Here is a 56,380-nt window from a genome sequence, read left to right as displayed (position 1 = left end):
GCGGGCGCCGGATGTGCGCTGTACCTGGCGTTGCAGCGGTGGCGCGCGCCACAGCCCGGGCCCACCGCCGAACCTTTCGACTGCGCGTCGGCCCCCTCGGTGTGGAAGCGCATCGCCGCGGTGCTGCTGCGCATCGAGCCGTGGTTGCCCAAGGCGCTGTTCGTGCTCTTCGTCGCCGGCGCACCGCTGTCCTTGTGGGATTGGTTCCTCGACCACGCGCACATCATCGCCGCGGTCGCCTTCTTCCTCGGCATCGTGCTGGTGGCCGTCTACCACGCCTGCTACGCCCGCGCCGCCGACCGTCACCGGCGGGCCCGCTTCTACGCCGCGCACGCCACGGTGATGCTGGCGACGGTCGTCCTCGCGGTCGTACTCCTGCTGGCCGACGTGAGATTCGGCGTCTTCCTCGTCGAGTTGGCCCTGATCGTCGAGTTCGCCGTGTTCTGGGGCGTGCAGACGTGGGACGTGTGGGACGCCGGCGACCGTTACCCGGAGGCCGCGGTGCCGAGCCTCGCCGACGCGAGGTGATCATGAGCCGGGTTCGCCTGCGCTACCTATACAGTTGGTCCCGATGAGCCGACCGTCCCCACCTGCGCTGACCGTTCGGTACGAAGGATCCACCCGCACGTTCGCCCCTGGCAACGACGTTGTCATCGGCCGGGATCTGCGGGCCGACGTACGTATCGCCCACCCCTTGATCTCGCGCGCGCACCTGGTGCTGCGATTCGACCAGGGCCGCTGGGTGGCCATCGACAACGGCAGCCTCAACGGCATGTTCGTCAACGGCAGGCGCGTGCCCGCCGTCGACATCCGCGACGGGCAGAGCCTCAACATCGGCAACCCCGACGGCCCGCAGCTGACGTTCGATGTCGGCCGCCACCAGGGTTCGGCGGGACGGCCGCCGCAGACCACCGCCGTCCCCGTCGCGCGGGCCGCCACCGGAGGGTGGACACCGTCGGCGCCCCCGCCTCCCCCGATGTCGCGGCCGCAGCCGCGCTACCCGACCGGGGCCCAGCCGCACTATCCGTCCGGACCCCAGCCGCACTATCCGTCCGGGCCGCAGCCGCGGACGCGCCCACCGGCCCCCGCCGCCGCCATGTCGCCGCCGCTGTCCGAGCAGGCCGCGCTCGAACCCGTCACCCGGATGGGCCCGACGGCCGCTCCGCGCTCCGGTGACGCGGGCGGAAACCTCGCCACGAGCATGCTCAAGATCCTGCGGCCGGGCCGGGCGCCGGAGGCACCCGCCGGAGCCATCAAGATCGGCCGCGCGAGCGACAACGACATCGTCATCCCCGACGTGCTGGCCTCGCGCCATCACGCCTCGCTGGTGCCCGCGGCCGGCGGCACCGAGATCATCGACGCCCGCAGCATCAACGGCACCTTCGTCAACGGTGCCCGCGTCGAGTCGGCACTGCTGCACGACGGCGACGTGGTCACCATCGGCAACATCGACCTGGTCTTCAGCGGTGGCACGCTGGCCCGGCGGACGGAGACCGCCGCCGCCACCGCCACCGGCGGCCTCGACGCGCGCGCGGTCACATGGACGATCGAGAACAACAAGACGCTGCTGGACAACATCTCGCTGACCGCCCGTCCCGGCACGCTGACCGCGGTCATCGGGCCGTCCGGCGCGGGCAAGTCGACGTTCGCGCGCCTGGTCGCCGGCTACACCCATCCCACCGCGGGATCGGTGACGTTCGAGGGCCACAACATCCACGCGGAGTACGCCTCGCTGCGGTCACGGATCGGCATGGTGCCCCAGGACGACGTCGTGCACGGTCAGCTGACCGTCAAACAGGCGCTGATGTACGCGGCCGAACTGCGGCTGCCCCCGGACACCACCAAAGAGGACCGCGAACAGGTCGTCATGCAGGTCCTCGAGGAACTCGAGATGACCAAGCACCTCGAGACCCGCGTGGACAAGCTGTCCGGCGGCCAGCGCAAGCGTGCCTCGGTGGCGCTGGAACTGCTGACCGGCCCGTCGCTGCTGATCCTCGACGAGCCGACGTCCGGGCTGGACCCGGCGCTGGATCGCCAGGTCATGACCATGCTGCGGCAACTGGCCGACGCGGGCCGCGTCGTGCTGGTGGTCACCCACTCGCTGACCTATCTGGACGTCTGCGACCAGGTGCTGCTGCTGGCGCCGGGCGGTAAGACCGCGTTCTGCGGTCCGCCCAGTGAGATCGGCCGCTCGATGGGCACGACGAACTGGGCCGACATCTTCAGCTCGGTGGCCAGCGATCCGGAGGGGGCCAATCAGCGGTTCCTCGCGCTGAACGGTCCGCCACCGGACCAGCCGGCGACCGAGGACGAACCCAGCAACCTGGGCGAACCCTCGAAGACGAGCCTGCGACGGCAGTTCTCGACCATCGCGCGGCGCCAGATGCGCTTGATCGTCTCCGACCGCGGCTACTTCATCTTCCTGGCGCTGCTGCCGTTCATCATGGGGGTGCTGTCGCTGTCGGTGCCCGGCACCGTCGGGTTCGGGGTGCCCGATCCGATGGGCGACGCCCCGAACGAACCCGGCCAGATCCTGGTGCTGCTCAACGTCGGTGCGATCTTCATGGGCACCGCGCTGACGGTCCGCGACCTCATCGGCGAGCGAGCCATCTTCCGGAGGGAACAGGCCGTCGGCCTGTCCACCACGGCGTACCTGCTGGCCAAGGTGTGCATCTACGCGGTGTTCGCGATCCTGCAGTCCACGATCGTCACGGCGATCACCATCGCGGGTAAGGGGGCACCCACCCAGGGGGCGCTGACGTTCCTCAGCCCGACCGCCGAGCTGTTCGTCGTGATGGCCGCCACGACGGTGACCGCGGCGATGGTGGGCCTGGCACTGTCGGCGCTGGCGAAGTCCAACGAGCAAATCATGCCGCTGCTGGTCGTCGCGGTGATGAGCCAGCTGGTGTTCTCCGGCGGCATGATCCCGGTGACCGACCGGCTGGTGCTCGACCAGCTGTCCTGGATCACGCCCGCGCGGTGGGGCTTCGCCGCGTCGGCATCGACGGTGGACCTGATCAAGCTGGTCCCCGGTCCGCTGACACCGAAGGATTCGCACTGGGAGCACACCGGGTCGGCGTGGTGGTTCGACATGGGCATGCTGGCCGTGTTGAGCCTCGCCTACGTCGGGTTCGTTCGCTGGAAGATCCGGCTCAAGAGCGCTTGATTTCGAGTTCGACAAGATTTGGGCAAATTTTCGCGTTCCCGCCATGAGTGCGGTTATGGTGATCACCGTGCGCGGCTGACCCGCTGATCGATCGGCCGCCGTGGAAGGGGGCGGAGTGCAGACACACACCGGAACCCTCGTCCGCCGGGCATCGTGGGCCACTCCCGACCTCGCCGAGGCCCACGATCACCTACAGGCCGAATACGGCGCCAGCCTCGTGCTGCGCGAGTCGAGGGCCGCCACCCGTCAGCTCAGCGTCGAGCGTCGCCAGACCTCCACGTTCGAGTGTCACGATGTGCGGCTGCCCGCCAACCTGCAGTTCGACGTCGAGGACTACGGCGGCGTGGTCATCGCGGCGCTGCAAGCCGGGACGGTGACCGCGAACAGCGACGCTCACGGTGTCTCCTACCGGCGCGGCGACGTGTTCATGTCCAACTTCCCCGGCGCGCGTTACCGGTGCCACGCCGATCACGCCTCGTCGCACACCGTGACGATCCCGGTGCGGGTGCTGGCGGAATCCGCAGGCGTCGCGCCGTCGTCGCTGCGATTCATGTCGGGCAACCCCGTCAACGCCGCCGCCGCCGCGAAGTGGGTGGCCACGCTCGACACCGTCGAGCGGTTGCTCGACGACCCGGACACCGCCAACCCGATCACGCTGGGCAAGGCCGGCCGCATGCTGGCCGCCCGGGTGCTCGAGATCTTCCCCGTCACCAGGACACCCGGCACCGAACACCCGGGCCGGCTGGTCCCCAACTACCTGCGCCGGGCCATCGCCTACATGGAGGACCGCGCCGCCACGGACATCGGCGTGGCAGACATCGCCGCCGCGGTCGAGCTCACCCCCGACGGGGTGATCTATCTGTTCCGGCGCCATCTCGGGGTGGGTCCGCTGGACCATCTGCGCCGCATCCGGCTCGATCGTGCCCACCGGGACCTGCTCGACCACGACCCGGAGTCGACGTCGGTCTTCTCGATCGCCGCCCGCTGGGGTTTCCCATATCTGCCGACGTTCGAGGAGCTCTACCGCGGCTCCTACGGCCAGAATCCGCAGGAGACGCTGCACGCCGGCTGACCGGTAGATTCACAAGGTGGCACGTGCTCGGGGAGTGGTCGGACGTGGTCTGGCCGGCGCGCCGGCGACGTTCATATGGCTGGCCGTCCTCGCGGTCACCACGCGGGTGCAGCGGGCCGCGGGCGGTTCGCGCGCACAACTGCTGCGCAGCCAGTCGACCAATCTGCACCACCTCTCCGAGGAGCCGACGCGGGTGCTGGCGGCCAGCCTGTTCTGGCTCGACGGCCGGAGGTGGTGGCCGTATGTCCCGCCGTTCGCCGCCGTCCTCGCCCCGGCCGAGCGTCGCCTGGGAACCCAGCGGTGGCTCATGGTCGGCACCGCCGCGCACATCACCGGCACCTATCTCGGGCAGGGATACCTGCGCCGGTCCATCCGCGCCGAACAGGCGCCGCCACGGCTGGCCGACGCCCACGACGTGGGGGTCAGCTATTTCCTGCTGGGCGTCGCGGGAACGCTGTTTGCGTACCTGCCGCGCCGGCACCGGGCCCGTGCGCGGGCCGCCGGGGTGGCGGTGCTCGCGGCCAACGCGGTCGTCCGGCCGACGTTCACCGAGGTGGGTCACCTGAGCGCCTTCCTCACCGGCCTGGCGCTGAGCCCATTGGCGATCGACCGTGACCGGCACCCGTATCCGGGTACACAGGGACATGCGCGCCACTGAGATCAGGGCCCTCGGCGAAGTCGCCGCCGAGGGCGTCACCGTCCTGCACGACATCGTCCGGGGCATGCACACCGGCATCGCGAGTCGGGTGTTCGCCTCCGTCGGCCCCGCCGCCCGGCCGGTCGAGATGATCCACGACGCGATCGCCCAGGCCGTCTACACCGCCATCGGCACCACGGGGCAACGCGTGCCCCAGGCTGTCGGCGCGCTTGCGGCGACACGCTTCGACGACGAGACGCCGATCGACCGGACACCTGCCGTCGCGGAGGCGATCGCCGCGCTCAACGGCATCTACGGCGACGAACTCGCCTCCCGCGGCAATGCGCTGGCCACGACGATGGCGGTGCGGGTCGACGGGCGCAGCGTGGATCCGGCGCCTGCGCCGCTCGCCGAGGCGTTTCCCGAGGCGACGGACCGCATCGTCGTCTTCGTCCACGGCCTGTGCCAGACCGAATCGTCGTGGCGGCGGCCCCCGCGTGCGTCCGTCGAGGCGCCGGACCCGCGGCCGTACGGTGCGCGGCTGCGCGACGACCTCGGCTTCACCCCGGTCGACGTCCGGTACAACACCGGCCTGCACATCTCGGACAACGGGCATGCGCTCGACGAACTGCTGGTGTCGTTGACCGAGGCGTGGCCGGTCCCGGTGTCCGACCTCGCGTTGGTCGGGCATTCGATGGGCGGGCTGGTGGTGCGCAGCGCGTGCCACTACGGCGACGAGAACGGCGACGACTGGACCCGGCGGGTGCGCCAGGTGGTGTGCCTGGGCTCGCCACACCTGGGCGCCGACCTCGAGAAGGGCGTCAACGCCGCGGCGTGGGCGTTGGCCCGGTTACGCGAGACCCGCGCCCTGGCGGACTTCCTCAACCTGCGCAGCGACGGCATCAAGGATCTGCGTTTCGGCGCCTGCCTGGACGACGACTGGGCCGAGGCGGATCCCGACGAGTTCCTGCGGGACCGCTGCAACGAGGTGCCGTTCCTGCCCGGTGCGTCCTACCACTTCGTGGCGACGTCGGCCGCGCCGCGTCCGGTGGGCCTGATTCTGGGCGATCACCTGGTGCGGCCGGCGAGCGCGTCCGGGCGGGGACGACATCGCCGGATCCCCTTCGAAGCGGACAACGGTCTGGTGATGACGGGTCTGCATCACTTCGACCTGCTCAACCATCCCGAGATCTACGACCGACTGGTGCACTGGTTGGGCGTCACCGCAGAGTGACGAGGTCGGACACCGAGTCCCGCGGCAGTTCACCGTCGACCACCGCGGTGACCGTCATCTTCTGCAGGGTGATCGACCCGTCGTGGTTGTCGAGGAACGCGGTGTCGGCGGCGTCGCGTCCGGTCGCGATGCGCACCATGGACTGCCGGGGCGCCAGGCAGGTGGCGTCGACCACCCGCCACTGCCCGTCGACGTGCGCCTCCGCGACGGCGTGGAAGTCCATCGGGCTGCAGCCGGGCGCGTAGACGGAGACCAGGCGGGCCGGGACGTTGAGCGCGCGCAGCATCGCGATGACCAGGTGGGCGTAGTCACGGCAGACCCCCGCGCCGGCCAGCAGGGTGTCCGCGGCGCCGTCGATCGGATCGCTCGATCCCGGTACATAGTCGAGGCGGGCACCCACCCACGACGACACCCGCTCCAGTAGGGCTCCGGAGTCGGTGACGTCGCCGAATTCCGTTGCGGCGAAGCCGAAGAACTTGTCCGCCTCTGCGTAGCGGCTCGGTCGCAGATAGGTCGACAGATCGATCTCGCGGACCTCGGGCGGTTCGGCGAGACCCCGGATCGTCGCCTCGTAGGACGCGGTCACCGTGCCTTGCGCGGCGTCGAACTTGTGGATGCGGGTGCCGTGTTCGCCGCTGAGTTCCTGCGCCTCGACGGATGTGCCGTTGTGACGGAACGTCAGTGCTTCGGTCACGTCCGCGCCGGGATGGGCGGCGAGCGCGATCTGGAACTCGAGCGTGGTGGGTGCGGTGACCTCGATCTCGAGTTCGGCGCCGACGGTACGGCTCATGGTGTCGCGGGGCATCGGCCCAGTCTGGTGCCGATCGGGTGTGCGCGCAGCGCGAGAGCCGGTGACGCGCCGGGGCGAATCACACACGTGTCGACGTGGCGGGATTTGATCGAAGCGGTGTTCGACCGGTCACGTCACCACGCCCGTTCCCTGGTTCAGCGGACCGCACCGGAGGTCGAACCGCTCCCTGACCGTGTCCAGGGCCCGGCGCTGGTGGTCGCGGTGCCTGCGGTGCGTCAGCATGAACCTGGCCGTCGCCGCCAACCGGCGCGGCAGCGGGTACCAGAGGTCGAAATCCAGCCCGCACTCGGCGAACACCTTCATCGGCAGTTCATCCGCCATGAGGCTGAGGTTGTACTGCGCGAGGGTCAGCAGCGTGTACGGGAACGCCGTTCGCGACTTGTTCGTCAGGTCCTGGACGTCGAGTTCGTAGAGCGGGGTGTCACGCAGCCGGCCGAGCATCAGCATGTGCGTCAGGAAGTAACCCATGTATGAGCTCAGATGCATTGTCGCCGAACGAACCTGGATCGACAGCACCGAACCGCCCGCGGACACGTAGGGTTCGTACGGATCGTCACGGTGGGTGAGGTACCCCGTGCAGTTCACGATCCAGCTTCCGGGTGCGACGGGGATGCCCTCACCGCTGCGGAACGTCAACTCGACCCCGTCGCCTCGATCGACGGCGTCGAGGAAGTAGTCCATGGTCACCGAGTGCAGACCCTCGGCGATGGTTTTGCACTCGGCCTCCGACAACACGCCCAGCAGGAAGTTCGTGGTGCGGGGAGTGACCCAGGTGCCGTACCGCGCGCGGTGCCAGCGCCAGACCTCGTCCTCGTTCGTGCCGTCGAACCGCCGGGACGCCTGAACTCCCAGCGTGCTGACGAGGGTTCCGCCGACCCACCTCCGCACCCCGGTGGGGAAGAACTTGTCGCGGCACTGGAAGAACGTGCCGCCACCGGCGACCAGGTTGACCTCCCGTCCGGGACATCGAGTGATCAGCGCGTGGGCGGTGTCCATCGCGGTCTTCCCGCCGCCGATGATCCAGACCGGCGTTGAGCCGTCGGCTATCTCGCCGGTGTGCACGTCGCAGTAGTCCGGGGACACCGAATGCACGCGCTCACTCGAGATCGGCAGCGGATCGTTCGGTGTGACGCGTAAACCGTAGGCCTTCACCAGCTTCGCGGCGTCGATCTCCAGCGATGCGCCGTCGGCCGACAGGCAAGAGACGCGGACCCGGCCACCGGCCTCCACGTCGTCGACCATGTCCCAGCCGTAGAACTCGTCGACCCGCACACGCGTGCGGATCTCGTCGAGGCAGTGCTGCATATGGTCGAGCACCTCGTCCTTCGTCGCGAGGTACGACCGATCGCGGCCGAGCGTCCAGGCGATGTCGCCCGCGGTGAACATGCCGTGCGGCTGGTGCAGGCGGACATACGGGTACGTGTCGACCCACATCCCGCCGACGCGCCGCCTGCGGTCGACGAGGATGATCCGCTGATCCGGCGCGAGGTGCCGGCTCGCGGCATAGAGGGCGTTGAGGCCGGCCAGGCCGGCACCGACGATGCAGACATCACAGTTCTCGGTCATGGAGACCTCCTCGACCGCCCAAGTATTCGCCGCCCGAGCGCGAGAAAGCCAGAGTCCGTTGAAGCGTCAAGCACCTCACCGGTCGGAACCGAATTTCGTTCTTTGTTCGTCAATATCCGATAAGCGAACCCGCACCGGCCTAAGCTTCTCGCTGCAGGGCGTCTTCAACGGGGAGGAACGGCCATGCGAATTCTTCGACAGTGCGCGGCCTTCGGCGCGGCGATGGTGACGGTTCTCCCGTCATACCTGGTCTTCACCGCCCCGCCCGCTTCCGCCGAGTGCACCGAAACCGGTGGAATCACGATGTGCCAGAACGAAGTTCGGCGCGCCGACACCGGACCCGCCGAAGCGGACCTGTGGTACCCGTACCCATGCGAGTACGACTACCTCTGCGACGACGGCCTGTCGGTCTTCGACTACGACTCCGACAACGACGTCAGGCCGCCCGAACCGGGGCGGCCGGACATCGGCCTACCCGGCCGTCCCGGCGACCGGCCTGACCGACCCGGTGGCGGCGGAGGTATCGGCGGGCGGTGAAGCCCGACCTCTTCGAGAGGAGTGACATGACGATCAGATTCCGCGCATTCGGCGCCGCAGTCGCCGTCGGCGCCGCGGTAGGTGTTGCGCTCGTGAGTGGCGGCGCCACCGCGTCGGCACAGCCGCCACCTCTGCCACCACCACCGCCACCGAACTGCACGGCGGCGGATATGTCAGGCGTCGCGGCGGGTGTCACCGCGGCGACCTCGACCTACCTGTTCACCCACCCGGAGGTCAACGCGTTCTTCACCACCCTCAAGGGTCTCCCCAGGGAAGAGGTTCGCGCACGAGTCGCCGAGTACGCCGACGCCAACCCACAGGTGAGGGCAGATCTCCAGGGCATCCGGCAGCCGATGGTCGACTTCCGAAACCGCTGCGGCGCAACACAATAGCTGAGATGCATCCGACGCGACGCCTGCTGGCCGCGGGAGCGGTCGGTGCACTTGCGCCCATGGGGGCACTGGCGTCGGCCGCTCCGGCGCTCGCGGACTGCACCAATGCCGGTGGGGTGACGGTCTGCGCGCAGGGTGACGTGCGCGGTTCCGACACCGGCAGCGGTACAGGCGGCTCCACGGGGCCCTACTACCCCTACCCGTGCGAGTACGACTACTACTGCGACGACTGGGGCGTCGACCTGATCCTCGACGTCGACCCACCCGGTGGCGACCTGGGCCGGCCCGGCGGTCCCGGCGCTCGCCCGGACAACAGCCTGCCGGGCGGCGGGCGCGGCGGCGGTGGACGCGGCGGACGCCGCTGAGGCACACCCGTCACTCGCCGTGGACGTCGAGTCCCTGCGCGGCGGCGTAGGCGAGCGCCTGCTCGACGTCGATACGGGCCCCGCGCAGTGCGGCGGTGGTCCAGAACGTCGGGTCCACGCGGGCGCCTCGCAGATCCGCGTCCTCGAGGCGCGTGCTCTGTACGCGGACACCCTGCAGGTCGGCGCGCCGCAGCACCGCCTCCCGCAGGTCGGTGCCCACCAGGTTGGCTTCGCGCAGCCTGCAGTCCGACAGGTCGACGCGCCGCAGATCGCATCCGCCGAGCACCGCGAGCGTCAGGTCCACCTCGATCAGCGTCAGCGGCCGCAGCCGGCATTCGGTGAAGACCGAGCCCAGCATGCTGCAGTGCCGGAAGGTGCTGTGCCACAGGGAGGATCGGCGGAATACGCAGTTGCGGAACGCGGAGCCGACGTGCTCGGACTCCGACATGTCGACCCCGCTGAAGTCGCATCCGTCGAACACCACCCGCTCGGTGCGCAGCCGGCTCAGATCTTCGTCGCGGAAGTCCCGGTCGATGAACTCCTCATCGGTCCACTGCGCCACGTCAGCCCGGCAGTGCCGAGAGACAGTCGAGCGAGTATTCGGTGACCGCGATGAGCGCGGCCTTGGCCGAATCGCGGTTGCGGGCGTCGACGGTGATGACCGGGGTGCGTTCGGACAGTGCCAGCGCCTTCCGCACCGCATCGGTAGGATGCCGTGGCGCGCCGTCGAATTCATTGATGGCGACGAGGAACGGCAGGTTGCGGGCCTCGAAGAAGTCGACAGCGGCGAAGCTGTCCTGCAGGCGGCGCACGTCCACGAGGACGATGGCGCCGATCGCGCCGCGCACCAGGTCGTCCCACATGAACCAGAACCGCCGCTGCCCCGGCGTGCCGAACAGGTACAGCACCAGGTCGTCGCCCAGCGTGATCCGGCCGAAGTCCATCGCCACGGTGGTGGTGCGCTTGTCGGGGGTGGCGTCGAGGCCGTCCACGCCCGCCGAGGCGTTGGTCACCAGCGCCTCGGTGCGCAGCGGCATGATCTCCGACACCGCACCCACGAACGTCGTCTTCCCGGCGCCGAATCCGCCGGAGACGACGATCTTCGTCGCGCTCGAGCGCCGCCTGTCAGAGTGCTCGTAAGCCACGCAGGGTCCTTCCTATGAGTTCGCGGCGTTCGTCGGAGGTCGCCGATTGGTCGAGGGTGGCGTGCACCCGTAGATAACCCTGCGTCACGAGGTCCCCAACAAGCACGCGCGCCACGCCGAGCGGCACCGATAAACGTGCAGCGATCTCCGCCACAGACGGCCGGTGCGCGCAGAGCGCGAGGATGTCCCCGCGCACGTCGCCGGCCGGCCACCGCGGCGGCCGAGCCCCCTCGAGCGTCTCGATGGGCGCTTCCAGAGGCAGGGGGACGCGGGAGTCGGTGCGCCCCGCGGTCAGCGTGTAGGGCCGTACCAGGCTGGGTCGGGCGGCGGATTCGGGTTCGTCCACGGCGCACTCACGAGTGCTGAGGGGTTCGCCGCTGCGACTGGACGACCGTGCCGACCCGCTCGACGAGGATCGCCATCTCGTAGCCGATCTGCCCGATGTCGCAGGAGCGGGTGGCCAGCGTCGCCAGGTTGGAGCCGTCACCGACCCGCATCAGCAGCAGGTATCCGTTCTCCATCTCGACGACCGACTGCATCACGTACCCGCCGTCGAACAACTGCGCGGCGCCGGTCGACAGGCTCGCCAGCCCTGAGGCGACCGCGGCGAGTTGGTCGGCCCGCTCGACCGGCATGTGCTCGCTGGCGGCCATCAGCAGACCGTCGGCGGACACCAGCACCGCGTGGGTGACCCCGGACACGTCGCGGGCGAATCGGGAGACCAACCAGTCGAGCGATTCGCGCTGCGTCGAACGTGCCGGGTAGGTCATTCGAGATCTGTTCCTCTGACTTCTCGGGAGTGGGCGCGGCCGGCGTGCACGCCACCGAAGTGGCTGCTCATGCTGGCCCTGATGGCCTCCGGATCGCGTCGGGGCGGGGCGTCGGCCCCGGCCGCCGATGCTACCTGCTCCTCGGTGTCGTCGCTGCGGTGCGCTCCGCCGCCGCTGCCGGGCACCAGCCGGGCACCGGGGTCGCGTACGGGCAGTCCCTCGTCGGTCCGCTCCCGCACCGGGGCCTCGTCCGCCGCCGCGGCCGCCGACCACCCGTGGTCCCACACCGACTTCCAGTCCAGGTCGGCGCTCTTGCCGAGTTCGGTCGGATCGACCAGCCATTCCGAGAGCATCGACTGGTAGATCGCGTCGTCGGCGCCTGCGGTCGGGCTGGCCGCCGGTGCGGCTTCGGGCTCCGGTTTCGGTTCGGGTCGCTCGTGTGCGCCGTTGGCGGCGGCCTGCGCCCGGGAGGCGAAGAAGGCGGACGTGTTCGTGGGTGCGGGGATCGGCAGGCGCGGGTCGGTCTGCTCCCCCGCGGTGCCGGTGATCCCGCTGGCGCCGGGATTGCGTTGCGGCAGCCCGCCGGCCGCGAGCTCGCTGTGGCCGTTGAGCTCCCGGCCGGCCGGTTCGGGGCGGTGGTGACGCGAGTGCTCGACGGTTTCCTGCCGCGCGGGCGCGGCGGCGTACGGTTCGGCGGGCGGCGCGTAGATCGGTGCGGGAGTGTCGGTGTGCGCGAGCAGCGGGGCGGGGACATACACGCCCGCGGTGGTGCCGGAGTCCGGTTCGTCGACGACGGTGCTGCGCAGCCGGACGACGAAACCGTGCTGGGCGGCGAGCCGCCCCACCACGAACAGACCCATGTGGCGGGCGGTGTACGGAGTGACCTCGCCGCCGGACTGCAGGCGGGCGTTGGCCATCCGCAGGTCGGCCTCGGCCATCCCGAGACCGGTGTCGCTGACCTCGACGACGAGGCCACCGTTACCGGTGTGCACGGCCGACACCCGCACCTGGGAGATGGGGGGCGAATACCGCAGCGCGTTGTCGAGCAGTTCGGCGAGCAGGTGCACGAGGTCGCCGGCCGCGGCGCCGACGATCCGGCTGTCGGGCACGGTGGCCGTCACCACGCGGGCGTAGTCCTCCACCTCGGAGGCGGCGGCGTTGATGATCGTCGCGACCGGGACCGGCTCGGCCTGGTCGCGGGGGACCGACGCACCGGAGAGCACCAGCAGGTTGGCGCCGTTGCGGCGCATCCGGGCGGCGAGGTGGTCGAGCCGGAACAGGCTCTGCAGGCGTTCGGGATCGTCCTCGTCGCGCTCCAGCCGGTCGATCAGCGACAGCTGCTGGTCCACCAGCGATCGGCTGCGCCGCGACAGCGTCTCGAACATGTCGCTGATCTGCAGCTGCAGCCGCGACTGCTCACCTGCCAGCAGCACCGCCTGCTCGTGCAGTTCGTCGACGGCGTGGGCGACCTGACCGACCTCCTCGGTGGTGTACACCGGGATCGGGGTGACCGGGGCGGGTTCGGCGCCGGCGCGGACCCGGTCGAGTTCTCCCGGCAGGTCCTCGTGGGCGACCTTGAGGGCGCTGTCGCGGAGTCGGCGCAACGGAAGCACCAGCGAACGCGCCACCAGCAGCACGAGGACGAGTGCGGCGACGAACACCAGCAGGATCAGCACGGCATCGCGGATCGCGGCGGACCGCTCGGCATCCGCCGCGCTGTTCACCGCCGCCGGAATGGCGTCGGTGGTGTCGGCGATCATGGTGTCCGCGATGCCTGCGGTCACGGCTTGCGACTGCAGCAGTTCGGGGTTGCCGACCAATGCCACCGCGGGGTTGGAGATCATCGACATGCGCTTGACCATCTCGCCGCGCAGCGTGTTGGCCTCCTCCGAGGCGCCGCCGAGCAGTTCGGCCATCCCGTTCACGGTCGACGGCTCGGTGCCCGCGAGCGTGTTCATCGACGTGCGTAGTTCAGGTTCGGGGACGTCAGCGCCGCGGGTGACGAGCATCTTCTGCATCGCCATCTGACCGCGTGCACCGATCGCGCGGGATAGAGCTTCGGCCTGCAACTGCACGCGCTGCTCGTCGCCACGGGCCGATCCGGTGATCGCCGTCTCGGCGGTCAGCAACAGCGGCGCATACGTCATCACCCGCTGGCGCAGGTCGATCGAATTCGCCATGACCTTGTTGACCAGGTCCTGTCCGGGATCGAGCAGGTCGGTCACCGCCTGCCGAACGTCGGGTACGACGTCGGTGGCCGCGAGCTGCTGGCGTAACGCCGCCTTGGCGGTGTCGTACTCCGCGAGCGCCGACTGCGTCTCACGCCCCTCGGTCGCGGCGACGACGGCGGTCTCCAGGGCGTCCATGTAGGTGTTGATGTCCGGGATGAGCTCGGCGCGCTCGGCGGCCAACCGCAGTTCACCGGCCTGCTGCAGATTGCCCGCGATGCGCGAGCCGCCGAACACGCCGGCCAGGACCAGCGGGACGAGCACGATCGCGAGCACTTTCCAGCGCACCGGCCAGTTCGCCGGCGACCAGCGCGACGGCCGTTGGGGCGGCGCAGTCATCGGCGCTGGACCGCGTCGCCGGCCCAGGATGCGCGTGTCAGTACTGAAGCGTCATTCATGGAGGTTTCCTGCTGTTCGCACCTGTCTGCGGGACGCGGTATCGCGCCTGGTACGCCTGGCAATTCGACGAGTATGACAGCCGCCAGCTGGGGTTTCCACAATTCTTACTGAACAGACAGAGTTCGTGACCAGACCGATGCGCGTCCGTGTGGTAATCGAGCAAAGACCAGCTAATCGGGCCGCAGAATCGCCACGAGGAAGTCGGAGTCGTCGGTGAAGGGCCGGACGTCCCAGGTGGACAGCAGCAGATCGCGGACGAAACCGGCATCTGCTGCGTTGCCGAGGAATTCGTCGAACGGATAGTCGCGGCCCGCGCCGAAGCCGATCACCGCCCGTCCGTCGCCGGCGAGGTGGGCCCGCAACCGGCGCAACACCTGGGTACGGGTGCTGGGGGCGAGGAAGGTCATGACGTTTCCGGCCGACACGATGAGGTCGAACGGTTCGGGGACGCCGCGCGCGGGCAGGTCGAGTTCGGCGAGGTCCCCGACGAGCCAGCGCGGGCCGGGATGGTCCTGCTCGGCCGCCTCGATCAGGGCTGGATCGACGTCGACCCCGACGACCCGGTGACCGGCCGCGGCCAGGTAGCCGCCGACCCGGCCGGGGCCGCAACCGGCGTCGAGGATGTGGGCGCCGCGCGGCACCATCGCGTCGACGAGTCGGGCCTCGCCGACCAGATCGTCCCCGGCGCGCGCCATCGCCCGGAACCGCTCGATGTACCACCGCGAATGACCGGGATCGGCCGCGACCTTCTGCATCCAGAGACTGGGTTCGGCCATGCGAGCATTATCGCTGTGTTCAAGGTGATGTTCTATTCACCCCGGATCGCGCCCAACACCGGCAACGCCATCCGCATGGTGGCGGGCAGCGGCTGCGAACTGCATCTGGTGCGACCGTTGGGTTTCGACCTGTCGGAGCCCAAGCTGCGCCGGGCCGGGCTGGACTACCACGACCTCGCGTCGGTCACCGTGCACGACGATCTGCGCGCCGCGTGGGATGCGGTGCTGCCCGCGTCGGTCTACGCGTTCACCGCGCATGCGACCCGATCGTTCGCCGAGGTCGCCTACCGGCCGGGCGATGTGCTGATGTTCGGGCCGGAGCCCACGGGGCTCGACGCCGAGACGCTGGCCGACCCGCACGTCACCGCGCAGGTGCGGATCCCGATGCTGGCCGGGCGGCGGTCACTGAACCTGTCGAACGCCGCGGCCGTCGCGGTCTACGAGGCGTGGCGCCAACACGGGTTCGCCGGAGCCGTCTAGACCCGCCTCACCACGCGTCCCAGTGGGTGAGCTGCTCGGCGGGGAGGCGCTTGGCCTTCTTGAAGTCGGTGCCCTTGGTGTAGGCGATCGGGAAGAGCCCGGCCTGGCTGTACCTGTCGAACGGGATGCCGAGCAGGTCGGCGGCCTGCTTCTCGCCGTCGTTGAGAAGGTGCAGCGTCGTCCAGGCCGAACCGAGGCCGCGGGAGCGCAACGCCAGCATGAAACTCCAGGCGGCGGGCAGCAGCGAACCCCAGAACGAGGCGGACATCCCGGCGGGTGCGCCGTCGGGCCGACCCTCGAGGCAGGGGATCATCAGCACCGGCACCTCGTGGAAGTGGTCGTTGAGGTAGCGGGCGGAGTCGCTGACCAGCTCCATGCGCTCGCCGCGCACGTCGTCGTAATCGGGCTTGGGCAGGTCGAGGTAGGCGTTCGCGTTGACGCGGTAGATCTCGGCCAGCGCCTTCTTCTTCTCGGGGTCGGTGACGAAGACCCACTGCCAGCCCTGGGCGTTAGAGCCCGTCGGGGCCTGGAGCGCGAGCTCCAGGCACTCCATGATCACCTCACGCGGCACCGGCTTCTCCAGGTCCAGTCGCTTGCGCACCGAGCGGGTGGTGGTCAGGAGTTCGTCGACAGTCAGGTTGAGGGTCATGGGTCGAGGTTACCGACGGCCGAGGCTAGCGAAAGTCACGCGACTTCGAGCCGACCCGCATGTCCAACGCGCCCAGCCGGTCGGCGACGACCGTGACCGCGCCGGTCGCGTTCTGCACGATGCCGCGGATCACCATCGCCGGCGCGGTCTGCGCCAGGCGGCGCTGGCGCGACCAGAGTTGCGGTGAGCACACGACATTGACCATCCCGGTCTCGTCCTCGAGGTTGAGGAACGTCACGCCCTGCGCGGTGGCCGGACGCTGCCGGTGCGTCACCGCGCCGGCCACCAGCACCCGGGTGCCGTCGGGCACCTCGAGCAGTCGGCCCGCGGGGACGACGCCCATCGCGTCGAGGCTGTCGCGCAGGAACTGGGTGGGATAGCTGTCCGGGGACACCCCGGTGGCCCAGACGTCGGCGGCGGCCAGTTCGAGCTCACTCATCCCGGGCAGCGCCGGGATCTGGCCTGCCGAGCCGACTCCGGGCAGCCGGTCGGGCCGTTCGGCGGCGGCCGCGCCCGCCGCCCAGAGTCCCTCGCGGCGGGTGACGCCGAAACAGCCGAGCGCACCCGCGGTGGCCAGCGCCTCGGTCTGCGGCACCGACAGCTGCACCCGGCCGGTGAGGTCCAGCAGGTTTCCGAAGGGGCCGTTGGCTTCTCGTTCCTCGACGATGCGCTCCGCGAGGTCGTCGCCGATGTGGCGGACCGCACCGAGCCCGAGCCGCACCTCCGTCCCGCGGTTCTCCAGTGTGGCGTGAGCGAGGCTGGCGTTGACATCGGGCCCGTGCACGGTGACGCCGTGTCTGCGCGCATCGGCCACCAGCGACTGCGGTGAGTAGAAGCCCATCGGCTGTGCCCGCAGCAGCGCGGCGCAGAACGCCGCGGGATGGTGCAGCTTGAACCACGACGAGTAGAACACCAGCGACGCGAAGCTGAGCGAATGACTCTCGGGGAAGCCGAAATTCGCGAACGCCTCCAACTTGTCGTAGATCCGGTCGGCCACCTCGCCGGTGATGCCGTGCCGTTGGCGCATACCGTCGTAGAACCGGCCCCGCAGCCGGCGCATCTTCTCCGTCGACCGCTTCGACCCCATGGCGCGGCGCAGTTGGTCGGCCTCGGCGGCGGTGAACCCGGCGCAGTCGACGGCCAGCTGCATGAGCTGCTCCTGGAACAGCGGCACCCCCAGCGTCTTTCGCAGCGCGTTCTCCATCGACGGGTGGTCGTAGGTGACGGGCTCCTCCCCGTTGCGCCGCTTGATGTAGGGGTGCACCGACCCGCCCTGGATCGGTCCCGGCCGGATCAGCGCGACCTCGACCACCAGGTCGTAGAACACCCGGGGTTTCAGCCGCGGCAGCGTGGCCATCTGCGCGCGGGACTCCACCTGGAACACGCCGACCGAATCGGCTTTCTGCAGCATCTCGTAGACGGCCGCTTCGGACAGGTCGAGCCGGGCCAGATCGACGTCGAGGCCCTTGTGTTCGCGGACCAGGTCGATGCAGTAGTGCAGCGCCGAAAGCATGCCGAGCCCGAGCATGTCGAACTTCACCAGGCCGATGGCCGCGCAGTCGTCTTTGTCCCACTGCAGCACGCTGCGGTTGGCCATGCGGGCCCACTCGACCGGGCACACGTCGGCGATCGGCCGGTCGCAGATCACCATGCCGCCCGAGTGAATACCCATGTGCCGCGGCAGGTTCGAGATCTGCAACGCCAGATCCACCACCGGCTCCGGGATGCCCTCGACGTCCGGGGAGTCGGCCAGCCCGTTCCACTTGCTGAGCTGTTTGCTCCAGGCGTCCTGCTGGCCCTGCGCGAAACCGAGCGCACGGGCCATGTCTCGGATGGCGCTGCGCCCGCGGTAGGTGATCACGTTGGCGACCTGGGCGGCGTAGTCACGGCCGTAGCGGTCGTAGACGTACTGGATCGCCTGCTCGCGCAGGTCCGATTCGATGTCGATGTCGATGTCGGGTGGCCCGTCGCGGGCCGGGGACAGGAACCGTTCGAACAGCAGCTCGTTGGCGACCGGGTCGACGTTGGTCACCCCCAACGCGTAACAGACCGCGGAGTTCGCCGCCGAGCCGCGGCCCTGGGCGAGGATGCCGTTCTCCTTGCAGAACCGGGTGATGTCGTGGACGACGAGGAAATAGCCAGGGAAGGACAGCTTCTCGATGACCCGCAGTTCGTGTTCTATCTGGGCGTAGGCCTGCGGAGCCCGTTCCGGCGGGCCGTAGCGGTTGCGTGCGCCGAGCATCACCAGGTGCCGCAGCCAGCTGTCCTCGGTGTGGCCCGGCGGCACGTCGAACGGCGGCAGCTGCGGGGCGATCAGTGCCAGCCCGAACGCGCACTGCTCCCCCAGGTCGGCGGCGGCGGTGACGACCTGCGGGCAGTGCGCGAACAGCCGGGCCATCTCCTCCCCCGAACGCAGATGCGAACCACCGAGCGGGGCCAGGTAGCCGGCGGCCTCGTCGATCGAGTGGCGGGCCCGGATCGCGCCCATCGCCATCGCCAGCCGGCCGCGTGACGGTTCGGCGAAATGCGCTGCGGTGGTGGCCACCACGTGCAGGCCGAAGCGCGGTGCCAGTTCGGCCAGCGCGGCGTTGCGTTCGTCGTCGAGGGGGTGGCCGTGGTGGGTGAGCTCGACGCTGACCCGGTCGCGACCGAACCGGTCCACCAGATCGGCGAGGGCCTTCTCGGCGGCCTCAGGCCCGCCCTCCGAGAGCGCCTGCCGGACATGGCCTTTGCGGCAACCGGTGAGGATGTGCCAGTGCCCGCCCGCAGCCTCGGTGAGCGCGTCGTAGTCGTAGCGGGGCTTACCCTTCTCGCCCCCGGCCAGGTGCGCCTTGGCGATCTCACGCGACAGCCGCCGGTATCCCTCCGGCCCGCGGGCCAGTACCAGCAGATGCGGGCCGGGCGGATCGGGCACTTCGGTGCGGGCGACATTGCCCAGCGACAGCTCGGCGCCGAACACCGTGCGCATGTCGAGTTCCTTGGCCGCCTCGGCGAATCGGACGACGCCGTAGAGCCCGTCGTGGTCGGTCAGCGCGATGGCCCGCAGGTCAAGCCGGGCGGCCTCCTCGACGAGTTCCTCCGGAGTGCCGGCGCCGTCGAGGAAGCTGTACGCCGAGTGGGCGTGCAGTTCGGCGTAGGGCACCGCACCGCCCGAGCGCGGCAACTCCGGCGCCTGGTAAGCACCGCGTTTACGCGACCACGCCGGGCTGTCGCCACCGTCGCCGGGAGGTTCGCGCAGAGACTCGCCGGGGCGCCGGGGCTTGCCGTTCAAGACCCGCTCGATCTCCGGCCACGTCGGCCCGTTGGAGAAACCCACCCCTCGAGTGTATCGAACGTCTGTTCGACAGACGATGGTCCCGGGAAACGAGAAAGGAAGGAGTCACGGCTCCTTCCCACTCTCAATCTATAGCGCGACGGGGGGCTTGCGGCAAGCCCCGGGGTGTGCTGCACACTCGCTGGCCGAAGCGTTCACCTGCGTAAATGGAGGTCGAGTGACGGATACCGATGTGATCGTCGTGGGCGCAGGCCCGACCGGTCTGATGCTGGCCGCGGAGCTGCGCCTGGCAGGGGTACGGACCCTGGTGCTGGAACGGCGCCCGCGGATCAACGACGTCGCGAGGGCGGGTGGTCTGGGCGGGCAGATTTTGCACGTGCTGCGCTACCGGGGTCTGCTCGAGCGCTTCGAGGCCGCCAGCGGCCGGCCCCGGCCCACGCCGCGCTTTCCCTTCGGCGGTCTGGAGGCCGACTTCACCCGCCTGGCCGATCCCCCGATGGAGGCCCCGCTGCTCCCCCAACCGCAGATCGAGGCGGTGCTCGAGGAGTACGTGCGCGACGCCGGCGCCGACGTTCGTCGCGGACACGAGGTCGTCGGACTGGCCGACGACCCGGCGTCGGTGACCGTGGACGTCGACGGGCCGGGCGGCCGCTACCGGGTGACCGCACGTCACGTGGCGGGCTGCGACGGCGCCCGGAGCCGGATGCGCGACCTGGCCGGGATCCCCTTTCCCGGGATCACCTATCCGGAGGTCAACCGCCTCGCCCACGTCGCCAGGCCCGCGTCGGTGACGCTGCGCGAGGACGGTGACTACGAGATCCCCGGCATCGGGAGCCTGCCCGCGGGATACACCCAGACCGAGCGCGGCGTGTTCGCGATCGCCTCGATGACCCAGGACGAGCTGACGATCTACACGAGCGAGGACGATCCGGGACGCTACGACGACGACACCCCGATGACGGTGACCGAGCTCGCGGCCAGCATCCGCCGTGTACTGGGGGCCGACGTGCCTCTGGGCGAGCCGACCCGGATGACGCGCTTCACCTATCACGCCCGGCACGCCGAAAACTACCGCGCCGGAAGGGTTCTGCTCGCCGGCGACGCCGCCCACCAGTTCCCCGCCGGCGGTGTGGCCGTCAACGCCGGGATGCTCGACGCGGTGAACCTCGGCTGGAAACTCGCCGCGGACATCGCCGGCTGGGCACCGCAGGGCCTGCTGGACACCTACCACGACGAGCGTCACCGGGCCGGTGCGCGCACGCTGCTGCACACCCAGGCCCAGGTGGCCCTGCGCCGCGGCGCCGACCCCGCGGCCGAGGCGCTGCGGGAACTCGTGGGCGAACTGCTCCTCGACGCACAACCGTTGCACCGCATCGGCCGGCTTCTCGCGGGCGACGACATCACCTACCCGACCCACGGGGTCGGGAGACATCCGCTGACGGGGACCTTCCTCCCAGACCTCCCGCTGCACCTGCACACGGGGCGGCCGGTGTTCCTCGACCTCGCCGATCGGAGCGACCTGTGTGCCGCGGCTCGCGGCTGGAGTCACCGCGCCGACATCCTCACCGCGCGAACCGATCAGCGACCCGCGGATGCACTGGTGGTGCGCCCGGACGGCTACATCGCCTGGGCCGCGGGGGTGGACGAGGCGATCGGCACAGCGGGCCCGCCACTCCTCGCCGCGCTCACCGACTGGTTCGGCGCCCCCCGCGACGGGGCTTGATCCCGCCGCGCTGCCGAACGCCGCGGTGACCTCTACGATGTCTTTGCCTAAGGAAGGGACTCGGGGAATGGCGTCACAAAAATACATCGGCTACGTCGGCGGACTGGCGGTCGCAGTCGGTGTGGGCGCCGCGGTCGCGGTCGCCGGCCAGGGCACCGCTCACGCGGAAACCGCGTCGCCGTCGAGCGCTTCGGAATCCGCGAGCGGCTCACAGTCGTCGAGTGCCGTCGACGCCGGCCCGAAAAAACCGGACGCCGACTCGGGCGCGGACACGGCCAAGGCGGACGACACCGACACGGCGGACAAGAAGGCCGACGACAAGCCGTCGCTGAGCAAGAAGCTCAGGCAGTCGGCGAAGCAATTCGAGGCCGAGCAGGTCGAGACGCTGCGCGCCGTGTTCACGCCCCGCGACGTCGAGAAGGATGCGGACGACGAGCCGGCGGCCAAGCGCGACAACGCCTCTGACGACGAGGCCGACGTTCCCACGGCGCAGGCCCGGTTGGCCGGGGAGCCGGCCGACGAGCCCACCGAAGAGCCGGTCGACGAGCCCGTCGCAGCGGCCGCCGCGGCGCCGGCCCCGTGGAGCCCCGACCCGTTCCGGCCCGAGGATCCGGATCCCGACGACATGCCCGATGCGGTGCTCACGCTGCGCGATCTGCTCGTCGGCGCGGCCGGCCCGGAGTTCCGGCCCTACATCCGCGAGGGTGTGGAGGCGGTGTACCGCGGCAGCCAGATCGTGCCGTGGGTCAACGTCGTCGTGCCCGCGTACAAGATCGTGCCGGCCTTCATCGAAGCCGCGCAGGGCAACAAGGTCGGCGCGCAGATCATCATCAACGAACTGCTCAAGACCACGGGCCCGGTGTCACTGCTGTACTACGGCTACGACCAGATCGCCGACCTGGCCAACATGGAGTACGAGGCCCGCCTGCTCAAGGAGCAGTTCTACAGCACCGTGTGGGACACCCTCGACCCGTTGGCGCTGCTGCACGAGTACGGCGACCACGGGCTGCGCGGTTAGGGCAGATCCTCGGGCGTGAGTTGATCACGCGGGATGACCACCATCGGCACGTGCAGGACGCGCAGCATCTTGGCGGCCGTCGAGCCGAGGAACAGTCGCCGCGGTGCGCTCAATCGGCTCGAGCCGACCATGATGAGGTCACCGTCATGCCAGTCCAGCTTGGCGACCGCGTCCTCGACGCCGCGTCCGTCGACGATCGTCGAGGTCACCGGAATGTTCTCGGGCAGTCCGTGTTTCGCTGCGTCCAGCGTCTGGGAAGCGTGCTCGAGCGCCCGGTTCCGCACCGCGTCGACGTCGCCGCGCAACACACCGAACGTCGGGTCGAGCGCCACGAGTGAGACCAGCCGCAGCGGTGTGCCCGCCGCCGAGCTGAACCGGACCGCGTGCTCGAGCAGCAGGTCCGCGCCTTCGCGGCGGCCGATCGCGCACGTCACCTCACGGACGCGCTCGACCGGTGAGTCGCGGATTCCGCGGGGCGCCACCGCGACCGGCATCGGCGCCGAGTGCAGCAGCTGGTTGACCACCGATCCGAGTGTGTAGCTGCCGGCCAGCCCGCCGCCCGATCCACCGACCACGATCGCGTCGGCGCCGAGCCGTCCCGCCTCGGTGATCAGTCCGTCGGCGGCGGAGTCGGTGAACACGATGTGGCTGTGCGCCGACACATCGGCGGGCACCGACGCCATCGCGTCGGCCAGCCACTTCTCGGCCTGACTGCCGAGCAGGTCGTCGTGCTCCCCGGTCGGGACCATGGCGGGCAGCGCCCGGTCGGACGGCAGGATCATGCAGACGTCGAGTTCGGCGCCGAGCGTGCGAGCCAGGCGGACACCCAGTGCGAGGGCGTCCGCGCCACCGGGGGTGGCGAGATAACCGACGACCAACCTCATGACCGAACCACCGCCCATCTCGCACGTCCGGCGAACGCCGCGGATTCCAATCCTGTCAATCCGGAGCGGTTCTCACCGGCGCTTCAGCGAAATCAAGGTCGATACTGTGCGGTGCCGTCCTCCAACACCAGCCGGGCATCGGATCCGTCCTGGGCGGACGCCTCGGTCCGGAACACCGCCTCCCCCTCGGTGGTGCGCCATATCGACGTCGTCAGCGTCTCGCCCGGGAACACCGGCGAGGTGAAGCGGGCGCCGATCGCGGTGATCCGCGTGGCGTCGCCGTCGCCGAGTGCGGCGACCAGCGCGCGTCCGGCGACCCCGTAGGTGCACAGCCCGTGCAGGATCGGCCGCGGGAACCCGGCCAGCTCGCGGGCGAACCACGGATCGCTGTGCAGCGGGTTGCGGTCCCCCGAGAGCCGGTAGAGCAGCGCCTGATCTTCCCGTGTGGACAGCGCGATACGCGCATCCGGCTCGCGGTCGGGAATCTCCGGCGCCTGCGGGCGCGTCCCGGGTTGCCCGCCGAACCCGCCCTCACCGCGGATCACCGCCGTCGAGATCGTCTCGGCGACCACCTCGCCGGTGTCGGGGTCGGTGCCGGTGCCCTTGAACACCAGGATGGCGTTCTTCCCCTCGCCCTTGTCCTGGATGTCGGCGACCTCGGACACCACGCTCAGCCGCCCGGCCGGTTTGAGCGGTGCGAACAACCGGATCTGCTGCGACCCGTGCAGCAGCTTGCTGAAGGTGAACGAGCCCACGGCGCCCACCGCGCCCCAGGCCGGCGAGGCGATGACGGCGTAGGTGGGCAGCACCTGCTGCTCGACGTCGTGGCTGTTCTCGGTGGTGAACGCCAGGTCGGCGGTGCCCGCCCCGACGCCCAGCGCGTAGAGCAACGTCTCCCGGTCGGTCCACTCGTGGAGCACCGGCTCGGACCTGCGGCCAACGGCATCGGGATCGATCGGCATGGACACTCCCTTCTCGGCGTGAAATCGGACCCTATCTTTCCGGTTGAACGGCGCAATTCTGGATACCGATTAGGCCATGGCCGAACCCGCGGGCTGGCAGGCGATGCGCTCGGTGCTGTTGCTCTGCCGGTCGATGACGGCGGTCGTCGACCAGGAGCTCAAGGACGGCTTCCGGCTTCGGTTGATCGACTTCCAGCTCCTCAAGCAGCTGCAGTCCACCGACACCGGGACCTGCCTGCTGGGCGAGGTGGCCCGCGAACTGTTCGTGCACGCCACCACGGTGAGCATCGCCACCGAGCGGCTCACCGAGCGCGAGCTGGTCGTGCGCCATCCCCACCCGACCGACCGCAGGGCGACGCTGGTGAGCATCACCGACGAGGGGCGGACACTGACCGACGCGGCGACGGCGACGCTGGCGGCCGCCCAGTTCGGGTTGGCCGGCCTGACCCCGGACCAGTTGGCGGCACTGAGCTGTGTCGAGAGCTACGTCCACACCACGAGGGGGTGACCGGAGCGGGCGTATCCTCTGCCCGTGACCACCCAGCACAGCGAGTCTTGCGCTCCGGTACCGGTTTTCGCCGATGTGGACACCGGGGTCGATGATGCGATGGCGCTGGTGTACCTGCTCGCCAGCGCGGACGCCGACCTGGTCGGGATCGCCTCCACCGCGGGCAACGTCGGGGTGGACCAGGTATGCCACAACAACCTCGGTCTGCTCGACCTGTGCGGGGCGGCGGGCATTCCCGTCTCCCGTGGCGCTCAGGGCCCGATCGCCTCGGCGCTGCGCACCGCCGAGGACACCCACGGCCCGGAGGGACTGGGCTATGCGCACCTGCCGCCGAGTGGGTCGACGGTGACCACGTACGACGCCGCCGAGGCGTGGGTGCGCGCCGCCCGGGCGCACCCCGGCGAGTTGGTGGGCATCGCGGTGGGGCCGCTGACCAACGTGGCGCTGGCGCTGCGCGCCGAACCGGCGCTGCCGACCCTGTTGCGCCGGTTGGTGATCATGGGCGGCGCGTTCGACTACCGGGGCAACACCACCGCGGTGGCGGAGTGGAATGTCAGCGTCGATCCGGAGGCCGCCGCCGAGGTGTTCACCGCGTGGAGCGCCTCGGGCCTCACCCTGCCGATCGTGCTGGGCCTCAATCTGACCGAGCACATCGCGCTGACCCCGACGCTGCTGACCAGGTTGGCGGCCGCCGCGCAGTCACCGACCGCGCCGATGAGCGTGCTCGACGACCGGGGCACCCGTTCGGTGGCCGCCAACCCGTTGATCCGCGTCCTCGAGGACGCGCTGCGGTTCTACTTCGAATTCCACTTCGACCAGGGCGAGGGCTACCTCGCGCACCTGCACGATCCGCTGGCCGCGGCCGTCGCCCTCGACCCCGATCTGGTGCAGTGCCGGCCCACGACGGTGGACGTCGAGCTGACCGGGACGCTGACCCGCGGCATGACGATTGCGGACTGGAACGGGCGGTGGGGTCGACCGCCGAATGCCCTGGTCGGCATCGGCGTCGACGCGGGCGTCTTCTTCGAGCGGTTCATCGACCGGGTGGGGCCGTTCGCCCGCCGCCTGGGTTGACGTCAGTCGTCGGTGACGGTCACGGTGACGTCGATGTTGCCGCGCGTGGCGTTGGAGTACGGGCACACCTGATGCGCCTTGTCGGCGATCTCCTGAGCGGTCTGCTCGTCGACGTTCGGCAGCGCCACCTCCAGCTCCACCGCGAGCCCGAACCCACCGTTGTCGAGCTGGCCGATCGAAACCCGGGCGCCCACAGTCGAATCGGAGACGTCGACCTTCTCCTGACGGGCCACCAGGCGCAGCGCGGAGTGGAAGCAGGCCGCGTAGCCGACCGCGAACAGCTGCTCCGGGTTGGTGCCGTTACCGCTGCCGCCCATCTCCTTGGGGATCGCCAGGTCGAAGTCGAGGCGGCCGTCGGAGCTGCGGCCGTGGCCGTCGCGGCCTTCACCGGTGGCCAGCGCTTCTGCGGTGTAGAGCGGCTTCATGTCGGTTCCTTCCGGTTGCGCACCGAGGTGCCGGTGCCGTGGATGAGCACGTCGTTCAACTGACGGACGGCGTCGCGCAACTGCTCGGCGTCCTCGACGGACAGGCCGGTCGCCCGGAACAGCTCCTCGGGAATGCACTGGGCGCGTTCCTCGAGCGCCCGCCCGGCGTCGGTGAGGACGATCTCGACCTGACGCTCGTCGGCGCGCGACCGGCGCCGCTCGAGAAAGCCGTTGGCCTCCAGTCGTTTCAGCAGCGGCGAGAGGGTGCCGGAATCCAGATGCAACCGCTCACCGAGCCGACCGACTGTCACCGACCCTTCCTCCCACAACACCAGCAGCACCAGGTACTGCGGATACGTGAGGTTCAGCTCGGTCAACACCGGCCGGTAGGCCGCCGTCATGGCACGCGTCGCCGAGTACAGCGCGAAGCACAGATGCTGATCGAGGCGGAGCGCAGCCATACCGGCAACAGTAGCGCGCAATTAGATTGCGCACAACTCTATTGTCATCTATTCATAGGCACCCTCCACATACCAGCGGCGCTGCCGATAACACAGCAGCAGCGCCGCCTGCCCCTTGCTCCCGTCGAGTAGCACCTGCGCCCTGGCGGTGCGGCCCTTGGCGCGGCCGGGGTCCCACCACCGTTCGTCGACCGGCCAGGGCCCCGCCCACCAGGCCAGATCACCGCGGTATCCGCCGCCGTCAAGCCGCGCCGGCGGGCCGGAGAACAGTCCGCGGGGGGTCACCCGCACCGGATTGCCCTCGGCGTCGAGCACCTCCACCGGATCATCGAGCAGCACCGCGGGCGACGGTTCGGGCAGCTGCCCGGGCCACGGTTGCCGCGGATCGGCATGCGCCACCGGCTCATCCCCGAAGGGGGTGAAGATGATCCGCTCGGCCGGACCGCGCCCGCCGCTGAGCACCGGGACCTGCACCGCCTCGGGTCCGAGCAGGCCCTGGACGCGCACCAGCGCGCGGCGGGCCCGCAACCGGTCCTCCTCTCCGACGCCGCCCCACAGCGGCAACTGCAACGCTTCGGCCGAGATCACCTCGACCGGCCGCAACCGCAACACGGTGATCGGCGCGGTGGGCCGGTCGTTGGGGTTGCGCCGGTTCAGCCAGCCGTCGAGTTGCCAGCGCACCCGGTCGGCGGTGGCGTCCTCGGTCAGCGGTTCAGCGCACCGCCACACCCGTTCCAGCTCCTTGCCGTCCTCGGTGACGGCGTGGATCGCCAGCCGGGTACAGCCCACCCCCGCCGACTCGAGGCTGCGGTGCAGTTCCCCGGCCAGCGACCGGCCGGCGAACGCGGCGGCGTCCACCCGGTGGATGGGCGGGTCGCAGTTCATCACCGCATCGAGCTCGGCCGGCGGTTCCCGTCCCGACGGACCACGGGCCGGCTCACCCCGGGCGAACCGGTGCGCGGCGACGGCGTCCGCCCCGAACCGGGAGGCCACATCCGTCCGGGACAGTGCAGCGAACCGGCCGATGGTGCGAACACCCATGCGCCACAACAGGTCCGCGAGCTCATCGCGGCCGGGGGCGGCCAGGCTCGGCTCGGTGGCGAGCTGGCGGATCGACAGCGCGGACAGGAAGCCGGCGTCCTCACCGGGCGCCACGATGCGGCCGGCCCGTGCGGCGAACACCGCGGTGGGCAGCTGATCGGCGATACCGACCTGACACTCCACCCCGGCCGCGGCGACCGCGTCGACCAGCCGCTCGGCGGCGGCCTGTTCGGAGCCGAAGTACCGGGCCGCGCCGCGCACCGCCATCACGAGAAGACCCGGCCGCAACACCTCCGCCCGCGGCACCAGGTCGTCGACCGCCGCGGTGACGTTCTCGAAGTGGCGGGCATCGCGGGCCGGATCCGCCGTGGCGACATGCAGGTGTGGGCACCGGGCCTGCGACTCCCGGCGCCGCAGCCCCCGCCGCACCCCCGCGGCCCGCGCGGATGCCGAACACGCGATGACCCGGTTGGCCAGCGTGACCGCCACCGGCGCCGTCGGGTCCAGGTTCGCCGCCGCGGCGGCGGCGACCGCGGGCCAGTCCATGCACCAGACGGCCAGCACCCGGGCGGCCGCTCGAGAGGAACGAGCCACGCTACTCACCGACCGCACGGGCGGGGCCGTGCCCCCGGCCCCTCGCCCGCATCGCCAGCCGCACCCGGCTGATCCGTCCGCATCCCGGCGTCGGCGCACCGGGCGCGACGGCGCCGGCCACCTCGTAACCGCACACCCGGGCCTCCAGCCGGGCCGTCGCTCCGGGCCAGTCACCGTGGGTGACCAGCAGGGTGCAGCCCTTCTGCCGCGCCCGGGCCGTCACCGCACGGGCCCGGCCCGCAGGGACCGACCGACCGCCCAGCCCCAGCACCACCAGATCCATCCCGTCCATCAGGACCGCCGCCACCTCCACCGGATCGCCGCCCGGGTCCGGGATGACGGCCAGCCTGCTGAGGTCCGCCCCCATCTCCACGGCAGCCAGCAGACCGGCATCGGGCTGACCGACGATGGCGGCGTGACCACCGGCCGCCGTCGTCGCCGCGACCATGCCCAGCGGCAGGGACCGGGCACCCGAGAGCACTGCGACCGTGCCGCGCGGCAACGACCTCGGCAGCTGCTCAGCCAGCGATTCGGGCAGCGGCAGCAAACTTTCCGAGACCGGCGTGGGGTCGGCGGCCGGGGTCGGCCCACGCCTGCCGGAGCCCACCTTGCCCGCCACCGCGGCCATCTGTTTGCGCAGGTGTTCGACCTGCTCAGCACGGGTACGCTGGGTCAGGTCGGTCGCAGCTGTCACAACAGCACCTCCGACATCACCAGGAACACTCGTCATTCGAACTCATGTTCGATACGACGAGTAAACACCGACCCACCGACAAGCGTCAAGCCCGGCAGGTGTCCCCCGCCGGGCTTGTGCGCCAGGTCGTCGCTAGGTCGTCCCTACTCCCACTCGATGGTGCCGGGCGGCTTGCTCGTGACGTCGAGCACGACGCGGTTCACCTCGGGCACCTCGTTGGTGATGCGGGTGGAGATCCGCTCGAGCACCTCGTAGGGCACCCGCGTCCAGTCGGCGGTCATGGCGTCTTCGCTCGACACCGGCCGCAGCACGATCGGATGTCCGTAGGTGCGTCCGTCGCCCTGCACCCCCACCGACCGGACATCGGCCAGCAGCACCACCGGGCACTGCCAGATCTGATTGTCCAGGCCGGCCGCGGTGAGCTCCTCACGGGCGATCGCATCGGCGTGCCGCAGGGTCTCCAGCCGCCCGCGCGTCACCTCACCGACGATGCGGATACCCAGACCCGGCCCCGGGAACGGTTGGCGCGCAACGATGTCCTCGGGCAGGCCGAGTTCACGTCCGACCGCGCGGACCTCGTCCTTGAACAGCAGCCGCAGCGGTTCGACGAGCGTGAACTTCAGGTCGGCGGGCAGACCGCCGACGTTGTGGTGGCTCTTGATGTTCGCCGTACCCGACCCGCCGCCGGATTCGACGACGTCGGGATACAGCGTGCCCTGCACCAGGAATTCGACCGGCGCTCCGCTGTCGCCCACGATGTCGACCACCGCGCCGTCGAAGGCGCTGATGAACTCGCGGCCGATGATCTTGCGCTTGCCCTCGGGGTTGGTCACCCCCGACAGCTCCTCGAGGAACCGGTCGGCGGCGTCGACGGTGACGAGATGGGCGCCGGTGGCGGCGACGAAGTCGCGTTGCACCTGCGCCCGCTCCCCCGAGCGCAGCAGACCGTGGTCGACGAACACACAGGTCAGCCGCTCGCCGATGGCGCGTTGCACCAGCGCGGCCGCCACCGCGGAGTCCACCCCGCCGGACAGCCCGCAGATGGCCCGGCCGTCCCCGATCTGCTCACGCACCTGTTCGACGAGCGCGTCGGCGATGTTGGCCGGGGTCCATTTCGCGCCGATGCCGGCGAAGTCGTGCAGGAAGCGGCTGAGCACCTGCTGGCCGTGCGGCGAGTGCAGCACCTCGGGGTGGTACTGCACGCCGGCCAGCCGGCGCGCCCGGTTCTCGAAGGCCGCGACCGGCGCACCGGCGCTGGTGGCCACCACCTCGAAACCGGACGGCGCCTCGGTGACCGCGTCACCGTGGCTCATCCACACCGGCTGGGTGGCGGGAAGGTCCGAATGCAGTTCTCCGCCAGCGACTTTGAGTTCGGTACGGCCGTACTCGCTGGTGCCGGTGTGCGCGACGGTGCCGCCGAGCGCCTGCGCCATGGCCTGAAATCCGTAGCAGATGCCGAACACCGGGACGTCGAGGTCGAACAGCGCCGGGTCGAGTTGCGGGGCACCCTCGGCGTAGACGCTCGCCGGACCGCCGGACAGCACGATCGCCTGCGGGTCCTTGGCCTTGATCTCCTCGACGGTGGCGGTGTGCGGGACGACCTCGGAGAAGACCCGGGCCTCGCGGACCCGGCGCGCGATCAACTGCGCGTACTGCGCGCCGAAGTCGACCACCAGGACCGGCCGCGGGGATGGGGAATTCACCGCCCCAGTCTAGTGGCGGCCCGATTTCGCCCGTCACGTTAGTGTCGAGGCGGCAATGGTTATCCCAGCAGGGAACCCGATCCGAGGAAACGAGGTCCGCTGTGCTGGGTCTGCCCGAGCGGATAACGGCCTGCCTGTTCGACCTCGACGGCGTGCTCACCGATACCGCCAGCGTCCACACCCGCGCGTGGAAGGCGATGTTCGACGACTACCTGCGGGACAGGGCGCAGCGCACCGGTGAGCCGTTCGTACCGTTCGACGCGGGCGCCGACTATCAGCGTTACGTCGACGGCAAGCGCCGCGAGGACGGCGTGCGGTCGTTTCTCGCCAGCCGCGGGGTCGAACTGCCCGACGGTCGACCCGACGACCCGCCCGACGCCGAAACCGTGCACGGGCTGGGTAACCGCAAGAACGAGATGTTCCACGAGACGCTGCGCCGCGACGGCATCGAGGTGTTCGAGGGCTCACGCCGCTACCTCGAGGACGCCAGCGCCGCCGGCCTCGGCATCGCCGTCGTCTCGTCGAGCGCGAACACCCAGGAGGTGCTCGACATCACCGGGATGGCGCGTTATGTCCAGCACCGCGTCGACGGGGTCACCATGCGCGAGGAGCACATCGCAGGCAAACCCGAACCGGACTCCTTCCTCCGGGCGGCCGAACTGCTCGGTGTCACACCGGATCAGGGCGCCGTGTTCGAGGATGCGCTCGCCGGGGTGGCCGCGGGACGGGCGGGGAAGTTCGGCTACGTGGTGGGGGTCGACCGCGTGGGGCAGGCAGAGGAACTGCGCCGCAACGGCGCCGACATCGTCGTCACCGACCTCGCCGACCTGCGGGAGACCACACCGTGATCCCCTACGACGTCTTCCCCGTCGAACCGTGGCAGGTCCGCGAGACCCGGCTCGACGTCGACCTCATCGACGAGTCCGAGTCGCTGTTCGCATTGTCCAACGGGCACATCGGGTTTCGCGGCAACCTCGACGAGGGCGAACCGCACGGCATGCCCGGTACGTATCTGAACTCCTTCTTCGAGATCCGGCCACTTCCCTACGCCGAGGCGGGCTACGGCTACCCCGAGGCGGGTCAGACGATCGTCAACGTCACCAACGGCAAGATCGTGCGACTGCTCGTCGACGACGAACCGTTCGACGTCCGCTACGGCGAGCTCATCGACCACGAACGGACCCTCGATCTGCGGGCCGGCACCTTGAGCCGTCGGGCGCACTGGCGGTCACCGGCGGGCAAGCAGGTCAAGGTGCTGTCCACCCGCCTGGTGTCGCTGGCGCAGCGTGGGGTCGCGGCCATCGAGTACGTCGTCGAGGCGATCGACGAATTCGTCCGTGTCACAGTGCAATCCGAGCTCGTCGCCAATGAGGACCAGCCCGAGGAGTCGGGTGACCCACGGGTGGCGGCGGTTCTGCGCAAACCCCTCGAAGCGGTCCACCACGAGCAGACCGACCACAGCGCGCTGCTGGTGCACCGGACCCGCGGCAGCGCCCTGATGATGGCCGCCGCGATGGACCACGAGGTCGACGTCCCCGGACGCGTCGAGATCAGCACCGACGCCCGCGAAGACCTCGCCCACACCACCGTGATCTGCGGGCTGCGCCCCGGCCAGCGCCTGCGCGTCGTCAAGTACCTCGCCTACGGGTGGTCGAGCCTGCGTTCCCGCCCGGCGCTGCGCGATCAGGCCGCGGCCGCGCTCACCGGCGCACGCTACGTCGGCTGGCAGGGGCTGCTCGACGCGCAACGCGCATACCTCGACGAGTTCTGGGACTGCGCCGACGTCGAGGTCGAAGGTGACCCCGACCTGCAGCAGGCGGTGCGGTTCGGACTGTTCCACGTGCTGCAGGCCAGCGCCCGCGCCGAACGTCGCGCCATCCCGGGCAAGGGTCTGACCGGCGCCGGGTACGACGGCCACGCCTTCTGGGACACCGAGGGTTTCGTGCTCCCGGTGCTGACCTACACCAAACCCTCCGCGGCCGCCGACGCGCTGCGGTGGCGGGCCTCCACCCTGCCGTTGGCCAGAGAGCGTGCGGCACAACTGGATCTGAAGGGGGCCGCATTTCCGTGGCGCACCATCCGGGGTGAGGAGTGCTCGGCGTACTGGCCGGCGGGGACCGCGGGCTGGCACGTCAACGCCGACATCGCCATGGCCTTCGACCGCTACCGCACCGTCACCGGGGACGACTCACTCGAGGACGAGTGCGGCCTCGCGGTGCTGGTCGACACGGCCCGGCTGTGGATGTCCATCGGACACCACGACCGGCACGGCGTCTGGCATCTCGACGGGGTCACCGGTCCCGACGAGTACACGGCGGTGGTGCGCGACAACGTCTTCACGAACCTGATGGCCGCCCACAATCTGCGGGTGGCGGCCGAGGCCTGTGAGAGGCGCTCGGAGATCGCCAGGGCCATGGGGGTGACCACCGAGGAGACGGCGACGTGGCGTGAAGCGGCCGCGGCCGCCAACATCCCCTACGACGAGGACCTCGGCGTGCACCCGCAGTGCGAGGGGTTCACGACACTGGCCGAGTGGAACTTCACCAAGAACACCTCCTACCCGCTGCTGCTCCACGAACCGTACGTGCGGCTCTATCCCGCGCAGGTGGTCAAACAGGCCGACCTGGTGCTGGCGATGCAGTGGCAGAGCCATGCCTTCACCGATGAACAGAAGGCCCGCAACGTCGACTATTACGAGCGGCGCACCACGCGCGACTCGTCGCTGTCGGCGTGCACGCAGGCGGTGCTGTGCGCGGAGGTCGGACACCTGAACCTCGCCCACGACTACGCCTTCGAGGCGGCGATGATCGATCTGCGCAACCTGCACCACAACACGCGCGACGGGTTGCACATGGCGTCGCTGGCCGGTGCGTGGACGGCGCTGGTCGGCGGGTTCGGCGGTCTGCGCGACGACGAGGGCATCCTGTCGTTGGACCCGCACCTACCCGACGCGCTGTCGTGCCTGCGATTCAGGTTGCGCTGGCGCGACTTCCGGCTGACCGTCCACGCGCGCCACGACGAGGTGACCTACACGTTGCGCGACGGGCCGGACGGCCGGCTGGCGATCCGGCATGCCGGGGAGGAGATCGTCCTGTCCACCCAGGGGCCGACGACGGTCAAGGTGCGGCACCGCACACCGCTGTTGCCGCCACCGTCGCAGCCGCCGGGCCGCGAACCGCTGCGGCGCCGCCTGACCGAACCGGGCTAGTGGTCAGGCGCCCTGCGCCTCGGCCGTCGTGGGATCGCGCCGATTGACCTCGTCGCGGCTGGCGTTCCAGTCCAGGGCCGCGGGCGCGCCTGCGGGCACCACGGGGTGCGCGGGCCGGATCGGGTCGAGGCGGCGGTAGCCCTCGCCCTGCGCGGGCCGCAGATCCTCTTCGCCCTTGTTCGGCCACAACGAGGCCGCCCGTTCGGCCTGCGCGCTGATGGTCAGCGACGGGTTCACACCGAGGTTGGCCGAGATGGCCGCACCGTCGGTGACGTACAGCGTCGGATAGTTGTAGACGCGGTGATACGGGTCGATGACGCCGTGTTCGGGGTTGTCGCCGATGGCGGCGCCGCCGAGGAAGTGCGCCGTCAGCGGGATGTTGAACAGTTCGCCCCAGGTGCCGCCCGCGACGCCGTCGATCTTCTTCGCGATCCGCCGCGTCACCTCGTTGCCCACCGGGATCCACGTCGGGTTGGGCTCACCGTGGCCCTGTTTGCTCGTCAGCCGGCGGGTGCCCAGCTTCGTGCGCTTGGTGAACGTGGTGATGGAGTTGTCGAGGTTCTGCATGACCAGCGCAATCAGGGTCCGCTCGCTCCACCGCCTCACGTTGAGCAGCCGGACCGTGCCACGCGGGTCCTGACGGGCGTTGACGAACAACTGCTTCCAGCGCGGGACGTCGGTCCCCTCCGGGCCGGAGCCGTCGGTCATCAATGTCTGCAGCAGCCCCATCGCGTTGGAGCCCTTGCCGTAGCGCACCGGTTCGATGTGGGTGTCGGACGTCGGGTGGATCGACGAGGTGATGGCCACGCCGTGGGTGAGGTCGAGGTCGTCGGTGGCCTCGAAGCGGCCCGCGCCGACGATGGACTCCGAGTTGGTGCGGGTCAGCATGCCGAGCCGGTCGGACAGCTCGGGGAGCTTGCCCGCGTCACGCATCTTGAACAGCAGCTTCTGCGTGCCGAACGTGCCCGCCGCGAGGACGATGTTGGTGGCGGTGAACGTCCGCTTCTGGCGCCGCACCTTGCGGCCGGTGCGCACGGTGGTCACTTCCCAGACGCCGTCGTCGCGCTGTTCGAAGCTGGTCACCGTGGTCAGCGGATGCACCTCGGCGCCCGCCCGCTCGGCGAGGTAGAGGTAGTTCTTCACCAGGGTGTTCTTGGCGTTGTGGCGGCAGCCGGTCATGCACTCGCCGACCTCGATGCAGCCCCGGCGGGCCGGGCCCGCGCCGCCGAAGTACGGGTCGGGAACCGTCTTGCCCGGGGTCTTCTGCCCGTCGGGTCCGAAGAACACCCCGACCGGCGTGGGCACGAACGTGTCGCCGACGCCCATCTCCTCGGCGACCTCCTTCACGATGCGGTCGGCGTCGGTGAACGTCGGGTTGGTGACCACGCCGAGCATCCGTTGGGCCTGCTCGTAGTGGGGCAGCAACTCCTCGTTCCAGTCGGTGATGTGCTTCCACTGCGGGTCGTTGAAGAACGGCTCGCGCGGCACGTAGAGGGTGTTGGCGTAGTTGAGCGATCCGCCGCCGACACCGGCCCCGGCCAGGATGAGGACGTCGCGGAGCAGATGGATGCGCTGGATGCCGTAGCAGCCCAGTTGCGGGGCCCACAGGAAGTTGCGCAGATCCCACGAGGTCTTCGCGAAGTCCTCGTCGGCGAAGCGGCGGCCCGCTTCGAGTACACCTACCCGGTAGCCCTTCTCGGTGAGCCGCAGCGCGGTGACGCTGCCGCCGAACCCCGAACCGATGATGAGGACGTCGTAGTCAGGCTGCATCACACCAGTATGGGTTACCAATGGGTAACTAGCTAGACAGGTCGGCCTAACCCGCGAGCAGTGCTCCTAGGCGCCGACGGTCAGACCGACCTTCTGGAATTCCTTGGGGTCGCAGTAGCCGGCCTTGGCCATCGAACGGCGAAGCCCGCCAACAAGGTTGAGCGAACCGAACGGATCATCCGACGGTCCGGTGAGGACCTGCTCCAGCGACGGCCGCTCGCCGAGCGCCACCTGCAGCAGCGCACCGCGGGGCAGCGACGGATGCGCCGCGGCCGCCGGCCAGAACCAGCCGCCGCCCAGCGCCTCGGCCGCACTGGCCAGCGGTGTGCCGAGCACCACCGCGTCGGCGCCGCAGGCGATGGCCTTGGCCAGATCGCCCGAGGTGTGGATGTCGCCGTCGGCCAGCACGTGCACGTAACGTCCGCCGGTCTCGTCCAGGTATTCGCGACGCGCGGCGGCGGCGTCGGCGATGGCGGTGGCCATCGGCACGCTGATGCCGAGCACCTCGTCGCTCGTGGTGACGCCGGACGTCGACCCGTAGCCGACGATCACTCCGGCCGCACCGGTGCGCATCAGGTGCAGCGCGGTGCGGTGGTCCAGCACGCCACCCGCGACCACCGGCACGTCGAGTTCGGAGATGAAGGTCTTGAGATTGAGCGGTTCGCCGTCGGAGGCGACACGTTCGGCCGACACGATCGTGCCCTGGATGACGAGCAGGTCGATGCCCGCCTGCAGCAGCGCCGGGGTCAACGCCTGAGCGTTCTGCGGGCTCACCCGCACCGCCGTCGTCACCCCCGCATCGCGGATGCGCGACACCGCCGCACCGAGCAGCTCGGGGTCCAGCGGTGCGGCGTGCAACTGCTGCAACAGCCGGATCGCGGCCGACGGATCGGGCTCCTTGTCGGCGGCCTCGACGACCTGCTGGATCTTCTCCTCGACGTCGGCGTGCCTGCCGATCAGCCCTTCACCGTTGAGGACGCCGAGCCCGCCGAGGCGGCCGAGTTCGATTGCGAACTCCGGGGACACCAGCGCGTCCGTCGGATGCGCCACCACGGGGATCTCGAACCGGTAGGCGTCCAGCTGCCACGCCGTCGACACGTCCTGCGACGAGCGGGTGCGGCGCGACGGCACGATGTTGATGTCGTGGAGTTCGTACGTACGGCGGGCGGTGCGGCCCATACCGATTTCGACCATGTCTCGCACAGTGCTGTTTCCCAGTCCGTCAGCGGGCGTAGTAGTTGGGCGCTTCGACGGTCATCGTGATGTCGTGCGGGTGGCTTTCCTTCAGCCCGGCCGCGGTGATCTGCACGAATTGCGCCTGCTGCAACGCCTCGATGGTGGGTGACCCGGTGTAGCCCATGGCCGCGCGCAGACCGCCGGTGAGCTGGTGGATCACCTGTGCCAGCGGGCCCCGGAACGGCACCCGGCCCTCGATGCCCTCGGGAACCAGCTTGTCCTCGGAGAGCACGTCGTCCTGGAAGTACCGGTCCTTGGAGAACGACCCGCGCGTGGCACCGGCGGCGTTGCGCCCCTGCATCGCGCCGAGCGATCCCATGCCGCGGTAGCTCTTGAACTGCTTGCCGTTGACGAAGATCAGATCGCCGGGCGCCTCGGCGGTGCCCGCGAGCAGCGAGCCCAGCATGGCCGTCGACGCCCCCGCGGCCAGCGCCTTGGCGATGTCACCGGAGTATTGCAGCCCGCCATCGGCGATCACCGGCACACCGGACGGTGCGCACGCCGCGACCGCCTCGAGGATCGCGGTGATCTGGGGCGCCCCGACGCCCGCGACGACGCGCGTCGTGCAGATCGAGCCGGGACCGACACCGACCTTGACCGCGTCCGCACCGGCCTCGACGAGCGCGGCGGCTCCGGCGCGTGTGGCCACGTTGCCGCCGATGACCTCGACGCGGTCGCCGAGCACGGTCTTGATGCGGTGCACCATGTCGAGCACACCGCGGTTGTGCGCGTGGGCGGTGTCGACGATCAGCACGTCCACGCCGGCATCGGCCAGCGTCATCGCGCGGGCCCACGCGTCGTCGCCGACGCCCACCGCCGCGCCGACGAGCAGTCTGCCGTCGGAGTCCTTCGTGGCCAACGGGAACTGTTCGGTCTTGACGAAGTCCTTGACGGTGATCAGCCCGGTCAGCTTGCCGTGACCGTCGACGATCGGCAGCTTCTCGATCTTGTGGCGCCGCAACAGTCCGAGCGCGGCCTCGGCCGACACGCCTTCCTGCGCGGTGATCAGCGGCGCCTTGGTCATCACCTCGGAGACCGGTTTGGACTGGTCCACCTCGAAGCGCATGTCGCGGTTGGTGATGATCCCCACGAGCGCGCCGTGGTCGTCGACGACCGGGAGACCGGAGATGCGGAAGCGCGCACACATCGCGTCGACCTCGGCGAGCGTGTTGTCCGGCGAGCAGGTCACCGGATCGGTCACCATCCCGGCCTCGGATCGTTTGACGGTCTCGACCTGGCCGGCCTGTTCGGCCACGGGCAGGTTGCGATGCAGCACGCCCATGCCACCGGCCCGCGCCATCGCGATGGCCATGCGGGATTCGGTGACGGTGTCCATCGCCGAGCTGACCAGCGGCACCCGCAACCGGATGCGTTTGGTCAGCTGGCTCGAGGTGTCGGCCGTCGCGGGCACGACGTCGGAGGCGGCGGGCAACAGCAGGACGTCATCGAAGGTCAGCCCGAGCATGGCCACCTTCGTCGGGTCGTCGCCGCCGGTCGGCACCGGTACGGCGATGGGAACGCTGCGTTCAGCGATCGACATGGGCGGGGCCTCCATAGGCACTTGGGCGGATACTCAATCCTATCGGTTGCGGCGGTGGCGGCTCGGCCCCGCACACCGGTCGCCACACCGGTGACGGCTGGCGTGATCACAGGGGGGCTGCGTAATGTGGGACCCGTGCGAGACCATCTGCCACCTGGTTTGCCGCCCGACCCGTTCGCCGACGATCCCTGCGATCCCTCGGCGGCACTCGACGCGCTCGAACCCGGTCAGCCGCTGGACCCGCAGGAACGCACCGCCGTCGAGGCCGACCTCGCCGACCTCGCGGTCTACGAGGCGCTGCTCGCGCACAAGGGAATCCGCGGTCTGGTCGTCTGCTGTGACGAATGCCAGCAGGACCACTACCACGACTGGGACATGCTGCGGGCCAACCTGCTGCAGCTGCTCGTCGACGGCACGGTTCGGCCCCACGAGCCGGCCTACGATCCCGAACCCGACGCCTATGTCACGTGGGATTACTGCCGCGGTTACGCCGACGCCTCGCTGAACGAAGCGACGTCGGACTCAGACGGCTACCGCTGAGCGGTTCGTCACTCTTCTTCTGCAGCGTCGGCGTTACCCGGCAGCGGTAAGACGACCGTAGTCGTGACCACGGGCGCCACCACCTCCGGCCGCTCAACGGTCGGCGCCGACTGAGTCGGCACCTCCACCTCCACCTCGGACTCCGCCACCGGCGGGGCGACCGTCGTGGTCCGCGGCGCGACAGTCGTGGTCGGTGCGAGCGACGTCGTGGGCATCGTGGTCGTCACCGGTGCGGACGACGGCGGGAGTTCGACGGGGGCCCGGGTGGTCGTCGTTCCCGGGGGCGCCGAAGCAGGCGACGACGGCGCCAGCGTGGGCGCCGTCGGCGAGGTGGCTGACGGCGCAGGCGGCGAGGACGTGCTCGCCGGCGGCGGGGTCGTCTGAGCGGGCGGCGTGGTCGACGGCGGCACCGACGGGTCCGTGGACGATGGGGGTGTCGTGGCCGGCGCGGTGCTGTCGGACGGCGACGTGACGTCCGGGGAGAGCAGCGCGGGCAGCGGCAGGTCCGAGGGCACCTCGGGCAGCACCACCGGCGGAGCGTCCGGCGGCACGGTCGCGGCGGGATCGCGGGTCTCCACCTTCACCGACAGCTGCTGCCACTGGTCGACGAGCTCCTGCTGGCGGCTGGTGTCCTCCACCGCGGCGACGGTGGTCGTGAGCGTCTGCAGCTTGTCCTGCGCGGCGGTCCACTCGCCCTGCTCGATGAGCTGCTGCACCTCGGCCATCTGCGTCTGGGCGGCCAACGCGACCTGATCGTCGCGGGTGGCGGTCTGCTCACCGAAGAGCATGGTGCGCACGCCGTACAGCGGATCGCCCGGCCCGGCGCCATAGACCACCGAGCCGAAGCCGCCGAGGCACAGCACCGCCGCGGCGACGGAGCCGACGACGGCCAGCGAGAACCGGCGGCGCGCCGTGGTCGTGGTGGCGCGGTCCAGCGCGATCGCCGCATCCCGCGGGGTGACGACGGAGGCCATCGGTGGCTGTCGGACCTCGTCACGCCAGCCAGCCAACAGATACGCCAGCTCGGCCTCGCCGGAGTCGTTCGAATACACCGGCTGTTCGCCGGCGAGCGCATCGAGGAAACGGTCGGTCTGGTTGATCTCGGGCAGCGACGGATCGCCCCCGTTGACGGTTCGACGTGTGAAGTCAGGCATGGTCGTGCCCCGTTGCGATGATCTCGGCCTTGAGCCGTGCCAGGGCGCGGTGCTGCGCCACGCGCACGGCCCCCGCGGTGCTCCCGACCGCCTCGGCGGTCTCCTCGGCGCTCATGCCGACGACGACGCGCAGGATGAGGATCTCGCGCTGCTTGTCCGGCAGCACACCGAGCAGCTTCTCCATCCGCGCCGACGATTCGGCGTTGATGGCCAGCTGTTCGGGTCCCGCCTCGCCGGAGAACCGTTCGGGCACCACGTCGGTGGGGTCCGACTTGTTTCGGCTCGCCGCACGGTGGGCGTCCGCGATCTTGTGCGCTGCGATGCCATACACGAAGGCGAGGAACGGTCGTCCCTGGTCCTTGTAGCGCGGCAGCGCCGTGATGGCGGCCAAGCACACCTCCTGCGCAACGTCGTCTGCGGAGAGGCCACTGCGTTCCGTCGCGCCGATCCTGGCTCGGCAGTACCGCACGACGATCGGTCGAATGGTCTCCAGCACTTCCCGGAGTGCATCTCGATTGCCCGCCACTGCCTCAGCGACGACAGCATCGAGACGATCTCCCGAAAGTGTCATCGTGGGTGTGTTCTCCAACGTTACGAACGGCGTATCAAATGATCTGGCTCAGCTAAACAATAACGATGCCTACGGGCGCCACCCGGACTAGCGAACAGACCACACACCGCCCCTGTCTCGGACAGTATCTGCGCTGGTGTCGCGAAAGTCCGTGACCTGGCCCGGCGTGTACGCCGCGCTGCCGATGTCGGCGAGCAGGCTGGCCAGCGCCCAGCGCAGCGGCACCAGTCCCAACGCGCCCGTCCGGTCGAGTGCGGCGTCGGCGACCGCCCGGCAACGTTCGAGTTCGCCGTGGCTGCACAGCGCCGCGGCGAGCACCACGTCGGATTTGACGCGATGCCGCACCGAGGTGAACGCCGCTGCCGCCGCGACGGCGCGTTCGGCGTGCTCGACGGCCGTGGCCCCGTCCCCCTGCACCATCGCGAGCTCCGCGCTGACCCACTCCAGGCGCACGGGCAGGCGGGCATCGCCCGCGGCCTCCACGACCGCGGCCGCGCGGTCGAGCAGCCGCTGCGAGGCAGTGAAGCGGCCGACTCCCAGCGCATCGGCCGCCAGGCCGATCAGCGCGTCGGCGACCGCGGTGTCCGTGTCCGCCGCATGGAGCGCGCGGCCGTCCCATCCGGCGGCCGATCGATGGCCGCCCAGTTGCCGCAGAAACGACGCCCTGGTGCTCAGCGCCAGGGAAACCGGGGCTGACCCGGCGGACCGGGTCAGGGCGGCCAGGTCGGTGAAGGCGGCGGCGTAGCGGCCCTGCCCGCCGGCGGCCACCGCGCGCAGCCAGCACTCCTGCGCGTCGGCCGGCGCGGGCAGCGGCCACATGTCGGGCCGGTCGCCGAACGCGGCGTCGAGGAGCGGGCTGGTCATGGCTCTGCGACGCTACCAACGGCGAAACGGCGGCGTGAGTGGCAAACCAGGGTGCAGCGATGACCGTCGAGCGGTTAACTCTTTGTGCGCGACGAGTTACGGCGGCGTTAAGAAGCGCTCCGAAGCTGCCATTGGCCAATGGGCGTGAACTGCCGGAATGCCGTCGTCAGATGCGGCGCCACCCCGGTGGTTAGCACGTTTCGCGCCGACGGCAAGTCAGAAGGATGAACGTGACGTAAATTCTTGAGCTGCGGTTATGCGATTGAGCACATGATCGGGCTATTGACGGAAATTCTTTTGCCCTTCTACGTTGTGTGCACGAGTGGTCATCGGCGACAAGTGCTCGGATCTGTTCCACGACGCACGCTCTATTGCGTTCCCCAAAATGGGTGTTTAGAGAGGGGTTTTCCCATGCCTCAGCCGCAGCAGCTGCCCGGACCCAACGCCGACATCTGGGATTGGCAGATGCACGGACTTTGCCGGGGTGTCGATTCTTCGATGTTCTTCCACCCCGATGGCGAGCGCGGCCGGGCCCGCGCCCAGCGCGAAATGCGCGCCAAGGAAATGTGCCGGAGCTGCCCCGTGATCGCGCAATGCCGCTCGCATGCTCTCGCCGTCGGCGAGCCCTACGGAATCTGGGGCGGATTGAGCGAATCGGAACGGGAGATGTTGCTCAAGCGCGGTATCCGCCGGACCGCCTGACGACGCCACTCAGCGAACGGAAACGCCCCATCTCAGCAAACACCGAGATGGGGCGTCTCCGTTCCTGGACGACGAATCCCGGCGGTCGGCTCAGCGGGCGCCGGCCGCCAACCATCGGTCGAACGTCGTCGATGCGATGCGCGCGTTGTCCCCGGGCAGTAGGACGTTGCCGGCCATGGACAGATCGAGGGGCCCCGACCAGGTGGGCACCAGCTTGACCATGTGCCCGCGGACGGCGTTGGTGCGCCTGGCCATGTCGACCAGGTCTTGGGTCTCGGGACCGGCGACGTCGACGTAGCGGCCCTGCGGCTCTCCCGCGGCGATCTCGGCCAGGACGGCGGCGATGTCGTCCGGGGCGATCGGCTGCACCAGCAGCGGGGCGATGGTGGCGACACCGTCGCGTTCGGTCCAACCGGCCGCCAAAGCCGCGAAGTCGTAGAACTGCGTGGCCGGCACGATCGTCCACGGCACGGCGCCTTCCTCGACCAGACGCTCGTGTTCCCGCTTACCCGCGTAGTGCGCGGTACCGCCGTCGCTCATCCGGCTGATTCCGACGATCGACAGCAGCACATGGTGGGACACCCCTGCCCGCTCCTCCGCGGCGAGCAGATTCCTCGTGGTGGTCGCGAAGTATTGGCGCGTCTCGTCGGGGCTGATCGGCGGTGAACTGATCGCGTCGACGACGGCGTGGACGCCGTCGAGCGCGGCGTCCAGCCCGTCGCCTGTCAGCAGGTCGGTGCCGAGCGAGCGACTCATGCGGACGACCTCGTGCCCGTCCCGCTCGAGAAACGACACCGTGCGGGCACCGATGTTGCCGGTCGCGCCGGCCACCGCGATTCGCATCGTGACCTCCGCCATTACGTTAACCGAGCGGCCTAGCGTGCCGCCAGCTCTCGCAGCACCAGGTCCGTCGTCGGCCAGTCCATGCACTTGTCGGTGACCGACTGCCCGTAGGTGAGCGGCCGCGACTCGGAGGACTGTGCGCCGCCGACGAGGAAGCTCTCGAGCATCACGCCGCTGACCGGGAGTCCGTCGCGGATCAGCTGTGCCACCTCGGCGGCCACTGCGGCCTGGCGGACGTGGTCCTTCCCGGAGTTGGCGTGACTGCAGTCGACGACGACTCGGCCGGGTAGTCCGGCGGCGGTCAGCTTGGCGGCCGCAGCCCGCACCGCGTCGGCGTCGTGGTTGGGCCCGTCGGTACCGCCGCGCAGGATCACGTGGCAGTCTTCGTTGCCGTCGGTGCTGACCACCGCGCCCCGGCCGGAGTCGTCCATCCCGAAGAAGACGTGCTGGGCGGCAGCCGCCTTGACCCCGTCGACGGCCACCTGGATGTTGCCGTCGGTGCCGTTCTTGAACCCGACCGGCATCGACAGGCCCGAGGCGAGCTGGCGGTGCACCTGCGATTCGGTGGTGCGAGCGCCGATGGCGCCCCAGGCGACGGCGTCGGCGATGTACTGGGGGCTGGTCGGTTCCAGGAACTCGCACCCGACGGGCAGGCCGATGTCGATGATGTCGAGCAGCAACTGGCGGGCGGTGCGCAGGCCGCGGGACACGTCGAACGTGCCGTCCATCCCCGGATCGTTTATCAGGCCCTTCCAGCCGATCGTCGTTCGCGGCTTCTCGAAGTACACGCGCATGACGATCTTGAGCCGGTCGCCGAGTTCGCCCGCCACCTTGGCCAGCCGGCTGGCGTAGTCCAGTGCGGCGACCGGATCGTGCACCGAGCACGGACCCACCACGACCAGGAGCCGGTCGTCACGTCCGGCCAGGATGTCGGCGACCTCGTTGCGGTCGCGGGCCACCCGCTCGGCGCGCCGGGCGCCGAGCGGGAACTCGGCGAGCACCTCGTGCGGGCTGGGAATCGCGCTGAAGCTGCGGATGCGCCGGTCGGACGTGGCCGGCGGGGTGGCGATCTGCGCCAGGTTCATCTTCGAGGTGCCTTTCTGGATCTGGGCACCTGCGTGGGTGTTCCGGTGCCCTTGAATGACGAAAGGCAGCGACCGTGTGGTCACTGCCTGGGCTCCGGGTGGATGCGTGCTTAGCGCTGCGCTTTATCGGCTCCGCCCGGAGCCTTGATAAAGCGCCAATAGCTGGCACGCACACCGATGGTCACGCGGACAGGCTACACCACCGGTCAGTGATCGCCGGAAAGCCGGCGGGCGGTGGGCCGAACGTACCGCGCGGCCCGGGACTTTCGCCTCTGGCCGAGAGCCGTCAACCGCGAAGAATCGTGGTATGCCTCCGCACTGCGATTCTCTCGACGGTCCGGTCGTCAGCGCCGCCAAGGCGGCCCTGGCGGAAGCGGATGTGGACCTGGTCCTGCCGTTCGTCCCCGAAAGTGCCGAACAGGAGGTGAGGGAGGCGTTCGACCGCACACGCGCCGCACAGGCCGAAGGCGGACACTTCGCGCATGAGGTGGCCGATCTGTACTTCTTCGACACCGTGGTCCGCCTGCATCGAGCGGGTGAGGGGGCACCGTTCACCGGGCTCAAACCGGCCGGCCTCGACGTGGGGCCGGTGATCCCGATGGCGGAGCGAGCGATCGAGCAGCGATCCGTCGACGATCTGCACGCCTTCCTGTCCGCCGAACTGCACAAGGAGCTGCAGAAGCGCCTCGACAGGATCGACGCGCTCAGCGCGGGGGTGACGACGGCCGAGCGTCGCGAATTCGTCGAGGCGTTCCTGGGTCTGCAGGTGTACAGCCACCACCTGTACAAGTTCATGCAACGCAATCCGCACGAGGGTTGACCAAGCGGCGATTCAACCGCCGAGCGCGTCTCACCCGGGGTGGGCGGCCAACCATTCGAGCAGGAGCTCTGTGTCGCGGCGACTCCAGACGAACATGTCTGGGACAGTCATCTTCTCACTGACGTGAGGAATCCCGGACTGTGGAAACGCGTGGGCCGGCCTACTCAGCACCTGGCTTGTCGCCTTCGTCCTTTCTCAGCGTCTGGCTCGCACTGCCGACCACACTTCGAATGAACTCGTACTGCGTGGTGACGAGCTTGTCTGCCATGTCGAAGGCGGCGTCGATGATGGTGTCGCGCTTGGACGGATGGTCTTCGCCGCGCGAGGGCAGCGACTCCTCGACCGCGCTGACGAACTTGCGCACCGCCTCGATCGCGCTTCGTTGGCCGGATTCGACCGACTTGAGCACTTCGTCGGACAGCTTTCCCGCTCGTTCGGTCAGGTCTGACGCGCGTTCGGCCGCGGACTTCTGCTCGCTGCTGTCGGCCATGATCTCGCTCCTCACGATCCAGCTAAAAACTCCTCATCGAGAGTGCGCCCGACCTTGCGAATGCTGAAAGGGCCATTGGTCACTGGTCGGCGATGACTAGCGACGACCCCGAACGGTTCCACGACGCGCCAACCCTAGTGATGCCCGCATTCGCGCGGATGAGCTCCGGTCCACGGATGTCAGGCGTACTCTCTCGCGACATCGGAGCTCACAGGGGAGCATGAGATGGCACTTGTTGACTTGTCACGAATCCTGCTGCACCGGTTGGCCGTTGCCGCCGTAGCTGCTGCCGTCATGCCCGGGTTGGTCGCCGTCCGGGGCGGATCGGCCACGGCGCCGGCGTTCTCCAGTCCGGATCTGCCCGTCGAGCAGCTCGACGTGCCGTCGGCAGCGATGAACCGCACGATCAGAGTCGAATTCCTCAACGGTGGAACGGGTTCGCACGCGGTGTACCTACTCGACAGCATGGAGGCGCCCGAAGACATCAGCGGCTGGGACCGCAACACCGCTGCGTTCGACATCTTGAACGGCTCGGGACTCTCGGTGGTCATGCCGGTGGGCGGCGAATCGAGTTTCTACAGTGACTGGTATCAGCCCGCGGTCGGCAACGGGCGCACGGTCACCTACAAGTGGGAGACGTTCATCGCGCGTGAGTTACCCGCGTGGCTCGCCGCGAACCGAGACGTCGCCCCGACAGGTAACGCGGCGGTGGGCGCGTCGATGGGTGGCTCGGCGGCGCTGACCCTGGCCATCTTCCACCCCGAGCAGTTCATCTATGCCGGGTCGCTGTCGGCGTTCCCCAATCTCTCCGAAGGGCCGTGGCCCGGGTTGGTCGACCTGTCGATGAACTGGAACGGTGGGTTCGACTCTGCCGCGATGTGGGGCCCGCCCAGCGACCCGGCGTGGACGCGCAACGATCCGACCGTCAACGTCGCTCGGCTTGTCGCGAACAACACCCGGGTCTGGATGTACTGCGGCAACGGTTCGCCCACCGACGTCGCGTATGCCAACCCCGCTCCGGTGGCCGGTGAGGGCTTCCTCGAAGGCTTCGCGATCGAATCGAACCAGAAGTTCCGCGATCGCTACGTCGCGGCGGGTGGGCGCAACGGCGTGTTCAACTTCCCGCCGAACGGCACCCACAACTGGGGATACTGGGCTCAGCAGCTGCAGCAGATGCGGCCGGATCTGCAGCGAAGCCTCGGTGTGCAACCCGTGTAGTGGCTCCGCGCTGTCCCGCGGTCCCCGCGCCGACGTACGCCGGCAGGCTGTCTCGCGTAAGCAGCACGCGAAGTCCTGGGAACTGCGCGCTGCGATGAGCATGGGTCGGCTATGGCAACGGCATGGCCGGCTCGCGGAGGCTCACGAGTTGTCGGCGCCCATCTACGGTTCTCCTGAAGGCCTTGGGGCACATGCGCAGGCGACCACCCCGCTCGGGCCCGGCTTGTCGACGACCGCGGTTCCGGTGGTCACCGATATGAGCCAGGCGTCACCGCAGTCGTTGGCGCAGTACCGATAAGCCGGGTCCTTCCAGCTCGTCGAAGACCGAAACCCGCCCGACGGCAGCCATCATCAATTCGCCTGCTCGCCCGCGAATCTCCGGCCCCGTACCCCATGCCCGGTCAATGTCGGTTGCTCGCAGACGAAGACCGCGCAGGCGCCGCAACGGCACCAGCCCGATCGGAACCGGGCCCGTGAGGAAATCGAGTGCAACTGCGGTCCGCTGGGGATCAGGTTCGAAAGCGAACCCGAGCGGAATTCTCATATCACCGCTGTGCGCCATCACCTCGGCGAGCAATCCGGGCGCTCGCGGCGGAGGTCGCCAGTACTGCTGATCGGCGAGGCTACGCAACCCTGCGGCGATCTCACCGGCCGACAGCTCGGCTCTGCGTCGCGCCAGCTCGTCGATGGCGCGATCCGGACTGCCGCGGCGCACGCCCAACAGGGTCATTCTGAGGGTGCCCTCAGCAAGGAAGCTCAACAAGTGGGCGCAGACTGTCTTCACATCCCAGCCAGCGCAGAGGCTCGGGGCTGCCAACTGACTGTCGTCCAGTTCGTCCAGGAGATCGGCCACCCGACGACGTTCGTCCGCTATCGCGGCGAGAATCTGAACGCGTTTCATCGCAAGAGAATACGGCCGTCGCGCATCAGGAAATCGGCAAACGAAAGGTCCCATCCCGACAAGCCGGGATGGGACCCGTCGTTGAATCAGCTAGTGGGCGTGGCCGTGGTGGCCGTGCCCGTGATTCTCATCCTCGGCCGGCTTGTCGACGACCGCGGTCTCGGTGGTGAGCACCATCCGGGCGACCGACGCGGCGTTGAGCACCGCCGACCGCGTCACCTTGACCGGGTCGACGACGCCGTCGGCGAGCAGGTCGCCGAATTCGAGCGTCGCGGCGTTGAAGCCTTGTCCCGCAGGCAATTCGCTGACCTTGTTCACCACGACCGAACCGTCCAGGCCGGCGTTGGTGGCGATCCAGTACAGCGGAGCCGACAGCGCCGAGTTGAACACCTCGACACCGAGCGCCTCGTCGCCGGACAGCGAGCCGCGCAGGTCGGCCAGCGCCTTGCGGGCCTGCACCAGCGCGGCACCGCCGCCGGTGACGATGCCCTCTTCGACGGCCGCCTTCGCCGCGGCGACCGCATCCTCGACGGCTTCCTTGCGCTTCTTCAGGTCGGTCTCGGTGGCCGCCCCGACCTTGATCACCGCCACGCCGCCGGCCAGCTTGGCCAGCCGCTCCTCGAGCTTCTCGCGATCCCACTCGGAGTCGGTCGCCTCGATCTCGGCGCGCAGCTGCTTGGCCCGGTCGGCGATGGCGTCGGCGCTGCCGCCGCCGTCGACGATCACGGTGCTGTCCTTGGTGACCACCACGCGGCGCGCGGTGCCCAGCACGTCCAGCCCCACCTCGCGCAGCACCAGGCCGACGTCGGGGTTGATCACCTGACCGCCGGTGACGACGGCGAGGTCGTCGAGGAACGCCTTGCGGCGGTCACCGAAGAACGGCGCCTTGACCGCGACGGCCTTGAGCGTCTTGCGGATCGCGTTGACGACGAGCGTGGACAGCGCCTCGCCCTCGACGTCCTCGGCGATGATCAGCAGCGGCTTACCGGCCTCGGCCACCTTCTCCAGCAGCGGCAGCAGGTCGGGCAGCGAGCTGATCTTCTCGCGGTGCAGCAACACCAGCGCGTCCTCGAGCACCGCTTCCTGGGCGTCGAAGTCGGTGACGAAGTACGCCGAGATGAAGCCCTTGTCGAACCCGACGCCCTCGGTGACCTCGAGTTCGGTGTTCAGCGTGGAGGACTCCTCGACGGTCACGACGCCGTCGTGGCCGACCTTCGTCATCGCCTCGCCGACCAGTTCGCCGATCTGCCCGTCGCGGGAGCTGACGGTGGCGACCTGAGCGATGCCGCTCTTGTCGTCGACCGGGGTGGCCGCGGCCAGCAGCGCCTCGGACACGGCGTCGGCGGCCTTGCTGATCCCCGCACCCAGGGCGATCGGGTTGGCGCCGGCCGCGACGTTGCGCAGACCGGCCTTGACGATCGCCTGTGCCAGCACGGTCGCGGTGGTGGTGCCGTCACCGGCGACGTCGTTGGTCTTGGTCGCCACGGACTTGACCAGCTGGGCACCGAGGTTCTCGAACGGGTCCTCGAGGTCGATCTCCCGGGCGATGGTGACACCGTCGTTGGTGACGGTCGGGCCGCCCCACGACTTCGCCAGCACCACGTTGCGACCGCGCGGCCCGAGGGTCACCTTCACCGCGTCGGCGAGCTTGTCCACGCCGACTTCCATTGCGCGGCGCGCAGTTTCGTTGAATTCGATCTGCTTGCTCATATGTGTCTTCCTGTATTGGGCGTGCAACGCATGCCGCCCCGGACATCACCCGTGTAAAACGGGGATCTCCGGGGCGGACACGGGTGCTTACTTGTTGACGACAGCCAGCACGTCGCGGGCCGAGAGGATCAGGTACTCCTCGCCGTTGTACTTGATCTCGGTGCCGCCGTACTTGCTGTAGATGACGGTGTCGCCCTCGGACACGTCCAGCGGAATCCGCTTTTCGCCCTCGTCGTCCCAGCGGCCGGGGCCGACGGCGACAACGGTGCCCTCCTGCGGCTTCTCCTTGGCGGTGTCCGGGATGACCAGACCGGAAGCGGTCGTGGTCTCGGCCTCGTTGGCCTGGACGAGGATCTTGTCCTCGAGTGGCTTGATGTTCACGCTCGCCACGATGGAGCCCTCCACTAGTTCGGTGTAGGTCCAGGTGGTCCCGGACCTGAATGTTTCCAGCGTTTACAGATGTCCGGCATGCGTCCGGTCCCAAGCGCCGTCGTCGCGGGTGCCGACACAGGGTTGGCCGCCTGCCACCTAGCACTCTATACATGCGAGTGCTAGCACTCAAGGGTGGGTGGGTGCCTGTCCGCCGAAGTCACGCGGGTTGATCAGGAGGTGGGCCGAGACGTCCCCGACGTGCTCCACGTCGACCCGCCGCGCGGTGAAGTACCAGCCTTCCTCGTCGCGGGCGAAGGTGTCGTGATAGCGCCCGACGACGATCGGCTGCGGCGGCACCGTCTCGGTCGCCTGCACGACACAGAAGGTCGACCGGGCCGCCGCGGTGTCGCCGTCGAGTTCCACGACGGGGTTGAGCACGAGGTGACGCGTGCGGGGGGTGTTGCCGTGATCGGGATATCGCCTGGTCGTGGCCGTGAACAGCGTCGCGATCGATCCGGCGCCCGCCACGCCCGCGAACGACCCCCGCTCGAGCAGTCGCCCCACCCCGTCGAAGTCCCCGGCGTCGACCAATTCGGCGTAGCGGTAGAGCAGCTCGTGGATCGCCAGGACGTGCTCGGCCCTGTTCACGCCACCTGGCTCCGCACCACCGGCAGCCCCGGATCACTCGCCGCGTCCAGCGGTGAGGCCGGCGCGCCCGCGGCGATCAGATGGGCGGCGAACGAGGCGATCATCGCGCCGTTGTCGGTGCACAACCGCGGCCGCGGGATCCGCAGGGTCAACCCCGCCTCGGCGCACCGCTGCTCGGCCAGTTCCCGCAGGCGCGAATTCGCCGCGACCCCGCCGGCGATGAGCAGCGTCGACACCCCGAGCGTCTCGGCCGCCCGCACCGCCTTCCGGGTGAGCACGTCGGCGACCGCCTCCTGGAAGCCCGCTGCCACGTCGGCCTGCGACGCCTCCGGGTGACTTTCGACGTACCGGGCGACCGCGGTCTTCAGACCCGAGAAGCTGAACGCGTACGGATCGTCGCGTGGTCCGGTCATACCGCGCGGGAACACGATCGCGTCGCGGTCCCCTTCACGCGCCAGGTCGTCGAGCACCTTGCCGCCCGGGTAGCCCAGTCCGAGCAGCCGGGCCACCTTGTCGTAGGCCTCGCCGGCCGCGTCGTCGACCGTGCTGCCCAGCTCGATGATCGGCTCCCCCAGCGACCGCACGTGCAGCAGGTGGGTGTGGCCGCCGGAGACCAGCAGGCCCACGCTCTCGGGCAGCGGTCCGTGGTCGTAGACGTCGGCGGCCAGATGTCCCCCGAGGTGGTTGACGCCGTAGAACGGCACCTGCCAGGCCGCCGAATAGGCTTTGGCCGCAGCGACTCCCACGAGCAGTGCGCCGGCCAGGCCGGGTCCGATCGTGGCGGCCACCACGTCCGGCTTCCGGACGCCCGCGGTGTCGAGCGCGCGCCGCATGGTCGGGCCGAGCGCCTCGAGGTGGGCTCGCGACGCGATCTCGGGCACCACGCCCCCGAACCGCGCGTGCTCGTCCACGCTGGAGGCCACCTCGTCGGCCAACAGCGTCACCGTGCCGTCGTCGGACAGTTCGGCGATACCGACACCGGTCTCGTCGCAGGAGCTCTCGATGGCCAGGATGATCACGGCGCTTCTCGCTTCGCAACGCTGGGTGGGTCTCGCCTCATCGTATAGGCGTCCGCGCCGCTGACCCGGTAGTAGCGCTTGCGCAGCCCCACCCTGGTGAACCCGACACTCTCGTAGAGCGCGATGGCCGGCGCGTTGTCGGTACGCACCTCGAGGAAGATCACGCCGCCGCCGGCGACCTCGAGCAACGACTCGAGCATCCGGCGGCCGATGCCGCGGCCCTGATAGGCGGGGTCCACGCCGATGGTGTGGATCTCGTACTCGTACGGCTCATTTCGTCCCAGCCGCGCGATTCCGCCGTAACCGACGAGGACACCGTCGGCACGTGCCGCGACGTAGTGGTTGTGCCGGGCGCCCAGTTCGGCGAGGAACGCCCGTGCGGGCCAGGGATCGTCGCCGGGGAACAGCTGGGCCTCGAGATCGGCGCAGCGGGCGGCATCGTCTTCGGTGAGCGCGCCGTAGGTGACACTCACCGGCGGGCCTGTTCTGCGCGCGGCGTCGCGTCGGGACGGCGCAGGTACAGCGGCACCAGCGCGTCCGGTTCGGCGGTCCAGTCGGCGACGGCGCGCACCAGACCTTCGGCCGACGGATATTCGGGGCCGACGACGGTGAGGTCGAAAAGTGCTGCGTGGTCCGGTGATCCGGCCGCCACTGTGGCGCCGGGCGGAACGTCAGCGGCTGCGTTGACCGCGGGACCGTCGACTCGGACGCCGTCGCGGTAGCGCGCCCAGTACACCTCACGGCGGCGGGCATCGGTCACGACGAGCGCCTCGCCGGAGGTCGCGACACCGATGGCGTCGAGGCTGCACACCCCGTACACCGGGATGCCGAGCGCGTGTCCGTAGGCGGCGGCCGTGGCCATGCCGACGCGCAGACCGGTAAACGGGCCGGGCCCGCAACCGACCACCACGGCGGTGAAGTCGTCGACGGTGATCTCGGCGTCACGGACGGCGGCCAGGACGTTGGGCGTCAATCGTTCGGCGTGCGCCCGAGGGTCCACGGTCACCCGCTCGGCGAGCACGGTGACCCCGTCGTCGCTGCGGCGCACCACCCCCGCGGTGACGGCTGGCGTGGCGGTGTCGATGGCCAGGATCAGCGCGGTCATCGTCCGCTCCACTGCCAGATCGCGGTGCGCGCCTCGGTGTCCACGCCGCGTTCGAGCCGGATGTCGAGGTGGTGGTCGGAGAGTCGCTCAGCGACACCTTCCCCCCATTCGACGACGACGACCGCATCCTCGAGATCGGTGTCCAAGTCCAGTGAGTCGAGTTCGGCGAGCAAGTCGGTGCCGGGGTGGTCGAGAAGTCGGTACATGTCGACGTGGACCATCGCCGGCCGGCCGGGCTGACGTGCGCGGTGCACGCGTGCCAGCACGAACGTGGGCGAGGTGACCGGCCCCTCGACGTCCATCGCCTCGGCGATGCCCTTGGCCAACACGGTCTTTCCCGCGCCGAGCGGTCCGGACAGCACGACGACGTCGCCGGCGTGCAGGTGCGCCCCGAGCTGAACGCCCAGCGCCTTGGTGTCCTCGGCGGTGGCCAGTTCGGCGGTACCGCTCTGCCGGTCAGCCACGAGACCTCGCCCGGTCACGGATTCGCCGTGTCAGCGCGACGAGTTTGGACGGGGTGGCCCGTTCGACCAACCGGACCAGCGCGTCGTCGATTTCCTCCGGCTGCTCGAGCTGCACCAGATGGCCGGCGCCGTCGACGATCACGAGCTCGGATTTGGGCAGTGCGGCGGCCATCTCCTGCGAGTACTCCATCGGCGTGAGCAGATCGCGGTCGCCGCAGGCGATCAACGTCGGGACCTTGGCCAGTGTGGCGAGGCCGCCCGTCTCGTCGTGCACCTCGAGCGCGTGCAGGAACTCGACCAGCGTGGCGATCGGCGTGTCGTGCATCATCTTCTCGGAGAACGCGACGACGCTCGGGCTGATCTTCTCGTCACCGTAGGACGCCGCGCGCAGGATCGGTCCGATCACGGCGCGGGCCAGGCCGCGGGTGCGGTGCACCGTGCCGGGGGCGTACCGCGCCGCGAATCGAACCGCCTCCAGGGCAGGGTTTTTCAGGATCTCGCCGAGCGGGGAACGAGAGACTCCCTCGGCGGCGGAGGAGATGATCGCGGCGCCGACGACGCGGGTGGGATAGCGCTGCGGGTACTGCCGCGCGTGCGAGAGCACCGTCATACCGCCCATCGAGTGGCCGACGAGCACCACCGGTCCGCGCGGGGCGACCACGGCCAGCACCGCTTCGAGGTCCTGTCCGAGCTGGGTGACGGTGTAGGTGTCGGGCGGGGCCTCGCCGGATTGGCCGTGGCCACGCTGGTCGTAGAAGACCATCCGGACCTGATCACCCCACTGCTCCGACAGGCGGGCGCGCTGGAAGTGGAAGGCGCCCATGCGAAGACAGAAGCCGTGGGCGAAGACGACGGTCAGCGGAGCATCGGCGGGACCGACCTCGCGAACGGCCAGCGGCACCCCGTCTGTGGTGGTGACCACCGAGCTGCGGTCGGCGTCGAGCAGCTCGAAATCCTCGGCCGCGTACAGGTCGTCGTCGGTGACGCGGCGTGTCATCGAACGGGCCACGGTAACTCCGGCCAGTGAGCCGACCGCCGCCAGGCCCGCGGCACCGGCCAGCCACCCGGCATTCGTGTGCCGTTTGATGTCGTTGTCGGTCAACGGCGTTCCCGTCGATAGGTGCGGACGACCCGGCCGCGGGGGCTGGTGACGATCTCGTAGTTGATCGTGCCGATTGTCTCGGCCCAGTCCTGGGCGGTGGGTTCGCCTTGGGCGCCCGGCCCGAAGAGGATGGCCTCGTCGCCGTCGGTGACGTCGACGGGTCCCGGCCCGAGGTCCACGACGAACTGGTCCATGCAGATCCGCCCGACACCCGGCCGCAGCCGGCCGTTGATCAACACCTGCAGGCGGCCGCTGAGCGTTCGGAACACCCCGTCGGCGTAGCCGATCGGCAACAGCGCCACCGTCGTGTCCCGTTCGGCGATCCAGGTATGGCCGTAGGACACCCCGTCACCCGCCTTGATCGAGCGGGTCTGCGCGACCGGACATTTCAGCGTCATCGCCGGCCGCAGGCCCATGTCGCCGAGCGAAGGGATCGGGGTCTGCCCGTACACGGCGATCCCCGGGCGGACCATGTCGAACGCGAGGTCGGGCCGGGTCAGCGCGGCGGGCGAGTTGCACAGATGCGCCGCTTCGAACCTCACACCGGCGTCGGCGGCCTGGCTTCGCATCTCGGTCAGGCGCTGCGCCTGCCGGTCGTTGGTGGGGTTGTCGGGTTCGTCACCGCATGCCAGGTGCGACATGATGCCGCGAACCCGCACGGCGTGCTCGGCGACGGAGCGGGCCAGCTGATCGAGCAGCGCCGGGTATTCGGCCGGGCTCACTCCGTTGCGGCTCAGCCCGGTGTCGGCCTTCACGGTGAGGGTGGCCGTCTTGCCGGTCCGGTGCACGGCGTCGAGAACCTCGCCGAGCTGACGTACGGAGGACACGGCGAGTTGGACGTCGGCTTCCAGCGCCGGAGCGAAGTCGGTGCCGGGGCCGTGGAGCCATGCCAGCACGGGTGCGGTGACGCCGTCGCCACGCAGTGCGAGCGCTTCGCCGACGGTGGCCACGCCGAGCTCGGTGACGCCCGCGTCGAGCACCGTTCTGGCGACCTCGGTGGCCCCGTGCCCGTATCCGTCCGCCTTGAGCACCGGCATCACCTGCGCGGCACCGGCACGTTCGCGCAGCAGGGCCACGTTGTGCGCGATCGCGTCGAGGTCGACGACCACCTGGGCGGTGGGCATCGTCGTGGTGGTCTCGGTTGTCGTGGTGGTCTCGGTTGTCTGCATGGTCATGTCACCGCCGACGATTGTCCCAGAACCCCGACGGCAGGTGCGGTGCGACCGGTTATCCACAGCGGCAGCTTCATCCACAGGCCGGGTTTTTCCGGCTGCCCATGTTGGCGCCGCCTGACAAAATCGAATACATGTTCGATGGTTCGTTGCCCGAGATTGGCGACTTCTCCGCACTCAGTGATGCGGAGTTGGTGGCCGCCTCGGCCGGGTGGGGGCGGGTCGAATCGGCGGCCGCGGCCCGCAAACTGGCCGCTATGGCCGAGGTGTTCCGCCGCCGCACCGGCTGCGAGGACGCCGCCGACCGCAACAACTGGTTCGTCGACCCCGACGCCAACGCCATCAGCGAACTGGCCGCCGCTCACAACATCACCGAATCGCTGGCCATGGGCCAAACCCACCGCGCCGTCATGCTCGGCGACCGCCTCCCCCGCGTGGCCGCGCTCTTCGCCGCCGGGCTGGTCAGCGACCTGCTGGTACGTGCGATCGTGGCCCGCACCGCCCTGATCACCGACCCCACCCTGATGGCCGCCGTCGACGCCGACCTGGCCGCCCAGATCACCGCCTGGGGACCGAAGTCGCAGAAGAAGACGGTCGCCGCCATCGACGCCATCGTCGAGATCCACGACCCCGGCGCCCTACGGCGCATCAAGGACTGCGAGAAGGACCGCGACGTCCAATTCGGATTCCTCAGCGACGCCCCCGGGTTCATGACCGTCTGGGCTCGCATGTACGCCCCCGACGGCGCGGCGTTCGAACAACGCGTCACCGACATGACCCATACCCTGTGCCCTGATGATCCCCGCACCGCGGAGGAACGCCGTAACGACGCGATGGCCGCCGTTGCCACCGGCACCCAACTCCACTGCGAATGCGACCACCCCGACTGCCCCGCCACCACCGGCGACGCGCGCCCCGCGAAAGACGTGGTCATGCACGTCATCACGACCCAAGACACCCTCACCCAAGCCCAGGACCTCAGCGCCGCTGGAGATTCAACGGCCGAGGCTGCGGGTGACGATGCGCCGGAGTCTGACGCCGAAACCGCGACTCCCGAGTACGAGGACGCGACCACCGACAACACCGCTCCGAAGTCGGCGTCCGCGCCGCGGCAATCACCCTGCCCGGCACCGGCATTCGTCTTCGGCGCCGGCGTCACCAATGCGACCGTGCTCGCCGCCTTCCTCGACCGCGCCACGATCCGCCCCATCATCCACCCCGGCGACGCCCCACCCGAACCCCGCTACCGGCCGTCGAC

The 56,380-nt window shown here is 69.7% G+C and carries 56 protein-coding genes (1 of these 56 cut by a window edge); 20 read left to right on the top strand and 36 right to left on the bottom strand.

What is annotated here, in order from left to right; all coding sequences use genetic code 11:
- From AU195_RS05690 to AU195_RS05670, 5 genes are all read left to right on the top strand, one after another.
- Positions 1-528, top strand: the 3' portion of a protein-coding gene (locus AU195_RS05690) for a hypothetical protein (protein WP_059158088.1). The gene continues 372 nt to the left of window position 1, outside the view; 528 of the gene's 900 nt are visible here — the last part of the coding sequence; its start codon lies beyond the left edge, outside the window; the stop codon is at positions 526-528.
- Positions 529-571: 43 nt separating this feature from the next.
- A complete protein-coding gene (locus tag AU195_RS05685) occupies positions 572-3,166 on the top strand; it encodes an FHA domain-containing protein (RefSeq protein WP_059158087.1) in 2,595 nt (864 codons plus the stop codon).
- Positions 3,167-3,281: 115 nt separating this feature from the next.
- Positions 3,282-4,238 carry a helix-turn-helix domain-containing protein gene (locus AU195_RS05680; protein ID WP_059158086.1) on the top strand — a complete coding sequence of 319 codons (957 nt, stop codon included), beginning with the start codon at positions 3,282-3,284 and terminating at the stop codon, positions 4,236-4,238.
- Between the two features lie 16 nt (positions 4,239-4,254).
- Positions 4,255-4,896, top strand: a complete 642-nt coding sequence (locus tag AU195_RS05675) for a rhomboid-like protein (protein WP_059158085.1) — start codon at positions 4,255-4,257, stop codon at positions 4,894-4,896.
- Positions 4,883-6,109: an esterase/lipase family protein gene (locus AU195_RS05670; RefSeq protein ID WP_059158084.1), complete on the top strand. Its 1,227-nt coding sequence runs from the start codon at positions 4,883-4,885 to the stop codon at positions 6,107-6,109. Before AU195_RS05675 ends, AU195_RS05670 begins: the two co-directional genes overlap by 14 nt.
- Here AU195_RS05670 and AU195_RS05665 read toward each other — a convergent pair.
- Both AU195_RS05665 and AU195_RS05660 read right to left on the bottom strand, forming a co-directional pair.
- Entirely contained in the window at positions 6,096-6,914 is an 819-nt protein-coding gene (locus tag AU195_RS05665; protein WP_082702975.1) for a transglutaminase-like domain-containing protein, read from the bottom strand. The two genes, AU195_RS05670 and AU195_RS05665, sit on opposite strands and share 14 nt — an antisense overlap.
- A gap of 114 nt (positions 6,915-7,028) precedes the next feature.
- Positions 7,029-8,486: an FAD-dependent oxidoreductase gene (locus AU195_RS05660; RefSeq protein ID WP_059158083.1), complete on the bottom strand. Its 1,458-nt coding sequence runs from the start codon at positions 8,484-8,486 to the stop codon at positions 7,029-7,031.
- 183 nt (positions 8,487-8,669) lie between these two features.
- On the opposite strand from AU195_RS05660, the gene AU195_RS05655 reads away from it, so the two are divergent.
- Genes AU195_RS05655 through AU195_RS05645 form a run of 3 tightly spaced genes read left to right on the top strand, consistent with a single transcriptional unit; the run spans position 8,670 to position 9,780 of the window.
- Positions 8,670-9,023: a hypothetical protein gene (locus tag AU195_RS05655; protein ID WP_059158082.1), complete on the top strand. Its 354-nt coding sequence runs from the start codon at positions 8,670-8,672 to the stop codon at positions 9,021-9,023.
- A gap of 26 nt (positions 9,024-9,049) precedes the next feature.
- Positions 9,050-9,415: a heme-binding protein gene (locus AU195_RS05650; RefSeq protein WP_059158142.1), complete on the top strand. Its 366-nt coding sequence runs from the start codon at positions 9,050-9,052 to the stop codon at positions 9,413-9,415.
- 5 nt (positions 9,416-9,420) lie between these two features.
- On the top strand, positions 9,421-9,780 hold the full coding sequence (locus AU195_RS05645) for a hypothetical protein (RefSeq protein ID WP_059158081.1): 360 nt from the start codon (positions 9,421-9,423) through the stop codon (positions 9,778-9,780).
- 10 nt (positions 9,781-9,790) lie between these two features.
- On the opposite strand, the gene AU195_RS05640 is transcribed toward AU195_RS05645, so the two are convergent.
- The 6 genes from AU195_RS05640 to AU195_RS05615 form a co-directional block, all read right to left on the bottom strand.
- On the bottom strand, positions 9,791-10,342 hold the full coding sequence (locus tag AU195_RS05640; protein WP_059158080.1) for a pentapeptide repeat-containing protein: 552 nt from the start codon (positions 10,340-10,342) through the stop codon (positions 9,791-9,793).
- Position 10,343: 1 nt separating this feature from the next.
- The gene (locus AU195_RS05635; RefSeq protein WP_059158079.1) at positions 10,344-10,925 is read right to left on the bottom strand and encodes a GTP-binding protein; all 582 of its coding nucleotides are present in this window, start codon (positions 10,923-10,925) and stop codon (positions 10,344-10,346) included.
- Entirely contained in the window at positions 10,906-11,271 is a 366-nt protein-coding gene (locus AU195_RS05630; protein WP_059158078.1) for a DUF742 domain-containing protein, read from the bottom strand. Before AU195_RS05630 ends, AU195_RS05635 begins: the two co-directional genes overlap by 20 nt.
- Before the next feature lie 7 nt (positions 11,272-11,278).
- Entirely contained in the window at positions 11,279-11,695 is a 417-nt protein-coding gene (locus AU195_RS05625; protein WP_059158077.1) for a roadblock/LC7 domain-containing protein, read from the bottom strand.
- The gene (locus tag AU195_RS05620) at positions 11,692-14,262 is read right to left on the bottom strand and encodes a sensor histidine kinase (protein ID WP_059158076.1); all 2,571 of its coding nucleotides are present in this window, start codon (positions 14,260-14,262) and stop codon (positions 11,692-11,694) included. Before AU195_RS05620 ends, AU195_RS05625 begins: the two co-directional genes overlap by 4 nt.
- Positions 14,263-14,492: 230 nt before the next feature.
- Entirely contained in the window at positions 14,493-15,098 is a 606-nt protein-coding gene (locus AU195_RS05615; protein ID WP_059158075.1) for a class I SAM-dependent methyltransferase, read from the bottom strand.
- A 27-nt stretch (positions 15,099-15,125) separates the two neighbouring features.
- On the opposite strand from AU195_RS05615, the gene AU195_RS05610 reads away from it, so the two are divergent.
- Positions 15,126-15,578, top strand: coding sequence for a tRNA (cytidine(34)-2'-O)-methyltransferase (locus tag AU195_RS05610; protein WP_502687317.1), 453 nt, complete (start codon positions 15,126-15,128; stop codon positions 15,576-15,578).
- A 7-nt stretch (positions 15,579-15,585) separates the two neighbouring features.
- Here the strand turns inward: AU195_RS05610 and AU195_RS05605 are convergent, their stop codons facing one another.
- On the bottom strand, positions 15,586-16,227 hold the full coding sequence (locus AU195_RS05605; RefSeq protein WP_059158073.1) for a nitroreductase family protein: 642 nt from the start codon (positions 16,225-16,227) through the stop codon (positions 15,586-15,588).
- 25 nt (positions 16,228-16,252) lie between these two features.
- A complete protein-coding gene (locus tag AU195_RS05600) occupies positions 16,253-19,543 on the bottom strand; it encodes an error-prone DNA polymerase (protein ID WP_059158072.1) in 3,291 nt (1,096 codons plus the stop codon).
- A gap of 175 nt (positions 19,544-19,718) precedes the next feature.
- On the opposite strand from AU195_RS05600, the gene AU195_RS05595 reads away from it, so the two are divergent.
- Both AU195_RS05595 and AU195_RS05590 read left to right on the top strand, forming a co-directional pair.
- Positions 19,719-21,224, top strand: coding sequence for an FAD-dependent monooxygenase (locus AU195_RS05595; RefSeq protein WP_216636381.1), 1,506 nt, complete (start codon positions 19,719-19,721; stop codon positions 21,222-21,224).
- A gap of 67 nt (positions 21,225-21,291) precedes the next feature.
- Entirely contained in the window at positions 21,292-22,242 is a 951-nt protein-coding gene (locus AU195_RS05590; protein ID WP_286149144.1) for a hypothetical protein, read from the top strand.
- Here the strand turns inward: AU195_RS05590 and AU195_RS05585 are convergent.
- Positions 22,239-23,126: a universal stress protein gene (locus AU195_RS05585; RefSeq protein WP_059158140.1), complete on the bottom strand. Its 888-nt coding sequence runs from the start codon at positions 23,124-23,126 to the stop codon at positions 22,239-22,241. The two genes, AU195_RS05590 and AU195_RS05585, sit on opposite strands and share 4 nt — an antisense overlap.
- Positions 23,127-23,218: 92 nt before the next feature.
- Positions 23,219-24,088, bottom strand: coding sequence for a MaoC family dehydratase (locus tag AU195_RS05580; RefSeq protein WP_059158139.1), 870 nt, complete (start codon positions 24,086-24,088; stop codon positions 23,219-23,221).
- Between the two features lie 76 nt (positions 24,089-24,164).
- On the opposite strand from AU195_RS05580, the gene AU195_RS05575 reads away from it, so the two are divergent.
- Both AU195_RS05575 and AU195_RS05570 read left to right on the top strand, forming a co-directional pair.
- Positions 24,165-24,596, top strand: a complete 432-nt coding sequence (locus tag AU195_RS05575; RefSeq protein ID WP_059158070.1) for a MarR family winged helix-turn-helix transcriptional regulator — start codon at positions 24,165-24,167, stop codon at positions 24,594-24,596.
- A gap of 24 nt (positions 24,597-24,620) precedes the next feature.
- On the top strand, positions 24,621-25,670 hold the full coding sequence (locus AU195_RS05570; RefSeq protein ID WP_059158069.1) for a nucleoside hydrolase: 1,050 nt from the start codon (positions 24,621-24,623) through the stop codon (positions 25,668-25,670).
- Between the two features lie 2 nt (positions 25,671-25,672).
- Here AU195_RS05570 and AU195_RS05565 read toward each other — a convergent pair whose 3' ends face one another.
- From AU195_RS05565 to guaA, 5 genes are all read right to left on the bottom strand, one after another.
- A complete protein-coding gene (locus AU195_RS05565) occupies positions 25,673-26,095 on the bottom strand; it encodes an organic hydroperoxide resistance protein (RefSeq protein WP_059158068.1) in 423 nt (140 codons plus the stop codon).
- The gene (locus tag AU195_RS05560; RefSeq protein WP_059158067.1) at positions 26,092-26,556 is read right to left on the bottom strand and encodes a MarR family winged helix-turn-helix transcriptional regulator; all 465 of its coding nucleotides are present in this window, start codon (positions 26,554-26,556) and stop codon (positions 26,092-26,094) included. Before AU195_RS05560 ends, AU195_RS05565 begins: the two co-directional genes overlap by 4 nt.
- A 48-nt stretch (positions 26,557-26,604) precedes the next feature.
- Positions 26,605-28,143 (bottom strand): DNA polymerase Y family protein, encoded by a 1,539-nt coding sequence (locus AU195_RS05555; RefSeq protein WP_059158138.1) that lies wholly within the window; start codon positions 28,141-28,143, stop codon positions 26,605-26,607.
- 49 nt (positions 28,144-28,192) lie between these two features.
- Positions 28,193-28,885: a DnaE2-dependent mutagenesis accessory factor ImuA' gene (gene imuA' / locus AU195_RS05550; protein ID WP_059158066.1), complete on the bottom strand. Its 693-nt coding sequence runs from the start codon at positions 28,883-28,885 to the stop codon at positions 28,193-28,195.
- Positions 28,886-29,028: 143 nt separating this feature from the next.
- On the bottom strand, positions 29,029-30,588 hold the full coding sequence (gene guaA / locus AU195_RS05545) for a glutamine-hydrolyzing GMP synthase (RefSeq protein WP_059158065.1): 1,560 nt from the start codon (positions 30,586-30,588) through the stop codon (positions 29,029-29,031).
- A 41-nt stretch (positions 30,589-30,629) separates the two neighbouring features.
- Here guaA and AU195_RS05540 point away from each other — a divergent pair, with 41 nt between their 5' ends.
- Together AU195_RS05540 and AU195_RS05535 are read left to right on the top strand one after the other, a co-directional pair.
- A complete protein-coding gene (locus AU195_RS05540; protein WP_157531039.1) occupies positions 30,630-31,436 on the top strand; it encodes a beta-phosphoglucomutase family hydrolase in 807 nt (268 codons plus the stop codon).
- Entirely contained in the window at positions 31,433-33,796 is a 2,364-nt protein-coding gene (locus AU195_RS05535) for a glycoside hydrolase family 65 protein (protein WP_059158063.1), read from the top strand. Before AU195_RS05540 ends, AU195_RS05535 begins: the two co-directional genes overlap by 4 nt.
- Positions 33,797-33,799: 3 nt before the next feature.
- On the opposite strand, the gene AU195_RS05530 is transcribed toward AU195_RS05535, so the two are convergent.
- From AU195_RS05530 to guaB, 3 genes are all read right to left on the bottom strand, one after another.
- Entirely contained in the window at positions 33,800-35,566 is a 1,767-nt protein-coding gene (locus AU195_RS05530) for a GMC oxidoreductase (RefSeq protein ID WP_059158137.1), read from the bottom strand.
- A 66-nt stretch (positions 35,567-35,632) separates the two neighbouring features.
- On the bottom strand, positions 35,633-36,760 hold the full coding sequence (locus AU195_RS05525; protein ID WP_157531038.1) for a GuaB3 family IMP dehydrogenase-related protein: 1,128 nt from the start codon (positions 36,758-36,760) through the stop codon (positions 35,633-35,635).
- A 28-nt stretch (positions 36,761-36,788) separates the two neighbouring features.
- Positions 36,789-38,342 (bottom strand): IMP dehydrogenase, encoded by a 1,554-nt coding sequence (gene guaB, locus AU195_RS05520; protein ID WP_059158136.1) that lies wholly within the window; start codon positions 38,340-38,342, stop codon positions 36,789-36,791.
- A gap of 135 nt (positions 38,343-38,477) precedes the next feature.
- Between guaB and AU195_RS05515 the strand changes: the two genes are divergently transcribed.
- The gene (locus AU195_RS05515) at positions 38,478-38,882 is read left to right on the top strand and encodes a DUF5319 domain-containing protein (protein WP_011768106.1); all 405 of its coding nucleotides are present in this window, start codon (positions 38,478-38,480) and stop codon (positions 38,880-38,882) included.
- A gap of 8 nt (positions 38,883-38,890) precedes the next feature.
- Here AU195_RS05515 and AU195_RS05510 read toward each other — a convergent pair whose 3' ends face one another.
- The 3 genes from AU195_RS05510 to AU195_RS05500 all read right to left on the bottom strand — a co-directional run bounded on the left by AU195_RS05510 (position 38,891) and on the right by AU195_RS05500 (position 41,471).
- Entirely contained in the window at positions 38,891-40,036 is a 1,146-nt protein-coding gene (locus tag AU195_RS05510) for an anti-sigma-D factor RsdA (protein WP_059158061.1), read from the bottom strand.
- Positions 40,029-40,607: a sigma-70 family RNA polymerase sigma factor gene (locus AU195_RS05505; RefSeq protein WP_011854882.1), complete on the bottom strand. Its 579-nt coding sequence runs from the start codon at positions 40,605-40,607 to the stop codon at positions 40,029-40,031. The genes AU195_RS05510 and AU195_RS05505 overlap by 8 nt, the downstream gene beginning before the upstream one ends.
- A gap of 87 nt (positions 40,608-40,694) precedes the next feature.
- The gene (locus AU195_RS05500) at positions 40,695-41,471 is read right to left on the bottom strand and encodes a hypothetical protein (RefSeq protein WP_059158060.1); all 777 of its coding nucleotides are present in this window, start codon (positions 41,469-41,471) and stop codon (positions 40,695-40,697) included.
- 411 nt (positions 41,472-41,882) lie between these two features.
- Here AU195_RS05500 and AU195_RS05495 point away from each other — a divergent pair, with 411 nt between their 5' ends.
- On the top strand, positions 41,883-42,173 hold the full coding sequence (locus AU195_RS05495) for a WhiB family transcriptional regulator (protein ID WP_059094556.1): 291 nt from the start codon (positions 41,883-41,885) through the stop codon (positions 42,171-42,173).
- 90 nt (positions 42,174-42,263) lie between these two features.
- Here AU195_RS05495 and AU195_RS05490 read toward each other — a convergent pair whose 3' ends face one another.
- Together AU195_RS05490 and AU195_RS05485 are read right to left on the bottom strand one after the other, a co-directional pair.
- Positions 42,264-43,016, bottom strand: coding sequence for an SDR family oxidoreductase (locus AU195_RS05490; RefSeq protein ID WP_059158135.1), 753 nt, complete (start codon positions 43,014-43,016; stop codon positions 42,264-42,266).
- Positions 43,017-43,048: 32 nt separating this feature from the next.
- Positions 43,049-44,101: a 3-deoxy-7-phosphoheptulonate synthase gene (locus AU195_RS05485; protein ID WP_059158059.1), complete on the bottom strand. Its 1,053-nt coding sequence runs from the start codon at positions 44,099-44,101 to the stop codon at positions 43,049-43,051.
- 307 nt (positions 44,102-44,408) lie between these two features.
- Between AU195_RS05485 and AU195_RS05480 the strand changes: the two genes are divergently transcribed.
- On the top strand, positions 44,409-44,921 hold the full coding sequence (locus tag AU195_RS05480) for a DUF6448 family protein (protein WP_059158058.1): 513 nt from the start codon (positions 44,409-44,411) through the stop codon (positions 44,919-44,921).
- Positions 44,922-45,081: 160 nt separating this feature from the next.
- Here the strand turns inward: AU195_RS05480 and AU195_RS05475 are convergent, their stop codons facing one another.
- Positions 45,082-45,411 carry a hypothetical protein gene (locus AU195_RS05475; RefSeq protein ID WP_059158134.1) on the bottom strand — a complete coding sequence of 110 codons (330 nt, stop codon included), beginning with the start codon at positions 45,409-45,411 and terminating at the stop codon, positions 45,082-45,084.
- Positions 45,412-45,636: 225 nt separating this feature from the next.
- On the opposite strand from AU195_RS05475, the gene AU195_RS05470 reads away from it, so the two are divergent.
- Positions 45,637-46,629, top strand: coding sequence for an esterase family protein (locus tag AU195_RS05470; RefSeq protein ID WP_059158057.1), 993 nt, complete (start codon positions 45,637-45,639; stop codon positions 46,627-46,629).
- A gap of 268 nt (positions 46,630-46,897) precedes the next feature.
- Here the strand turns inward: AU195_RS05470 and AU195_RS05465 are convergent, their stop codons facing one another.
- The 10 genes from AU195_RS05465 to alr all read right to left on the bottom strand — a co-directional run bounded on the left by AU195_RS05465 (position 46,898) and on the right by alr (position 55,119).
- A complete protein-coding gene (locus AU195_RS05465; protein WP_059158056.1) occupies positions 46,898-47,530 on the bottom strand; it encodes a maleylpyruvate isomerase family mycothiol-dependent enzyme in 633 nt (210 codons plus the stop codon).
- 90 nt (positions 47,531-47,620) lie between these two features.
- Positions 47,621-49,240 (bottom strand): chaperonin GroEL, encoded by a 1,620-nt coding sequence (gene groL / locus AU195_RS05460; RefSeq protein ID WP_059158055.1) that lies wholly within the window; start codon positions 49,238-49,240, stop codon positions 47,621-47,623.
- An 87-nt stretch (positions 49,241-49,327) separates the two neighbouring features.
- On the bottom strand, positions 49,328-49,630 hold the full coding sequence (gene groES / locus AU195_RS05455; RefSeq protein WP_041310041.1) for a co-chaperone GroES: 303 nt from the start codon (positions 49,628-49,630) through the stop codon (positions 49,328-49,330).
- A gap of 168 nt (positions 49,631-49,798) precedes the next feature.
- Positions 49,799-50,260, bottom strand: a complete 462-nt coding sequence (locus tag AU195_RS05450) for a nuclear transport factor 2 family protein (protein WP_059158054.1) — start codon at positions 50,258-50,260, stop codon at positions 49,799-49,801.
- Positions 50,257-51,279 carry a tRNA (adenosine(37)-N6)-threonylcarbamoyltransferase complex transferase subunit TsaD gene (gene tsaD / locus AU195_RS05445; RefSeq protein WP_059158053.1) on the bottom strand — a complete coding sequence of 341 codons (1,023 nt, stop codon included), beginning with the start codon at positions 51,277-51,279 and terminating at the stop codon, positions 50,257-50,259. Before tsaD ends, AU195_RS05450 begins: the two co-directional genes overlap by 4 nt.
- Positions 51,276-51,752: a ribosomal protein S18-alanine N-acetyltransferase gene (gene rimI, locus AU195_RS05440; protein WP_059158052.1), complete on the bottom strand. Its 477-nt coding sequence runs from the start codon at positions 51,750-51,752 to the stop codon at positions 51,276-51,278. The genes tsaD and rimI overlap by 4 nt, the downstream gene beginning before the upstream one ends.
- Positions 51,749-52,384 carry a tRNA (adenosine(37)-N6)-threonylcarbamoyltransferase complex dimerization subunit type 1 TsaB gene (gene tsaB, locus AU195_RS05435; RefSeq protein WP_059158133.1) on the bottom strand — a complete coding sequence of 212 codons (636 nt, stop codon included), beginning with the start codon at positions 52,382-52,384 and terminating at the stop codon, positions 51,749-51,751. Before tsaB ends, rimI begins: the two co-directional genes overlap by 4 nt.
- Complete coding sequence (gene tsaE, locus AU195_RS05430) at positions 52,381-52,848, bottom strand: tRNA (adenosine(37)-N6)-threonylcarbamoyltransferase complex ATPase subunit type 1 TsaE (protein ID WP_059158051.1); 468 nt, start codon at positions 52,846-52,848, stop codon at positions 52,381-52,383. Before tsaE ends, tsaB begins: the two co-directional genes overlap by 4 nt.
- Positions 52,841-53,950 (bottom strand): alpha/beta fold hydrolase, encoded by a 1,110-nt coding sequence (locus tag AU195_RS05425; protein ID WP_059158050.1) that lies wholly within the window; start codon positions 53,948-53,950, stop codon positions 52,841-52,843. The genes tsaE and AU195_RS05425 overlap by 8 nt, the downstream gene beginning before the upstream one ends.
- Positions 53,947-55,119, bottom strand: coding sequence for an alanine racemase (gene alr / locus AU195_RS05420; RefSeq protein WP_059158132.1), 1,173 nt, complete (start codon positions 55,117-55,119; stop codon positions 53,947-53,949). The genes AU195_RS05425 and alr overlap by 4 nt, the downstream gene beginning before the upstream one ends.
- Positions 55,120-55,256: 137 nt before the next feature.
- Here alr and AU195_RS05415 point away from each other — a divergent pair.
- Positions 55,257-56,380 (top strand): DUF222 domain-containing protein (locus tag AU195_RS05415; RefSeq protein WP_216636379.1); only part of this gene is annotated, 1,124 nt, incomplete at its 3' end.

Source organism: Mycobacterium sp. IS-1496 (assembly GCF_001499995.1).
In the GTDB taxonomy this organism is placed as follows: domain Bacteria; phylum Actinomycetota; class Actinomycetes; order Mycobacteriales; family Mycobacteriaceae; genus Mycobacterium.
The sequence above is the reverse complement of the archived record's forward strand: the minus strand, read 5'-3'. Positions and strand labels throughout refer to the sequence as shown.

Coding starts and splice junctions, on each gene's coding strand:
- AU195_RS05685 (WP_059158087.1), top strand. CDS start 572: ATGAGCCGACCGTCCCCACCTGCGCTGACCGTTCGGTACGAAGGATCC.
- AU195_RS05670 (WP_059158084.1), top strand. CDS start 4,883: ATGCGCGCCACTGAGATCAGGGCCCTCGGCGAAGTCGCCGCCGAGGGC.
- AU195_RS05665 (WP_082702975.1), bottom strand. CDS start 6,914: ATGCCCCGCGACACCATGAGCCGTACCGTCGGCGCCGAACTCGAGATC.
- AU195_RS05660 (WP_059158083.1), bottom strand. CDS start 8,486: ATGACCGAGAACTGTGATGTCTGCATCGTCGGTGCCGGCCTGGCCGGC.
- AU195_RS05655 (WP_059158082.1), top strand. CDS start 8,670: ATGCGAATTCTTCGACAGTGCGCGGCCTTCGGCGCGGCGATGGTGACG.
- AU195_RS05650 (WP_059158142.1), top strand. CDS start 9,050: ATGACGATCAGATTCCGCGCATTCGGCGCCGCAGTCGCCGTCGGCGCC.
- AU195_RS05645 (WP_059158081.1), top strand. CDS start 9,421: ATGCATCCGACGCGACGCCTGCTGGCCGCGGGAGCGGTCGGTGCACTT.
- AU195_RS05625 (WP_059158077.1), bottom strand. CDS start 11,695: ATGACCTACCCGGCACGTTCGACGCAGCGCGAATCGCTCGACTGGTTG.
- AU195_RS05620 (WP_059158076.1), bottom strand. CDS start 14,262: ATGACTGCGCCGCCCCAACGGCCGTCGCGCTGGTCGCCGGCGAACTGG.
- AU195_RS05615 (WP_059158075.1), bottom strand. CDS start 15,098: ATGGCCGAACCCAGTCTCTGGATGCAGAAGGTCGCGGCCGATCCCGGT.
- AU195_RS05610 (WP_502687317.1), top strand. CDS start 15,126: ATGTTCTATTCACCCCGGATCGCGCCCAACACCGGCAACGCCATCCGC.
- AU195_RS05605 (WP_059158073.1), bottom strand. CDS start 16,227: ATGACCCTCAACCTGACTGTCGACGAACTCCTGACCACCACCCGCTCG.
- AU195_RS05590 (WP_286149144.1), top strand. CDS start 21,292: ATGGCGTCACAAAAATACATCGGCTACGTCGGCGGACTGGCGGTCGCA.
- AU195_RS05585 (WP_059158140.1), bottom strand. CDS start 23,126: ATGAGGTTGGTCGTCGGTTATCTCGCCACCCCCGGTGGCGCGGACGCC.
- AU195_RS05580 (WP_059158139.1), bottom strand. CDS start 24,088: ATGCCGATCGATCCCGATGCCGTTGGCCGCAGGTCCGAGCCGGTGCTC.
- AU195_RS05575 (WP_059158070.1), top strand. CDS start 24,165: ATGGCCGAACCCGCGGGCTGGCAGGCGATGCGCTCGGTGCTGTTGCTC.
- AU195_RS05565 (WP_059158068.1), bottom strand. CDS start 26,095: ATGAAGCCGCTCTACACCGCAGAAGCGCTGGCCACCGGTGAAGGCCGC.
- AU195_RS05560 (WP_059158067.1), bottom strand. CDS start 26,556: ATGGCTGCGCTCCGCCTCGATCAGCATCTGTGCTTCGCGCTGTACTCG.
- AU195_RS05555 (WP_059158138.1), bottom strand. CDS start 28,143: ATGGACTGGCCCGCGGTCGCCGCCGCCGCGGCGGCGAACCTGGACCCG.
- AU195_RS05530 (WP_059158137.1), bottom strand. CDS start 35,566: ATGCAGCCTGACTACGACGTCCTCATCATCGGTTCGGGGTTCGGCGGC.
- AU195_RS05525 (WP_157531038.1), bottom strand. CDS start 36,760: ATGGTCGAAATCGGTATGGGCCGCACCGCCCGCCGTACGTACGAACTC.
- guaB (WP_059158136.1), bottom strand. CDS start 38,342: ATGTCGATCGCTGAACGCAGCGTTCCCATCGCCGTACCGGTGCCGACC.
- AU195_RS05510 (WP_059158061.1), bottom strand. CDS start 40,036: ATGCCTGACTTCACACGTCGAACCGTCAACGGGGGCGATCCGTCGCTG.
- AU195_RS05505 (WP_011854882.1), bottom strand. CDS start 40,607: ATGACACTTTCGGGAGATCGTCTCGATGCTGTCGTCGCTGAGGCAGTG.
- AU195_RS05500 (WP_059158060.1), bottom strand. CDS start 41,471: ATGACCAGCCCGCTCCTCGACGCCGCGTTCGGCGACCGGCCCGACATG.
- AU195_RS05495 (WP_059094556.1), top strand. CDS start 41,883: ATGCCTCAGCCGCAGCAGCTGCCCGGACCCAACGCCGACATCTGGGAT.
- AU195_RS05490 (WP_059158135.1), bottom strand. CDS start 43,016: ATGCGAATCGCGGTGGCCGGCGCGACCGGCAACATCGGTGCCCGCACG.
- AU195_RS05485 (WP_059158059.1), bottom strand. CDS start 44,101: ATGAACCTGGCGCAGATCGCCACCCCGCCGGCCACGTCCGACCGGCGC.
- AU195_RS05480 (WP_059158058.1), top strand. CDS start 44,409: ATGCCTCCGCACTGCGATTCTCTCGACGGTCCGGTCGTCAGCGCCGCC.
- AU195_RS05475 (WP_059158134.1), bottom strand. CDS start 45,411: ATGGCCGACAGCAGCGAGCAGAAGTCCGCGGCCGAACGCGCGTCAGAC.
- AU195_RS05470 (WP_059158057.1), top strand. CDS start 45,637: ATGGCACTTGTTGACTTGTCACGAATCCTGCTGCACCGGTTGGCCGTT.
- AU195_RS05465 (WP_059158056.1), bottom strand. CDS start 47,530: ATGAAACGCGTTCAGATTCTCGCCGCGATAGCGGACGAACGTCGTCGG.
- groL (WP_059158055.1), bottom strand. CDS start 49,240: ATGAGCAAGCAGATCGAATTCAACGAAACTGCGCGCCGCGCAATGGAA.
- tsaB (WP_059158133.1), bottom strand. CDS start 52,384: ATGACCGCGCTGATCCTGGCCATCGACACCGCCACGCCAGCCGTCACC.
- alr (WP_059158132.1), bottom strand. CDS start 55,119: ATGCAGACAACCGAGACCACCACGACAACCGAGACCACCACGACGATG.